Origin of the sequence: Paenibacillus gyeongsangnamensis, from assembly GCF_027533625.1 — a bacterium.
Taxonomy (GTDB): Bacteria; Bacillota; Bacilli; order Paenibacillales; family NBRC-103111; genus Paenibacillus_G; species Paenibacillus_G gyeongsangnamensis.
Genome location: NZ_JAQAGZ010000021.1, coordinates 1 through 57,671, shown reverse-complemented (window position 1 = coordinate 57,671; position 57,671 = coordinate 1). Strand labels below are relative to the sequence as shown.

50 protein-coding genes and 3 pseudogenes (1 of these 53 running past the window's edge) are annotated in these 57,671 nt (G+C 45.7%); 42 read left to right on the top strand and 11 right to left on the bottom strand.

What is annotated here, in order from left to right; genetic code table 11:
- The 18 genes and pseudogenes from O9H85_RS27425 to O9H85_RS27340 form a co-directional block, all read left to right on the top strand.
- On the top strand, window positions 1–578 hold the end of the coding sequence (locus O9H85_RS27425; RefSeq protein ID WP_269884599.1) for an MFS transporter. 646 nt of this gene lie to the left of the window's left edge; only the last 578 of its 1,224 coding nucleotides appear in the window; its start codon lies off the left edge, out of view; it ends in the stop codon at window positions 576–578.
- Window positions 565–1,731 (top strand): iron-containing alcohol dehydrogenase, encoded by a 1,167-nt coding sequence (locus tag O9H85_RS27420; protein WP_269884598.1) that lies wholly within the window; start codon window positions 565–567, stop codon window positions 1,729–1,731. The genes O9H85_RS27425 and O9H85_RS27420 overlap by 14 nt, the downstream gene beginning before the upstream one ends.
- Window positions 1,732–1,886: 155 nt before the next feature.
- Window positions 1,887–2,840 (top strand): aldo/keto reductase, encoded by a 954-nt coding sequence (locus O9H85_RS27415; RefSeq protein ID WP_269884597.1) that lies wholly within the window; start codon window positions 1,887–1,889, stop codon window positions 2,838–2,840.
- A 203-nt stretch (window positions 2,841–3,043) separates the two neighbouring features.
- Window positions 3,044–3,907: an aldo/keto reductase gene (locus tag O9H85_RS27410; protein WP_269884596.1), complete on the top strand. Its 864-nt coding sequence runs from the start codon at window positions 3,044–3,046 to the stop codon at window positions 3,905–3,907.
- 50 nt (window positions 3,908–3,957) lie between these two features.
- Complete coding sequence (locus O9H85_RS27405) at window positions 3,958–4,755, top strand: aldo/keto reductase (RefSeq protein ID WP_269884595.1); 798 nt, start codon at window positions 3,958–3,960, stop codon at window positions 4,753–4,755.
- A gap of 54 nt (window positions 4,756–4,809) precedes the next feature.
- Window positions 4,810–5,475, top strand: a complete 666-nt coding sequence (locus O9H85_RS27400; protein WP_269884594.1) for a cyclase family protein — start codon at window positions 4,810–4,812, stop codon at window positions 5,473–5,475.
- Between the two features lie 25 nt (window positions 5,476–5,500).
- Window positions 5,501–6,385 carry an SMP-30/gluconolactonase/LRE family protein gene (locus O9H85_RS27395; RefSeq protein WP_269884593.1) on the top strand — a complete coding sequence of 295 codons (885 nt, stop codon included), beginning with the start codon at window positions 5,501–5,503 and terminating at the stop codon, window positions 6,383–6,385.
- Window positions 6,386–6,475: 90 nt separating this feature from the next.
- Window positions 6,476–6,619, top strand: a pseudogene (locus tag O9H85_RS27390) (IS6 family transposase); the annotation flags it as partial.
- 315 nt (window positions 6,620–6,934) lie between these two features.
- The gene (locus tag O9H85_RS27385) at window positions 6,935–8,290 is read left to right on the top strand and encodes an ABC transporter substrate-binding protein (RefSeq protein ID WP_269884592.1); all 1,356 of its coding nucleotides are present in this window, start codon (window positions 6,935–6,937) and stop codon (window positions 8,288–8,290) included.
- A 63-nt stretch (window positions 8,291–8,353) separates the two neighbouring features.
- Window positions 8,354–9,223, top strand: a complete 870-nt coding sequence (locus O9H85_RS27380; RefSeq protein WP_269884591.1) for a carbohydrate ABC transporter permease — start codon at window positions 8,354–8,356, stop codon at window positions 9,221–9,223.
- Window positions 9,223–10,065 carry a carbohydrate ABC transporter permease gene (locus O9H85_RS27375; RefSeq protein ID WP_269884590.1) on the top strand — a complete coding sequence of 281 codons (843 nt, stop codon included), beginning with the start codon at window positions 9,223–9,225 and terminating at the stop codon, window positions 10,063–10,065. The genes O9H85_RS27380 and O9H85_RS27375 overlap by 1 nt, the downstream gene beginning before the upstream one ends.
- Before the next feature lie 53 nt (window positions 10,066–10,118).
- On the top strand, window positions 10,119–11,300 hold the full coding sequence (locus O9H85_RS27370; RefSeq protein WP_269884589.1) for an ROK family transcriptional regulator: 1,182 nt from the start codon (window positions 10,119–10,121) through the stop codon (window positions 11,298–11,300).
- A complete protein-coding gene (locus O9H85_RS27365; protein ID WP_269884588.1) occupies window positions 11,297–12,277 on the top strand; it encodes a Gfo/Idh/MocA family protein in 981 nt (326 codons plus the stop codon). Before O9H85_RS27370 ends, O9H85_RS27365 begins: the two co-directional genes overlap by 4 nt.
- Before the next feature lie 41 nt (window positions 12,278–12,318).
- A complete protein-coding gene (locus tag O9H85_RS27360; RefSeq protein ID WP_269884587.1) occupies window positions 12,319–13,308 on the top strand; it encodes a Gfo/Idh/MocA family protein in 990 nt (329 codons plus the stop codon).
- A gap of 43 nt (window positions 13,309–13,351) precedes the next feature.
- Window positions 13,352–13,933 carry a YdcF family protein gene (locus tag O9H85_RS27355; RefSeq protein WP_269884586.1) on the top strand — a complete coding sequence of 194 codons (582 nt, stop codon included), beginning with the start codon at window positions 13,352–13,354 and terminating at the stop codon, window positions 13,931–13,933.
- Between the two features lie 166 nt (window positions 13,934–14,099).
- Window positions 14,100–14,423 (top strand): NIPSNAP family protein, encoded by a 324-nt coding sequence (locus tag O9H85_RS27350; protein ID WP_269884585.1) that lies wholly within the window; start codon window positions 14,100–14,102, stop codon window positions 14,421–14,423.
- Window positions 14,424–14,678: 255 nt separating this feature from the next.
- Window positions 14,679–15,632 (top strand): D-2-hydroxyacid dehydrogenase, encoded by a 954-nt coding sequence (locus O9H85_RS27345; protein WP_269884584.1) that lies wholly within the window; start codon window positions 14,679–14,681, stop codon window positions 15,630–15,632.
- A 50-nt stretch (window positions 15,633–15,682) separates the two neighbouring features.
- Window positions 15,683–16,153 (top strand): heme-degrading domain-containing protein, encoded by a 471-nt coding sequence (locus tag O9H85_RS27340; RefSeq protein WP_269884583.1) that lies wholly within the window; start codon window positions 15,683–15,685, stop codon window positions 16,151–16,153.
- Window positions 16,154–16,304: 151 nt separating this feature from the next.
- Here the strand turns inward: O9H85_RS27340 and O9H85_RS27335 are convergent, their stop codons facing one another.
- Both O9H85_RS27335 and O9H85_RS27330 read right to left on the bottom strand, forming a co-directional pair.
- Window positions 16,305–16,442, bottom strand: coding sequence for a hypothetical protein (locus tag O9H85_RS27335; RefSeq protein ID WP_269884582.1), 138 nt, complete (start codon window positions 16,440–16,442; stop codon window positions 16,305–16,307).
- 169 nt (window positions 16,443–16,611) lie between these two features.
- Complete coding sequence (locus O9H85_RS27330) at window positions 16,612–18,084, bottom strand: arylsulfatase (protein WP_269884581.1); 1,473 nt, start codon at window positions 18,082–18,084, stop codon at window positions 16,612–16,614.
- 659 nt (window positions 18,085–18,743) lie between these two features.
- On the opposite strand from O9H85_RS27330, the gene O9H85_RS27325 reads away from it, so the two are divergent.
- The 24 genes from O9H85_RS27325 to O9H85_RS27210 all read left to right on the top strand — a co-directional run bounded on the left by O9H85_RS27325 (window position 18,744) and on the right by O9H85_RS27210 (window position 45,913).
- Window positions 18,744–20,078: an ABC transporter substrate-binding protein gene (locus O9H85_RS27325; protein WP_269884580.1), complete on the top strand. Its 1,335-nt coding sequence runs from the start codon at window positions 18,744–18,746 to the stop codon at window positions 20,076–20,078.
- 76 nt (window positions 20,079–20,154) lie between these two features.
- The gene (locus O9H85_RS27320) at window positions 20,155–21,048 is read left to right on the top strand and encodes a carbohydrate ABC transporter permease (protein WP_269884579.1); all 894 of its coding nucleotides are present in this window, start codon (window positions 20,155–20,157) and stop codon (window positions 21,046–21,048) included.
- A 12-nt stretch (window positions 21,049–21,060) separates the two neighbouring features.
- A complete protein-coding gene (locus tag O9H85_RS27315) occupies window positions 21,061–21,924 on the top strand; it encodes a carbohydrate ABC transporter permease (RefSeq protein WP_269884578.1) in 864 nt (287 codons plus the stop codon).
- 37 nt (window positions 21,925–21,961) lie between these two features.
- Complete coding sequence (locus O9H85_RS27310) at window positions 21,962–22,981, top strand: C45 family autoproteolytic acyltransferase/hydolase (protein WP_269884577.1); 1,020 nt, start codon at window positions 21,962–21,964, stop codon at window positions 22,979–22,981.
- Window positions 22,982–22,992: 11 nt separating this feature from the next.
- Window positions 22,993–23,751: an amidohydrolase family protein gene (locus O9H85_RS27305; RefSeq protein WP_269884576.1), complete on the top strand. Its 759-nt coding sequence runs from the start codon at window positions 22,993–22,995 to the stop codon at window positions 23,749–23,751.
- The gene (locus tag O9H85_RS27300; protein WP_269884575.1) at window positions 23,748–24,494 is read left to right on the top strand and encodes an amidohydrolase family protein; all 747 of its coding nucleotides are present in this window, start codon (window positions 23,748–23,750) and stop codon (window positions 24,492–24,494) included. The genes O9H85_RS27305 and O9H85_RS27300 overlap by 4 nt, the downstream gene beginning before the upstream one ends.
- A gap of 46 nt (window positions 24,495–24,540) precedes the next feature.
- The gene (locus O9H85_RS27295) at window positions 24,541–25,254 is read left to right on the top strand and encodes a glucosamine-6-phosphate deaminase (RefSeq protein WP_269884574.1); all 714 of its coding nucleotides are present in this window, start codon (window positions 24,541–24,543) and stop codon (window positions 25,252–25,254) included.
- A gap of 13 nt (window positions 25,255–25,267) precedes the next feature.
- The gene (locus O9H85_RS27290) at window positions 25,268–26,407 is read left to right on the top strand and encodes an NHL repeat-containing protein (protein WP_269884573.1); all 1,140 of its coding nucleotides are present in this window, start codon (window positions 25,268–25,270) and stop codon (window positions 26,405–26,407) included.
- Between the two features lie 53 nt (window positions 26,408–26,460).
- Window positions 26,461–27,927 (top strand): serine hydrolase domain-containing protein, encoded by a 1,467-nt coding sequence (locus O9H85_RS27285; RefSeq protein WP_269884572.1) that lies wholly within the window; start codon window positions 26,461–26,463, stop codon window positions 27,925–27,927.
- A 340-nt stretch (window positions 27,928–28,267) separates the two neighbouring features.
- A complete protein-coding gene (locus O9H85_RS27280; RefSeq protein WP_269884571.1) occupies window positions 28,268–29,638 on the top strand; it encodes a four-carbon acid sugar kinase family protein in 1,371 nt (456 codons plus the stop codon).
- A 30-nt stretch (window positions 29,639–29,668) separates the two neighbouring features.
- The gene (locus O9H85_RS27275; RefSeq protein ID WP_269884570.1) at window positions 29,669–30,316 is read left to right on the top strand and encodes a GntR family transcriptional regulator; all 648 of its coding nucleotides are present in this window, start codon (window positions 29,669–29,671) and stop codon (window positions 30,314–30,316) included.
- Between the two features lie 35 nt (window positions 30,317–30,351).
- On the top strand, window positions 30,352–31,017 hold the full coding sequence (locus O9H85_RS27270; protein WP_269884569.1) for a class II aldolase/adducin family protein: 666 nt from the start codon (window positions 30,352–30,354) through the stop codon (window positions 31,015–31,017).
- 27 nt (window positions 31,018–31,044) lie between these two features.
- Entirely contained in the window at window positions 31,045–32,064 is a 1,020-nt protein-coding gene (locus tag O9H85_RS27265; protein ID WP_269884568.1) for a zinc-dependent alcohol dehydrogenase, read from the top strand.
- A gap of 42 nt (window positions 32,065–32,106) precedes the next feature.
- Window positions 32,107–32,829 carry a creatininase family protein gene (locus O9H85_RS27260; RefSeq protein WP_269884567.1) on the top strand — a complete coding sequence of 241 codons (723 nt, stop codon included), beginning with the start codon at window positions 32,107–32,109 and terminating at the stop codon, window positions 32,827–32,829.
- A gap of 376 nt (window positions 32,830–33,205) precedes the next feature.
- Window positions 33,206–34,630 (top strand): sensor histidine kinase, encoded by a 1,425-nt coding sequence (locus tag O9H85_RS27255; protein ID WP_269884684.1) that lies wholly within the window; start codon window positions 33,206–33,208, stop codon window positions 34,628–34,630.
- The gene (locus tag O9H85_RS27250) at window positions 34,620–35,357 is read left to right on the top strand and encodes a response regulator (RefSeq protein WP_269884566.1); all 738 of its coding nucleotides are present in this window, start codon (window positions 34,620–34,622) and stop codon (window positions 35,355–35,357) included. The genes O9H85_RS27255 and O9H85_RS27250 overlap by 11 nt, the downstream gene beginning before the upstream one ends.
- A 101-nt stretch (window positions 35,358–35,458) precedes the next feature.
- Window positions 35,459–36,799: an ABC transporter substrate-binding protein gene (locus tag O9H85_RS27245; RefSeq protein ID WP_269884565.1), complete on the top strand. Its 1,341-nt coding sequence runs from the start codon at window positions 35,459–35,461 to the stop codon at window positions 36,797–36,799.
- A 125-nt stretch (window positions 36,800–36,924) separates the two neighbouring features.
- The gene (locus O9H85_RS27240; RefSeq protein WP_269884564.1) at window positions 36,925–37,803 is read left to right on the top strand and encodes a carbohydrate ABC transporter permease; all 879 of its coding nucleotides are present in this window, start codon (window positions 36,925–36,927) and stop codon (window positions 37,801–37,803) included.
- Window positions 37,804–37,815: 12 nt separating this feature from the next.
- Window positions 37,816–38,655 carry a carbohydrate ABC transporter permease gene (locus tag O9H85_RS27235; protein ID WP_269884563.1) on the top strand — a complete coding sequence of 280 codons (840 nt, stop codon included), beginning with the start codon at window positions 37,816–37,818 and terminating at the stop codon, window positions 38,653–38,655.
- Between the two features lie 56 nt (window positions 38,656–38,711).
- Window positions 38,712–39,782, top strand: coding sequence for a Gfo/Idh/MocA family protein (locus O9H85_RS27230; protein ID WP_269884562.1), 1,071 nt, complete (start codon window positions 38,712–38,714; stop codon window positions 39,780–39,782).
- Between the two features lie 79 nt (window positions 39,783–39,861).
- Window positions 39,862–41,868: a beta-galactosidase gene (locus tag O9H85_RS27225; protein ID WP_269884561.1), complete on the top strand. Its 2,007-nt coding sequence runs from the start codon at window positions 39,862–39,864 to the stop codon at window positions 41,866–41,868.
- 56 nt (window positions 41,869–41,924) lie between these two features.
- Window positions 41,925–43,889, top strand: a complete 1,965-nt coding sequence (locus O9H85_RS27220) for a beta-galactosidase (RefSeq protein WP_269884560.1) — start codon at window positions 41,925–41,927, stop codon at window positions 43,887–43,889.
- Between the two features lie 141 nt (window positions 43,890–44,030).
- A complete protein-coding gene (locus O9H85_RS27215) occupies window positions 44,031–45,032 on the top strand; it encodes a zinc-dependent alcohol dehydrogenase (protein ID WP_269884559.1) in 1,002 nt (333 codons plus the stop codon).
- A 38-nt stretch (window positions 45,033–45,070) separates the two neighbouring features.
- Window positions 45,071–45,913, top strand: a complete 843-nt coding sequence (locus tag O9H85_RS27210) for a sugar phosphate isomerase/epimerase family protein (protein WP_269884558.1) — start codon at window positions 45,071–45,073, stop codon at window positions 45,911–45,913.
- A gap of 1,960 nt (window positions 45,914–47,873) precedes the next feature.
- Here the strand turns inward: O9H85_RS27210 and O9H85_RS27205 are convergent.
- The 9 genes and pseudogenes from O9H85_RS27205 to O9H85_RS27165 all read right to left on the bottom strand — a co-directional run.
- Complete coding sequence (locus O9H85_RS27205; RefSeq protein ID WP_269884557.1) at window positions 47,874–48,203, bottom strand: NUDIX hydrolase; 330 nt, start codon at window positions 48,201–48,203, stop codon at window positions 47,874–47,876.
- A 293-nt stretch (window positions 48,204–48,496) separates the two neighbouring features.
- Window positions 48,497–50,294: pseudogene (gene ltrA / locus O9H85_RS27200) on the bottom strand (group II intron reverse transcriptase/maturase).
- A gap of 711 nt (window positions 50,295–51,005) precedes the next feature.
- On the bottom strand, window positions 51,006–51,698 hold the full coding sequence (locus O9H85_RS27195) for a hypothetical protein (protein ID WP_269884556.1): 693 nt from the start codon (window positions 51,696–51,698) through the stop codon (window positions 51,006–51,008).
- 138 nt (window positions 51,699–51,836) lie between these two features.
- Entirely contained in the window at window positions 51,837–52,448 is a 612-nt protein-coding gene (locus O9H85_RS27190) for a recombinase family protein (RefSeq protein ID WP_269884555.1), read from the bottom strand.
- A 775-nt stretch (window positions 52,449–53,223) separates the two neighbouring features.
- Window positions 53,224–53,595, bottom strand: coding sequence for a hypothetical protein (locus O9H85_RS27185; protein WP_269884554.1), 372 nt, complete (start codon window positions 53,593–53,595; stop codon window positions 53,224–53,226).
- A gap of 665 nt (window positions 53,596–54,260) precedes the next feature.
- Window positions 54,261–54,527, bottom strand: a complete 267-nt coding sequence (locus tag O9H85_RS27180; RefSeq protein WP_269884553.1) for a response regulator transcription factor — start codon at window positions 54,525–54,527, stop codon at window positions 54,261–54,263.
- A 15-nt stretch (window positions 54,528–54,542) separates the two neighbouring features.
- Entirely contained in the window at window positions 54,543–54,866 is a 324-nt protein-coding gene (locus O9H85_RS27175) for a LytR/AlgR family response regulator transcription factor (RefSeq protein ID WP_269884552.1), read from the bottom strand.
- Between the two features lie 108 nt (window positions 54,867–54,974).
- The gene (locus O9H85_RS27170) at window positions 54,975–57,524 is read right to left on the bottom strand and encodes an S-layer homology domain-containing protein (RefSeq protein WP_269884551.1); all 2,550 of its coding nucleotides are present in this window, start codon (window positions 57,522–57,524) and stop codon (window positions 54,975–54,977) included.
- Window positions 57,461–57,671: pseudogene (locus tag O9H85_RS27165) on the bottom strand (IS4 family transposase); the annotation flags it as partial. The pseudogene O9H85_RS27165 and the gene O9H85_RS27170, both read right to left, overlap by 64 nt.

The window sequence follows — 57,671 nt, the reverse complement described above, 5'->3', positions numbered from 1 at the left end:
TGGTTGCACTGCTGATGCTCTCTTGTGCCGATGCCATTCGAGGATTATATTTGCAGCTTGTCGTATTAAAGCTGTTCGGTAAGCCGGAGATTATGTCCTACATATGGAGCGCACAGGCGGTATTCGAGCTGGTTTTCATGACGCTGGGCGGATATTGGGCGGCACGGTACGGTAGTAAGAAGATTATTTTTGTTGGCAGTTGTTTCGCGCTCGCCACTTATTTGACATATACGAGCAGTTCCTCGCTTCCTGTCTTCTTTGCCGTACAGCCGTTATATTCGTTCTTTGTTTCGATTCTGTACGGAGTTGCCATGGGATATGTGCAGCGGATGTTCTTAAGCCGAACAGGCTTTGGGGCAAGCTTATACGTGTTCATATCGCAGACGGCTTCTTTAATCGGATATTTCTTACCTCTGTTCATTCAGGGGATAACGCCGAACATATTCTTCATACCCAGCACTCTTGTAGCGCTATCATTACTTATAATCGGAATGGTGTTGTACCGGGAGAGAGGATCGAATATGAGGAGTTCGATGATACAATCAGTAGATAGGGGAAACCAAGATGCGAAGTTATAGTTACTTCTGTAATACGAGAATCGAGATGGGCATGGGAAAATCCGGACAACTGCCAGAACTGTTGAAATCCTTACACATCGGTTCATCCATTCTGCTAGTCAGTGATCCAGGCGTCGTGAAGGCAGGATTAGCAACACCGATTCAAACTGCGTTGGAGACGTCAGGTTACCGGGTTGTTCTGTTTGATTCACTCTCGCAAAATCCAAGGGATACCGAGTGTATTGCCGGGGCCAAGCTTTTTACTGAGCAGGGCATGGATGCTGTGGTTGCCGTTGGCGGCGGAAGCGCGATGGATGTGGGGAAAGCGATCGCACTGCTTGGTCCTAATGGAGGTGCGCCGATTGATTATTGTGAAGGAAGAAGGGCATACACCAACATCTCCCCCATTATTTGTATTCCGACCACGGCAGGAACCGGATCAGAAGTGACGCGTTCCGCAGTTATTACAGAATCTTTCACTCATCGGAAACTCACGCTTAAGCATGCCTCTTTACGGCCGTTGCTTGCTCTTCTTGATCCGAAATTGACGTTCACAGTGCCGAAGTCCGTTACAGCGGCAACAGGTGTTGATGCATTGGTTCATGCGATTGAAGGCTATACGTGCAAAGTCACCAATCCAATCTCGCAAGCGCTTGGTGCAAGGGCAATACAGTCGATTGTTTCTGCTTTGCCGACCGCATTTAGGGATCCGGAACATGAACAGGCTCGTTATAACATGATGGAAGGCAGTCTGTTGGCGGGATTGTGTTTTGGCTCAAGCGATGTTGCGGCTGTCCATTGCTTAGCTGAGGCGCTTGGCGGGCTGTACGATACACCTCATGGGGTTGCGAATGCGGTATTTTTGCCCTATGTGTTGCGATTTAACACGCAAGAAGAGAAGGCGATCCATGCCGCTCTGGCGCGAATAATGAATTTTGCTACAGAGTCGGATAAAGATGAGATTGCGATTGATAATATGATCGCCGGAATTCGGGAGTTTACGACAAAGCTCGAAATTCCGAAGCTGAAAGACCTGCCAGGAGTACGGATAGAGGATTTTCCTCGAATCGTCGAGTTAGCTGTCCAAAACAATTCAACGCCCAGCAATATCCGTTCGATTGGCGCTAAGGATTACCTGCATATTCTTCAACAGACCTACGATGATGTTCTTTAGCAGAGCGGCGGCTTGAACCGAGTCATTATGATCCTCGGAAGCGATAAACAGTTGCTGAGTGTTTCATTGAGCAATCTCTTGATTATGATTCGACTGCTTCAATAATATTTCCATGCTATAATAGTTGTAAAATTAAAGTACTGGAGGGATTTGGCATGCGATATCGGAATTTGGGGACAAGCGGATTGGAAGTTTCGGCGCTAGGTTTGGGTACGAATGCATTCGGTGGACGCGCAGACAAAAATACATCGATTCGAGTACTGCATCACGCTGTTGACAATGGAATCACGTTCATTGATACCGCCAATATTTATACAGGCACGAAGTCGGAAGAGATAATCGGAGAAGCGTTTGAAGGACGGCGTCATGAGGTGCTCCTTGCGACAAAAGTAGGCATAAAGCTAGGAGAAGGTCCGAACACCAGAGGTTCCTCACGTCAGCATATTCTAAAGGAACTCGAAGGGAGTTTGCGTCGGTTACGAACGGATTACATAGACCTGTATCAGATCCATGTTTTTGATCCGAAGACTTCGCTTGACGAGACTCTCCGTGCTTTGGATGATCTAGTGACATCCGGAAAAGTGAGATACGTGGGGGCCTCGAATTATGCAGCGTGGCAGATGATGAAATCCCTGGCCATTAGCCAAAGTCAACATCTGATCAAGTATGTTTCGGTTCAACCCGGCTATTCACTGGCTGATCGTGGTGTGGAAAGGGAACTGATTCCATTCTGTGTAGATCAGGGGATCGGAATCATTCCTTATTTTCCTCTGGCAGGAGGAATTCTTACAGGCAAATATTCGGGAGGTTCTATACCAAGCGGATCGCAGTTGGACAAGAACCCAAACTTTGCGCAACGTGTGAGCTCCGCCCGAGTGGAGTTGGGTGAACAGGTGGCAAAAATTGCTGCGGAGATCGGTACATCTGCTACGGCCCTCTCGCTGGCTTGGTTGATGCACCAACCTGCGGTAAGCACCGTCATCGCCGGAGCGACCCGTGAATCGCAAATCGATGAGAATCTGAAGGCGGTTAACCTCGATCTTACCGAGGACGTTCTGAAATTGCTCGATGAAGTAAGTAAAGACTTTATCTATTCACCTCCGTTTTGAAGCACATTGAATTGCGCGTGAAAAAGTGAAGATGTGAAGGTAATATGATAGAGGAAGAAGGTCACCGAGCGATCGGTGGCCTTTTTTTTGACATATTTGGGGCAATCGTTCGCCAACTGCTCTAAAAAAATGAATTCATATTAAATTTGGGGTATAATGGAAACGGAGAACTGCTTGATCGAATTATGAAGGAGGCGACCATTTTGGAAAAACGAAAATTTGGCCGAACAGGACAGGAGTTCCCTATTCTCAGCTTTGGCGCACAGCGTATCGTTGATGATCATAACTGCACGGAAGAGGAAGCCATTCAAATTGTAAATCGGGCGATTGATGAAGGTATCACTTATTTCGATACTGCCCCGATTTATTCTAATGGTCAATCTGAGGAACGGTTAGGTAAAGCCTTCGGAGACCGCAGATCAAAGGTCTGGGTCGTGACCAAAACCATCGACAGAACAAGAGACGGTTCATGGCGTTCACTGGAAGCTAGTTTAAAGCGATTGCAAACCGATCATGTAGAAGAGTGGCGCCTTCATGATGTAAGAACGATGGAGCAGCTCGATTTATGTTTTGCCAAGAACGGAGCGCTGCGGGCACTCATTGAGGCCAAAGAGCAGGGAATAATCAAGCATATAAGTCTGAGCGGCCATACAAATCCTAATGTTCAGCTTGAAGCGATTGACCGGTTCCCTTTTGACAGCGCCTTAGTCGCCTTATCTGCTGCCGATCATTTTATATACAGCTTTGCTCATGAATTTTTACCAAAGGCCAACGAAAAGGGACTGGCCATCATTGGAATGAAAGTCATTGGGTTGGGGAGATTGGCGCAGTGGTATGAAAAGGCTCTAAGATATACATGGTCGTTGCCTATTTCCACAGCTATTATTGGGATGGAATCGATGGAGCAGTTGGAGAATAACTTAAGGGTTGCGAAAAGTTTTAAGCCCATGACCGACCTTGAGAAGCTGGAGTTTTTTAAAGAGATTATACATATGGCCAATCCGGATGTTCTTCGGTGGAAGGCTAAGGATTGGAGCAACAAGGAAGAGTGGGCTGAAAGGCTTTAGACACATCGGAAGGCTGTTGTCATCTTCGAAAGGAATGGAGGGATTATTGCATGCGTCAACAATCAAAGCTTGGTTTGGGAGGGCACACTTTTATCGAGCAGTTGGGAAATGACCCGGAAGCTTCGTTTGAGGAACAATGCGCCATCGTTTCCGCCTGCTTGGATCAAGGGATTCGGCTCATCGATACGACCTATTATCAAGAGCGGGTGGCTTTGGGCAAGGTGTTAACAGAACTTCAGCGACGTGAAGAGGTTCAAATCATGGCCTGGAATTTCTTCAAGCAGCCCGGCAAAGAAAATGATTTGGTGAAGCCCACCCCTTATGAACCCCATCATATTGACATAATGTTAGAAGAATTACGGACAGACTATATCGATATTTTGGTTATTCATGCCCAAGACGATACCGAAAAGCAGCGGCGGGAGCTGGAGCTCGCCAAACAGTGGATCGCAGAAGGCAAGGTAAACAAAGCGGCGATCGGCATGCTGAAATTGGAACACCTGCAGCAGCTGCCGGATAACCATCCGGTTTCCTATGTGCTGGCGCCATATAATGCGTTTAATCAGGGCGCACTGGAAACATTCCGAAAGGCAAAGGAAATGGGGCTGGAGGTGGTGGCATTGTCTCCTTTTATCCGCGGTTGGAAGCTGGACGAAATCGGGGAGGATAAGGCAAAGGCTGCCGAAATTTTGCTAAGATGGGTTACGGGCCATGAGCTTGTTGACTTTGTAATCGTTTCCATGCGCAAAAGCGATTGGGTGAAGGCGAACGTTGAAGCAGTGCAATCCGGCCCGCTCGATCAGGAAGAAGAGCAGAAACTGAACAGCTGGATCGAACGCTTGGCCTAAAGCGTTGAACCAAGGCCTGAAGTTCATACAATGAAAACGAAATGAGGTAGAACCGTGCCGTCTATTCGGAAAATCATCGATTTGTCCCAACCCGTTTATCATAATTGTCCGGGGTGGCCGACTTACGAAATGGTCGATGTGCGTTATGAGGCGATTTATCCGAATGACGGATATACCGCGGAACGGATTCAGATGAATGTGCATACGGCTACCCACCTGGATGCGCCCTTTCATTTCTATCCGGAGGGGAAGACGATCGAACAAATCCCGATTGACCGGTTTCAAGGTGAGGCGGTACCCGTCGATTTATTCGGGATCGCAGCCGACACTCCGATAGGCGTGGAACATCTGGAGCCTTATAAAGACATCGTGCGCCCAGGAGATATTGTCCTCCTTTGTACCGGATGGGGGAAAAAACGGGGGTATACGAAGGAGTATTATCACCAGTGGCCCTACTTGTCCGGTGAAGGGGCTGAGTGGCTTGTAGACCATAAAGTCAAAGGCGTCGGGCTCGACGGATTAAGCATCGGCGGATGGGGTATGGAAAAAGCGGTGCCTCCGCATGAAATTTTGCTGTCAAATGAAATTTGGCCTTTAGAGGAATTGTATTTGACGGAAGAGCTGCTTACGGAAGAAAGATGGTTTTTGTGCGCGTTTCCGTTAAAATTAAAAGGTTTTGGTGGAGCGCCGGTCAGAGCGGTGGCGATGGTCTTCGATTAACCAAGCAAAATATCAGGAGGTACTGATGGATATTTTAACATTTTCCGACGAAATTCATATGGTTATTCCGGAAGGCGCCGTTCTGGAGCGGCTCGAAACCGATTTCCGGTTCGTTGAAGGTCCGGTTTGGGATAGCGTACAGCAATGTCTTTATTTTAGCGATATCCCGGCGAGTACGATATATCGGTGGACGCCAACGGAAGGGTATTCCGTTTACCGGACCCCCAGTGATCATTCGAATGGACTCACCCTCGACGGGCAAAGGCGTCTCTTGGCGTGTCATCATGGAAGCCGAAAAGTAACCAGAACGGAAGCCGACGGGACCATTACCGATGTGGCGACGCATTACCAAGGTAAACGATTAAACAGCCCGAACGATATTGTCGTCAAGTCGGACGGTTCCATTTACTTTACGGATCCGCCTTATGGCCTGAAAGGGCACATCGAGGGAAAGGAGCTGCCGTTTCAAGGCGTCTACCGGTACGATCCGGCAACGGAGGAACTGCGGCTGCTGGTCGACGATTTCGATAAACCGAACGGGCTCGCTTTTTCTCCGGATGAACAAACGCTTTACGTCGATGACTCCGGGCGGGATCACGTTAGGGCGTTCGACGTCACTTCAACGGGAAGCCTGATCAACGGTCGTGTCTTCACGAAACTGGATCCTACTATAGGCAATGGAGTAGCGGACGGCATGAAGGTGGATCGTGAAGGCCGCGTATACGTTACGGGGCGAGGCGGAATATGGATCGTATCTCCGTCGGGAGAGAAGCTTGGCGTCATCCGAATGCCTGAAGTCACCGCCAATTTGGCGTGGGGAGGGGATGGCCGGGATCTGTATATCACCGCCTCCACTTCATTTTACCGGATCCGGCTGAACGTGCAGGGGATTCCTCCAGTCCGCGGCTGAAAAGCGGAATTCGACTCTCCTCGTATCACAACATAAAAAAGCGCTGAATGCGAGAGGTCAGCGCTTTTTTATGTTGCTGTCTCCCTGACTTTAACGGAAATGATGAAAGAACGAGGATTGAATATTGCACATACGACGATCATGCGCCCAGTTCATCAGTTTAGTCCTGAAATAGACAAGCGAATTCGACCCTATTTGAAATCGACAAATGATTCTTATCGTGTTGACGAGACTTAGATTAAAGTCAAAGGAAAATGGATACAATCCCCACGCGTAATTACGATTGATAAGAACCCGGATGAGTTCTGTTATCGGTTCAACCGCCGTGAATAATCAAATTCATTAATTCTTAACGTGCAGTTTATATCTGTTTTACGCTGCGCCTATAAAATGAGGATGCTTACTAAAATAATTTGATTATGTTTAAAAAATTAGGGAGGTCTGGGGTCGGTCGAGAAGAACTTGCGATTGGAGATACGAACTGGCGTCTCTTATTGAGAAAGATCAGGATTAGAGACTTAAAAACTAACATTAGGGAGAGAAATCGTTATGCTAAAACAGAAATCGATTACGGCTCTTGCGGCTCTGATAGGGATTACTGGTTTATTGGCCGGTTGTGGCACCAGCCAAACAAACGGAACCTCCACCGCGAATCAACCGACCGGTGTTCAAACTGCAAACAATGAGAAAGTAAAGTTGACTTATTTCAGCTGGGATCCAGCCAATGAGAAGTTGAACCGGGATCTGATCGCGCAATTCACGAAACAGAACCCGAATATTGAGATTGATATGCAAGCGTACGAACCCGCTACTTATTGGACGAAGATCAGTGCGTTGGCTGCTTCCGGAAGCACGCCCGACGTGATGGATATGAGCTCGGGTTATGTGGACGAATGGGCGGGTAAAGGATTGCTGTACGATATGCAAAAACTCGTCGACCGAGACATCAAATCAAACGATTATTACACCAGCCTATATACGGCTGTTCGTTATCCGGACAAGCAGAAGGGGGATATGTACGCGTTCCCGATCAACTATGTTACGACTGTACTGTATTACAATAAGGACCTGTTCGATAAAGCTGGAGTGTCTTACCCGACTGAAAAATGGACTTGGGACGATTTCTTGAATGCGGCGAAAAAGCTGACCGTCGATACGAATGGCGACGGCAAGCCAGATCAATGGGGCTTCTTTACTTACGGCCGCTATGCTCAAATAGAGCCCTGGATTTATCAAAACAACGGTGACATTCTGAACGCGGACAAAACAAAATTCGAGGTAAACGATAACGCCAAAGAAGCGCTACAGTTTCTAACAGATTTGACGTTGAAGTATAAAGTATCCCCGTCGCCCAAGTCGGTGGGAGATCAGAAGGGAACCATGTTCCAAACCGGCAAAGCCGCAATGTTGGTGGAAGGTTCGTTCGCAATCGACGGCTTTCGCAAAGATGTCGGCGACAAATTCAAATGGGGCATGACTACCATTCCGCACGGGCCGCATTCGACTAAAGAAGTGACCTACGGATGGCCGGATAACATGGCGATCGCCAAAAGTTCCAAAAACGTCGAAGCGGCATGGAAATTCATACAATTCATGAGCGGGCCCTCCCGTCCCGTGGAGCAATTCCCCGGCGGTAAGGTGCCGGCCTACAAACCGACCGCTATGTCGGATGCGTGGCTGGAAAAAGGCAAACTTCCTGATAACAAAGGCTTGATTCTAAAGCAAGGCGAATCGATCGGGCCGAATTCCTATACGAAATCATGGTCGGAATGGCGCGGCTACGCGGCGGCGGTCGGATCGGGCATGAACGGGGAACTCGATCAGGTATTTGATGGTGTGAAACCGTTCGACGCCGCCCTTCAAAGCATGACCAAATACGCAAACGATATTTTGAGCCGAAAATAAGCGGGATGCGGAGGGGGATCGATCATCCCCTTCCGCTTCATTAGCAAGACAAAGGAGCAGATCATGCATTTATACAAAAAATCCGCGTATCTTTTCCTGCTACCCATGCTGGTAGGGCTTTTGGTCTTCAGGCTGATCCCGATCGTGATGTCATTTCTGGCCAGTTTTACCGATTGGAACGTTTATTCGCCGCCGAAATGGATCGGACTCGATAACTACAAGCAAATACTGGCATCAGCGGAATTCTGGGAGATCATGAAACGTACTGCACAATTCGCTGTAATCTTTACTGCCGGAGTTTGCGTGATCGGATTGTTTTTCGCTGTCTTATTGAACGAAAAGATGAGGGGCATCCGGTTTTTCCGGGCCGTCTTTTTTTTGCCTGTTATCACCTCGGTAGCCGCCGTTGGATTGATCTGGAACTGGATGCTTAGCCCGCAAGGCGGGCTGCTGAACGCACTCCTGAAGCTGCTGGAACCATCCGTTGACAGCATTTCCTGGCTGGGAGATAAAAATTATGCATTATACTCGCTTGCGTTTGTTTACGTATGGAAATCGGTTGGCTATCAGACGATCATTTTTATAGCAGGCTTGCAAGCCATTCCGCACGAATTGCGCGAAGCCGCAAAAATGGACGGCGCGGGTCCGGTCTTGTCATTCTTCCGGGTAACGCTCCCGCTGCTTACCCCAACGTTATTTTTCGTCCTTGTCATTACCGTCGTAGAGTCGTTGAACACCTTCGGCATCACGTACACGTTGACAGAAGGCGGCCCTTATAATTCTTCGACTACGCTGTCCTATTATATTTTTCAAAACGCATTTGTCCATTATAGGATGGGATATGCTTCAGGATTGTCGTATGTGCTCTTCCTGATAACAGTGCTATTGACAGGACTGAATTTCTGGCTGAAGCGGAAATGGGTGAATTATTGATGAGTCTGCGAAAAGGCCTCAAGCCGCTCTTCATCTACTTGTTTTTGACCATATACGGTATAACCACGATTTTCCCGTTCCTTTGGATGGTTATCACCACGTTTAAGTCCAAAGGAGCCGTTTTCGAATTCCCGCCGCAGCTAGTTCCCGACCTTATGTTCAAGCCGGGCATGTGGGACAACTACGCCAAAGTTCTGTTCGAGCACCATTTCATGTTATATTTATGGAATAGTACGTTCATCTCCTTGACAGCTTCGTTCGGTCAATTGTTGACCTGCTCCTTGGCCGGATTTGCTTTCGCGCGTATGCAGTTCGCCGGAAAACATATAATCTTCTCGATTTTGATCGGAACAATGATGATCCCGGGAGAAGTGACGATCATTCCTGAATTTTTGATGTTCTCCAAGCTCGGATGGCTCAATACGTTTGCTCCTCTCATCATTCCATCGCTGCTTGTAGGAACGTTCGGGACGTTTTTGCTGAAGGAGTTTTATTCGACCGTGCCCGCGGGCTTGGAAGAAGCAGCTATTATTGACGGGTGCTCCTCTTTTCGGGTATACAGAGACATTTTTTTGCCATTATCGGGTCCGCCGCTCGCGACGTTATTTGTCATCGCTTTTATGAACAACTGGAATGATCTCCTCCGTCCCGTTCTGTACACGCATTCCCCCGCTCTTCGTACGGTATCGCAAGGATTGATGGAATTCCATTCGGTTTATTCCACAGACTGGACGTTATTGATGACTGCATCGGTCATTGCCTTGCTGCCGATAATCGTCGTATACGTGTTCAACCAGCGATATATTTTGGACGGGATGATCAGTTCGGGGATGAAGGGTTGACCAACGTTACCAGTAACGGGGAAAGTCGGCTCTTTATTAGGAGGTTTGCATGCATGTACAAATTGTCCAGTCCGAAATTGATGAAAAATATAAACGAACAACGGGTATTAAATCTCATCTTCCATGAGGAGCCAATTTACCGGGTGGAGATAGCCGAGAAAACCGGATTGACGCAGCAGACGATTACGAATATCGTATCCCGTTTGCTGAAGGATCAAATCGTGCTCGAAGGTAACCCTGCAGCTTCGACCGGCGGGAGAAAGCCGATCCCGCTCAGAATTAACCGATCAGGGATGTACGCGGTAGGAGTGGAACTAACCGTAAAACGAATTCGCGTAGTTTGCGTCGATTTCAACCAGGAATTGGTTAGGCAATATGAACAGGACATCGAATTTTACACCGACGGGAATCACACCTTGCAAGTTTTGGTCGAGGGCATTGAAGAGCTGCTGAACGATCCCTTATTGCGAAGCAGGACCAAAGGAATCGGGATTAGCGTGCCAGGTTTGATCGATTCTTCGAAAGGACTCGTTCACTCGGCGCCGGGACTGCATTGGAATCAGTTAAAGCTTGCAGACGCGTTGGAGGAGCGGTTCGGCTTGCCGGCAGCGATTGAGAATGACGTCAACGTAATCGCGGAATACGAGAATGCGTACGGACTGCTGGCTGCTTCCGAGAACAACATTACAATTTACTTCGACTATGGAATCGGAGGCGCTATCGTTGTCCGCAAAGAAATTAGTACCGGATCTCACCGAGTCGCCGGAGAATTCGGTCATACGAAAGCGTTTTTTGGAGATAAAGCGGTACGCTGCCATTGTGGCGGCATGGGATGTCTCACTACAAAGGCATCCATCGGCGGGATGGAGAAAACGCTCGGCATCCCGTTAGTCGAAATCGAGCGGCTTTTAAGAGACGGAGATGCGGCTATCGTTTCTTATTTAAATGAAATGGCCGAAACGATCGGAGGCGGTTTGGCCAACATCGTCACTTTTTTTAATCCCGATCATTTGCTTTTGACAGGAAAGCTCATGCAGACGTTAGGCTTTTATATGGTTCCGCTTATCGAGCAAGAGTTAAGGCGAGTCGTACCGAAATTTTGCGAGGGAGTCCAGATCGTTAGTATTATGCATGCGCCCGACCGTGCGAAAAGTGCTGCAAGTTTGGCTATCAATCATATGTTTCAGACAGTAGAACGCCGACATTTGATTTTTCCGGAGGTAAGGAATAGATGAAAGTTGCAGTCATTGGTTGCGGAAAAATGGGAGTAACTTATATACAAGCGTTGAGTCGGATGCCGGGGGTGGAATTGGCGGCCATTAGTGACCTCCGCCTAGAACATGCGGAACGAATTGCCGAGGAATACGGAATATCGGCTTATTCATCGGTAGACGACTTGCTGGCGGATAAGAATATCCAAGTGGTATGCGTAACCGTACCGAGTCATTTGCATAAAGAACTTGTGGTGAAGGCGGCGAAAGCAGGTAAGCATATCGTATGTGAAAAACCGCTGGCGTTATCGCCGAAAGATGCGGAAGAAATGATCCTGAGCTGCAACGAAAACGGCGTACAACTGTATGTCGCGCATGTCGTCCGGTTTTTTCCGGCCTACGCCGACATAAAACGTAAAATTTCCGAGGGAGTCATTGGAGATGTCGGTATCGCCCACGCGAAGCGGATGGCAGGCAATCCGGGAGTGGGAAGGGAATGGTTCTTGGACCCCCGGCTGAGTGGCGGGGTTATTATGGATGTCATCATTCACGACATCGATTTCATGCGGTGGACGCTTGGAGAGATCAGCAGCGTTTATGCGTTGAATCATCGGACGGAGTCGTTGGACTATGCTTCTGTGACGCTCCGTTTTCGAAGCGGCGCCATCGCGAACCTGGAAGGGTGCCTCGGGTCACCGGACACGTTTACTTCCGAAGTCGAGCTATTCGGGAAAAAGGGCGCTATCCGGCATAGCAACCGGGACGGAATCACCTTGAGAGCCGTTCTAAGGGAAGGTCCGCACGGATCACCCGTGGTCAATGAACAGAGTCCCATTGTCCATTCCAACTACTGGACTGAGCTCAACCATTTTCTGGAATGCATTCGTACGGGGAATGATCCAGTTGTAAGTGCTTATGACGGTTTAAAAGCGGTCGAAATCGCCGCCGCTGCCATCGAATCGATTCGTACGGGGCAGCCTGTGAGCTTATCTGAATCTTAACCTTAATAAATATTCAGCGTTTTGATCTGGGAGGAACAACTATGCGTAAACTGAAAGTTGGAATGATCAGCTTCGCCCATGGTCATGCCAACAAATTTTTGCAATGCTTGTCACGGATAGAAGAAGTCGAAATCGTCGGAATTGCGGATCAAGATTGGTCCCGCGTGGAATCGCCGGTTAACGACTATCGGCTGCGGTATTATTCCGACTACCGTGAATTGCTGGCCTCCGATGCGGATGCCGTTGTCATTTGTTCCGAAAATACGCGCCATGCGCAAATGACCATAGATTCGGCGAGAGCCGGCAAGCATATTTTATGCAATAAGCCATTAGGAACGACTCGGGAAGATATGGAGTCGATGATCGGCGCTTGCCGGGATAACGGAGTACAATTGATGACCGCTTTCCCTTGCAGGTACCTTCCCGCTGTCGCGAAGGCGAAAGCGGCGCTAGAACGTGGAGAGCTCGGAGAAATTGCAATAATTAAAGGTAGCAACAAAGGGACGGCGCCCAGGTCATGGTATACGGATAGGTCGTTGTCCGGCGGCGGGGCTTTCATGGATCATATCGTTCATGTGATGGATTTGATCTTGTGGTTTACGGGCTGGCGTGCCGAAGAGGTGTATGCGGAGGCTGGTACGTTGTTCCATGACATCGAGGTGGAAGATGCGGGAATCGTTCACGTTAAATTCGATAACGGTGCATTTGCCGTCATCGATCCCAGCTGGTCCCGCCCGAAGTCGTACCCGGCCTCAAGCGATTTGAAGCTGAATCTGATCGGTTCCAAAGGGATGATGTCGCTTGATGCATTCGCCCAAACCAATGAGCTGTACAGCGATGACCTCACCAAAGCCCAATGGAATTATTGGGGTGATGATATGTACGTTTACATGATCGAAGGATTCGTTCACGCTTTACTGGAAGGAAAGCAGGTACCCATTACCGGGGAGGACGGTATGCATTCCACTATGGTGGCGTTGGCGGCCAGTGAATCGGCCCGTCTCGGCCAACCTGTGAAGGTCTTAGCATGATGTGCGTGAAGGGCTAATTTTTTTAACACTAGGTGAATGTTCAATGTTAATGCTGCTGCTATACATGATTGTAAGCTTGATTATCGTCCTGCTTCTGTTTTTCGTATGGCTCCATACAGCCCCTATTCAAAAAAAAGGAACAGATGCCTTAATCATTTTGGGTTTTCAGTGTGACGGCGATAATATACATCCATTACTTCAGGAACGATTAACAACGGCGATTGATCTTTTAAGCTCAGTTGACTACAAAAAGGTCATTTTGACCGGAGGCGCAGTAAAGTCTACCCAATCTGAGGCTGTAATTATGCGTGATTACTTGATACGACACGCCGTCAATGAGGAGCGAATCGTTCTTGAACAGAATGCTCTTGATACCATTCAAAACATTAGCAATTGCCAAACCATAATGAAGCAATTCAATTTGAAAACCTGTACGGTGATTTCCAACTCGTTTCATATCAGGCGAGTCCAATATATTGCTGATTTTCTGGGCTTATCATCTTGTTATTATGCTAATCGGAGCATTCGGGCTTTATTTGGGCAATGTTATCGTACACTTCATGAGCTGAAAACTTTTTATATAACCTATAAGCTTTTAAAGAAAATGTCTTTACCTGGAGGTTGAATAATCGTGATGCTGTGCGGCGGGACTATGCCCTCACATACAGCACTTAACTTCAAGTAACTTAGTGTAAATTTATTCACTCCTTCTCATGTCAGACATGACCATTTATAATTTAAGTGGAGTTGATTGGAATTGAAAAACTTCGATGATGGGACGTGAATGATGCATGATTTACGAATTGAGAATTTATACGATTCTTCCAGGAAGAATAGATGCGATTCGAAAGCGCTTTTCCGATCATACGCTTGGTATTTTCGCCAGACTTGGCATGCAGGTCTGTGATTTCTGGGAGGATTTGGAGGAACATCCTAAGCTGTATTACACGATGAATTACGAAAGCATGGAAGAGCGGACAAGACAGTGGGAAGCTTTTTCGCAAGACGAGGAATGGAACGAAGTGAAACAAAAATCCGAGCTGGATGGAAAAATTGTCGAACGCGTCGAACAGATTTTTATGAAAAAAGCGGATTATTTTAAAAGTCCGACTTGAAGTTGGCAATGCTATGCAAGCTTACGTATGGTTAAGGTATAGAACATGTAAAGCTTGGAAAATCCGGTCTGAAGGTAAGCGGATAGGGGGACGTCTTGATGACTCCACCTGTCCTTTTCTTATCATGTGCACTGCTTCGATTCCTCTTATGGTGTCAGTCAAAACCAATTGCAATTATGAGGGTGACCTGTACGCTGGTTTATTATGTCTTGCTTAGGCCTAAGAGGCTAGATAATGAAAGTGAGGAGGGCAATAGTGCCTAAGATCGTATATCTTCGTCCGATGTCTCCGAAGCAACTCGAACGGATTTCCACGGTCATTCCAGCCGGGTGGGAAATGATTCATGGCGAAAAAGAGCAATGGTCCGTCCATTTGGAAGATGCCGAGATTCTGGTTGGATGGAACGAAACGGCTGCCGAGCAATGTTTGCATCCGAACACAAAATTAAAATGGGTGCAAAATTGGGGGGCGGGAGTGGACCAAATGCCGCTTGCTAAAATGGCAGCACTTAGGATCATTTTGACAAATGCCAGTGGAGTGCATGCTTTTCCGATTTCCGAAACGATCTTGGCGATGATGCTAGCCTTTTCAAGAAAGCTTCACCTTTCGATCCGCCATCAGGTCCAAAGTATATGGAAATCGACGGGCGAGCTGCATGAAATACACGGCCAGACGATGGGCGTAATCGGAGTCGGGGCGATCGGTGAGGAAACAGCCAGGCTAGGCAAGGCTTTCGGCATGGAGGTGCTCGGGGTGAGAAGATCCGGAGAGCCATCGCCCTATGTGGACAGAATGTTCGATCATTCCGGACTCGATGAGGTGCTGCGTCTAAGCGATTTCGTGATTGCTACGCTTCCTTTGACTCCGGAGACGCGTCATTTATTTGGAAGAAGAGAATTTGCCCTTATGAAGCCGTCGGCACATTTTATCAATATTGGAAGGGGCGGAACGGCGAATACGGAGGCTTTGCTTGAAGCGCTGCGCGAGGGCCAAATCTCCGGTGCGGGGTTGGATGTATTCGAGCAAGAACCTTTGCCTGAGACGAGTCCGTTGTGGCAGCTCGACAATGTCATCATCACCCCGCATAATTCAGGCTCGACCGTTTATTATGATGACAGAGCGATGGAGATTTTCCTGACAAACTTGAAGGCATATCTTCATAACGGTCGACCGTCCTGCAATCTGGTGGATTTTGAAAAGCATTATTAAACAGACCCTTCAACACCGTCACTAATTTACTGGAAAAGGAAGTGTTCCCTTTGGAACAATACAACGCTTTATTACAGACATTGTTACAGGAAGAAGCTGACCTCCGTTTTTCCGTTTTCACGAATGAAACAGCCTACAAGGTTGGGAGCAGAATTATAGAAAAAGCGATCCGAGAGCATAAATCAATCGTTGTCGACATTCGAAGAAACGGCGAGTTGTTATTTTACAGCAGAATGGACGGCAGATCTTCTCATAACGATGAATGGGTGTCATGGAAAAATAACGTCGTCCATCACTTCGGCCATAGTTCCTACTATATGCACGTATTTCTGAATTCGACAGGTTCAACGGTAGAAGACTCCGGCCTCGACCCGAATGATTACAAGGCTGAAGGCGGCGCCTTTCCGTTACATTTGGAAAATGAAGGTATTGTAGGAACCATCACGGTATCGGGACTGCCTGGTGAGGAAGATCATAACATGGTTGCTTCCGTGTTAAAGGAAATACTCTTGAGGAACTAATGGGGATTTAAATTGGTGGGGGCTTTTGCACTTGCGTTGCTTTTATCAGCACTGAGCAATAAGAATTAATTTGGGGAAAAGTTGTGTAAATTGGTGTTAATATTCCGTCAAAAAGTTAACAGTTATCCCTCTGGGTACATGTAATCCAATTTTAGTATTGATTTTTATAGGAGTCTCGGGATTCGCTTGCCGTAAGCGAAACAAGCAGCCATTCGTCGATAATGAGCAGGCTGACCTTCTTGTACAAGGCGATCACTTTCTTGTACGTGCTTTCCCCAGGCACGGTCAAAGGTTGAATTCATCCGCCCATAACCATCTTGAACGACCAGTTCCCGCCGGGTACTGGTCGTTCACTTAAGTATCTAATTTCAGATGTTCATTTGTCGAATCATTGTTTATCGATTTTTAAGATAGATTTGTTAATATGGAAGAGATTTTTGTACCAGAGCCGGATTTTATCATTTTTTAAATTCTCTCTCCCACGCATCCAGTCTTTCCTTGTATTTTGGTGAAGTCAGGTAAGGCTTGCCGGATTGATTAACCAATTGGTCACCGTCTGTTAAGCCGGCGTTGCGGGGCGATAGTTCCGCTACCAAACGGGCTCTCCATTTTTGAAGTTCGTGCGAATATTCTTTTTTTTTCGCCAAATTTATAGTCTCATCTCTACCTTCGGTTAGATCAAATAATTGCTCTATTCCTACTCGTGGTAACCAAATATATTTCATTCTCCCATCCGTCAAGTATTGCATTTCTTGTTCCTCCGAATAGCAGGTGCAATGTTCGCCGTGAATATAACTCCGCTCGGTCTGTTCTCCCCGTATTAATCCGAGCATACTTATTCCGTCTACAGTTTCGGGGATTTCTGTTCCCGTGGCTTCCAATATGGTTGGCATAATATCTTGCAGCAGAACAGGAGCATCAATTCTTTTGTACGACGGTTTTCCTAATGACTCGGGCAATCGCACAATCATCGGAATGTGGGCGGAACCTTCATAAGCGTACGTTTTCCTCCACAAGTTATGATCCCCTAACATGTCGCCATGATCGGATGTGAAAATAATTAAAGTATTTTCCAACTGTTGGATTTTTTGCAGATATAACAGAAGTCTACCGATCTGGTGATCTATATGATGAATGGAACCGTAATACCCGGCTCTTGCGCGTCGAATTTCTCCTTTGCTTCTTACTCCTCTCCAAGCATCCGGTTTGGCGGCATCTTCTTCGACATCGTGGATGCTTGCCCAATCGCCAACATAGGGTTCAGGTACTTGTTTTTTCTGATATAAATCAAAATAATAGGGTAATGCATCGTAAGGGGAATGAGGCCGGGCAAACGATGTCATTAGAAAGAATGGTTTGCTTGGATCGCGTCTTTTCAAAGCTTCAATGGATTGATTTACGGTCCAATTGGTCGGATGTAAAAATTCAGGCGCATGGTATGGGCGTGCCATCCAGGAGTTCCAATCGATTCCGTGATCGACGATGTCAAAATCACCTGTTTTATTTCGATTGAACCACTGCCTGTAATCTGATATAAATCCAGGCGATTCCTCTCTTCCCGATTCATCGAGAAAAGTACTATGAAAACCGTTTAATAGTCGCTGAGGATGGAAATGCATCTTCCCGACTCCCTGAGTATGATAAGCGGCTTTGCTTAATTCACCAGGCAATGTATGTTGAAAGCCTCCGCCCATGGGACCTTGCCCATTGCCCATGCCGAGAATTCCCGTGTTCCACGGATGCATACCGGTCATGATCGAAGCTCTCGCAGGCACACAAGAAGGGCAAGAGGAATAAGCGTTCTCGAACACAACTCCTTCAGAAGCAAGCCAATCCAGATTTGCAGTCTCGATTACGGAATTGCCGTAACATCCAAGGCTGTCCCAACGTTGTTGATCGGTCATAATAAATAAAACATTCGGTTTACTCATGTATTAACACCTCAAATGATTGGTTTTTCATCCCGTAATGGCAATTCCCTCTATAAAATAACGCTGATCTCCTCCTTTCAAAAAGGATATAGTCTGTCACCATCATATTACATCGAATCATAAAATCTGAATAGTTTTTCGTGAAAATATAAAGGATTGAAGAGAAATCAAATTATGTTATAATGAGAAGAAGAAAGCGTTTTCCTAAGCGGCGTAGCCACGCTTTCTACTCGGGCAGACTTTCCTGGCATTCGGCAGAAAAAAGGCGTTAGCATTTTCAACTCTGGAAGGATGATGGGCATTTACACTATTTCATTTCGAAAAGATATCGATTTCTATAATTTGGATATAAAATTGTGGGTTAAAAATTACCTTATTTTCTCGAGTTCAATAACATGTTATATAACATAACATATAGTCGGTGAATAATTAATAAACTCATTGACATTCATTGTTTTAGTCATTAATATGTTATATAAGCTATCATAAATTTTGAAAGATAAATATTTAAAGGGGTGATATTAAAAAATACATGAGAAGTATTATTTCATCATAAGAACTCGTGGTTTCAATTTTTTTTACTAAAAAAAGAAATCGATTACTGTAATCTGGAATCAAACGAACCGTCTTGAAAAAATTCACAAAAAAGAGGGAAAAAGATGGCTAAAAAATGGAAGATGATGTTGGCGTTTGTATTGGTCATTTCCTTGCTTTCTGCTTGCTCCAGCCCGTCGGGCACATCAACAAACTCGACTAGCGCACCGTCCGGTTCTGGAACTGCAAGCAATCAAAACGTAACGATCGATTATTGGTCGGAATTCAGTCAAGGTGAGCCGCTGCAAATTTGGCTAGCCGATGCATTTAAACAATTTGAAACCGAAACGGGCATCAAAGTGAAGCCGACTTGGGCAGGCCGAGATGTTATCACTACATTGCGCAGTAAATTAATGTCAGGCCAAGTTCCCGATATCGTCGAACAGTCGAACTCGGAGCTGACGGCGGGCCTGGTCGATAATGGCCTTGCTGCCCCGTTGGATAGTTATTTGGCGACAAAAGCGTATAATTCCAGTCAAAACTGGATTGACACGTTCACACCCAACGTTCTAAACCAGATGAAATATAAAGACAACAAAATTTACGTGCTGCCGCGGGACACGTATACTTCGGGATTTTTCTACAGCGCATCTTTATTTAAGAAACTGGGCCTTCAGCCTCCGCAAACCTGGGATCAATTCTTGCAAGTATGCGAAGCTTTGAAGAAACAGGGAATCGCCCCGTTGGCTGCAGACGGGAACATTCAATTTTATAACTTCTGGTATTTCGCTTGGCTTGCAACGCGCGAGGTTGGACCGGACAAACTCTATGCTGCAGCTGCCGACAAAACGGGCGAGTCGTGGCGAGATCCGGGATTCCTTGAAGCTGCCAAGAAATTGCGTTACCTGATCGATCATCAATATCTTGCCCAAGGCTATGAGGGCTCCGCGTACCCAGCCGGCCAAGTGAACTGGATCAACGGCAAGGCGGGGATGATTCTTAACGGCGCTTGGCTGCCTTCCGAAATGGCGAAGCAAATTCCGGATGGCTTCGATATGCAGATGTTCAAGTTCCCTGACCTTGGCCAGTATGACGGGAAAGTAGCGGAAGTATGGACTAACGGTTGGGTTGTTATGAAGGATTCCAAGAATAAAGACGCAGCCGCTCAGCTTCTGAAGTTCTTGACGGCCAAGGCTCAAATGGACAAGCTTGTGCAATTGGGCACCCCAGTGTCGACGAAAGAATCGCCAATGCCGACCGGATTAAGTGCCCAGGCCGATATTTTCAATAATGCTTCGAAGGTTGTTCCGAAATGGGGCGGCTTAGAGAAGGACTTCGCCGAGTTGGATAAGAGGGTACTATGGGCGGTTGACGATCAATTGTTCTTCGGGAAAATTACGCCTGAGCAATTCATTGACCAAATGGTGAAACAGCAAAAGGCTTACTACGCCAGCAAATAACATCGAATGTAATCATTAAAACTGATAATATCCCGATCTGAGCATACAGATCGGGATATTAGAGGGGGGGAAGTCATTGAGGCGTTTCGGTAGATCCAAAATCATTATCCCTTTTTTGGCGCCGGCATTAATCATCTATGGCCTGTTTTTTCTGTATCCCACGGTTCAAGCCCTCTGGGTAAGCTTTAACGAGTGGTCGGGTTTTGTTCCGCAGATGCAATATGTAGGCTTAAAAAACTTCAAAGAATTGTTTCAAGACGGCATGTTTCTAGCTTCACTCAAGAATACCTTAACAATCGCTTTTGTCGGTGGTTTTTTTGTTATCGGATTGGCGCTGCTGTTTTCGGGAATGTTGAACAGGCCCAATTTCAAAGGCAAGAAGCTGGTGCGCTCCATCATCTTTTACCCGAATGTGGTGCCGGCCGTCGGCTTAGGCGTACTTTGGGTATTCATGTACAATGACACGTTCGGCCTGATCAACGGAATTTTAAAGCTGTTCGGGCTCAATTCCTGGACGCATGCATGGCTGAATACCACTTGGGCTTTTCCATCCGTACTGGCGGCGATGGTTTGGACTTATGTAGGGTTTTATCTAGTCATTCTGCTGGCCGGCATCGGTAAAATTCCGGAGACGCTGTTTGAAGCGGCCAGAGTGGAAGGCGCGGGGCATTGGAGAATATTTTTTACAATTACCATTCCGTTGATCATGGATTCCATCATCGTAGTGACCGTCCTTTGGTTTATCAATGCAATCAAAGCATTCGATTTGATCTATGCGATGACGGAAGGCGGGCCTTCAGGGGCGACGCAGACGGTGAGCATTTATTTATACGATATCGCCTTCGGCAAGCGAGTAGCGATCTTCAGAATGGGTTACGGAACTTCGATGGCCGTCGTATTGCTCGTCTTGGTCATTCTCGGAACCTCGCTTATCCGGCTTGCTTCGCGACGTGAAAAAATCGAATTTTGAGGAGGGGATCGCGTGGCAGGGACGAATTCCGCTAGTAAACGTAAGATCGTAAGCCAGCTTGCCGAATTACCGTATTACGTGTTATTGGGCGGTTGGGCGATTTTCACGATTTTTACCTTCATCTGGATCATGTATACTTCGTTTAAAACGAACAAAGAACTGTTTTCCAATGTTTGGAGCTTGCCTTCCGTTCTGCAATGGCAAAACTATGTGACCGCTTGGGTCTCCGCGAAGATGGGCACTTATTTCATGAACAGCGTCTGGGTAGTGGGAGGATCGATCGTCCTTACGATTGCTATCGCTGCGCCTGCCGCCTACGTACTAGCCAGATATAAATTTTTTGGCAATTCGGGGATTATGTCCTTGTTTCTGGCAGGCTTGGGAGTGCCGGTTCAACTGCTGCTCGTTCCGCTGTTCACGCTGCTGAACAAAATCCATTTAACCAATTCGCTGACCGGATTAATTTTAGTATATACTGCCGTTTCTTTGCCATTCACCATATTTTTGCTGTTGGGCTTTTTTAAAACGCTGCCTTCCGAATTGGAAGAATCGGCGGCCATTGACGGAGCTTCGGAAGTTACAACGTATTATAAGATCATGTTTCCTCTGGCGCTTCCAGGTGTCGTAACGGCGGCCATCTTGAACTTCATCGTCATTTGGAGCGAATATTTGCTCGCGTTGGTATTAATCAACGACGAGAACAAACGCACGTTGTCGCTTGGCGTTTACAATTTGAAAAATACGATGACTTACACCTCCGACTGGGTTGGTATGTTTGCGGGAGTCGTTATTTTATTGCTTCCTTCGATGATTATCTTTGCGGTGTTGTCGGAGAAAATCGCTTCCGGAATGACCGTTGGTGCGACAAAAGGATAAGTTGTCGGAGGATTAACCAAATCGGGAGGCAGACGAAATGCTTCACATTTCTTTGTTCGGTACACCAAAGGAGCGCGGCAGAGCGCAAGGAGAAACTTTCCGTCCGCAGATTCATGAGCTCTTGGAGCTGTCGAAGTCGATGTTCTTATCAAGCATAAAGCTCGATGATGTGAGCAAGCTGCTAACGCAGATGTTCGAATATACGAATCAATATGAGCCGGACTTGATTGCAGAAATGGAAGGCATTAGCGAAGCGGCGGCGGTTGATCTACAGGATATATTTTTGCTGCATGCGGCTTCGGCAGTGTCTTCGCTAGGCCCGAATTGCACCAATATCGTGATCAATCACAAGACGGATGGGCCGCTGCTGGGAAAAACAAGCGATATCGGCGACGACTATAAATATTACATGCTGCAGCAAACGACCACGCACGACGGTCAGCGGTTTATCGCGATCGGTTGGGTCGGAACGGTATGGATCGAAGTCGGAATGAATCATCACGGTTTTGCCATCGGACAATCGTCGGCCCCGATCGCACCGAATCAGGACGGCTCAGGCTTGCCGACCTTAATCTGTCCGAGACCGGCGTTAACCCGCTGCAAGAGCGTCCCGGAGGCGATCCAATATTTCCAAACCCGCAAAATGGCCGGCAAAGGGCTGAATATGATGCTTCTCGATCAGGACGGCAATAGCGCTGTCGTGGAGAAATCAGGTTCGTACCAGAAGGTTCGTTCTGCGGACAATTCGGTTCTATTCTGCACGAATCATTTTATTTCGGAAGAAATGAAAGATTTTCGGTCATTAAATATTAACGGCATCCAGGAAAACTCGCACGCCAGATTTGCATATTTAAGCAGGACGCTTTCCAGCAATCCGGAGCAATTTGGCAAGCCAATGCTTCAGGAAGTGCTCAAAAGCCATGAAGCGCCTATCTGCCAGCACGCCGATTCGAACTTAAGCACCCATTACGCTTATATTTTAGCTCCGCGCCAGCTGGAGTTCATGATTACCGACGGCCATCCTTGCGAGAATGAGTTTCAGACATATCGAGTATAAGGAAGATGAACATGAGCAAATTTATAGACGTTCATTGTACGGTAGGAGAAGGGCAGGATGTTCCTTTTTCCGTTGAGGAGCTGCTTGAAGTTATGGATCAATATGGCATCGAGAAAGCCGTATTGTCGCCTTCACATCAACAGATGGCAGTTGACAATGAAATTGGAAACAATAACATCCTTACCTACAAGAAGCAATATCCCGATCGTTTGTTAGGCTATGCCACCGTGAATCCATGGTATGGACGCAAGGCTGAGCTCGAGCTGGAGAGAGCGCTTGACGCAGGATTGTCGGGGGTTAAATTCCACCCGGCGCTGCAAGGATTTTTTGCTTTTGATAGCGGCAAGATGGATCCGCTGATGAAGATAGCGGAAAAGCATCAAGTGCCGGTTTATTTTCATACGGGCACTCCGGTATTTGCGCTGCCGCTGCAGGTGGCGGAGCTGGCCATGAACTATCCAAGCATCCCCATCATTCTCGGCCGTATGGGAAATACGGATTTTTGGATCGATACGCCAAGAGCCTTTGCAATGGCAAACAATATCTATGTAGATACTCCGTATACGATGCCCAACAATATTTCAAAATTAGCCGACATCGATATCAACCGGATTTTATTTAGTGCGGATTTGCCCTATTCCCATGCCGAGATTGAGATGCAAAAAATTGTTGACATCGGACTGGATGCCAGCGGGCTTGCCAAAATCAGCAGGGATAATTTCTATCGGATATTTGGCAATAAGCCTCTGAACGGAGGTGTTTCCGGATGATCATCGATTTTCATACGCATCTGCTGGGAGGCAATGCATTCAACCTCGGCCTGAAGAAAGGCCATGAAGCGATTCAGGTTATGGATCGGTATGCGGTGGATAAAGCCGTCATCTTTACAGTCGACGGGTTTTGGGGAGATTACATCGATGACAACACGTATATGTATACGCAATCTCAGGCTTATCCGGACCGATTGTTTCCATTTGCCACGATAAATCCCCGCGACGGTAAACGGGGGCTGCTTGAGCTCAAGCGATGTTTGCCAGACTTGCAGATGCGGGGAATCAAATTTCATCCGTGGCTTCAAGGATTCTCGCCGCTTGAATCCTTCATGGACGATATTGCGAAAGTCGCCATCGAATATGACGTGCCTATATTATTCCACGATGGTACGCCGCCGTATACAAGCCCGTTGCAAATTGCGCTTCTCGCCGCAAAGTTTCCCGAATTGAAAGTGGTGTTGGGGCATGCCGGCTTGATGGACTTATGGCCTGAGGCGATTGTCGCCGCAAATCGCCATCCGAATGTTTATTTGAACTTCAGCGGCGGCACCCCATATAAAATTTATGAAAAAATTATCGGCATGACGGATATTGACAAAATTGTTTTCGGCTCCGATGTATTCGGCGACGATTATGTGCTTCCTTACCAGCTTGGGAAAATCGGGAAGCTCGCGATCGATGATGAGTCAAAGAGAAAAATACTAGGCGAAAATGCGATGCGGCTGCTTAAGCTGAACTAATACATTAAAAATGACTACAATGGAGGGAAATGATGGAACTGAAGTGATGGTTGATCCTAGAGAGCTTGGCAAAGAGGCTGCGCGCATAGCGACGCAATCGATCCGTGACGCAATCGAGCGGCAAGGAACGGCTCGAATCGTCTTGTCCACCGGCGCATCGCAATTCGAGACGATTGAAGAGTTGATCGCTTCCGATATCGATTGGACCAAGGTGGAAATGTTCCATTTGGACGAATATGTCGGCTTGTCTGAGCAGCACCCGGCAAGCTTTCGGAAATATTTGAAGGAACGCTTTACGAGCAAGGTTTCATTAAAAAGCGTCCATTTTGTTGACGGAGAAGTCGATTATTTGGCGAAAATGGCCGCATTGTCAGAAGAGCTGCGGAAAGCGCCCATCGACCTGGCCTTGATTGGAATCGGAGAAAATGCCCATATCGCATTTAACGACCCGCCAGCCGATTTTTCCACGAAAGAACCTTTTATCGTTGTTAACTTGGACGATGCGTGCAAATCTCAGCAGGTGCGGGAAGGATGGTTCCCGACCCTTGACGATGTGCCGAAACAGGCGATTTCCATGTCGGTGCATCAAATCATGCAGTGCAAACACATTATTTCCTCCGTCCCTCACAAAGTCAAAGCGGAGGCGATCAAAAAAACGTTGGAGAGTGACATTACTCCGGAGATTCCCGCAACGATCTTAAAAAGCCATTCTCAATGGTCGCTCGTGTTGGAAACCGAATCGGCTGCTTACATCAAATAGAGGTGATTTGAACTTGTTGAAGTCCAGGGCTTACAAAATTACCGATCAAAGGTTCGATAATTGGGAAGAAGATGTCGAGGGCAAGTGGATTTATGACGATTTTATCCAACATAACGATTATAAGCACGGATGGATCTCTCTAACCAGTTTGCTGAACGATGAACAACATAAATCCATCTACGTCGGTATCGGAGCATTCGATACAAATTTGCTGTATACCTTCGATCGGGAAACGAAAACGTTCACCGATTTGCAATACAAGGCGGTTGCAGATCCGTACGACGCCAAGTTCCATTGCTCGCTGGAAATGGATACGAACGGGGACGTATACGGAGCGTTGGCCCAGTTTCACGACGTTGACAAGCAGTTTATCGCTAAGGGCGGGCGTATCGTAAAATATAGCCCCTCTACCCGGACCTATGAGTTTTTGGGGATTCCGGTGGAGGGGGCCTACATCCAGTCCATAGCCTTAGACCGGAAACGTCGAATGATTTATGGATTTACGCTGTCGCCGGAATATTTGTTCCAACACAATTTGGCAACCGGAAAATCGGAAATCGTAATGAATATCGGCAACAGCTTTGAGCTTTGCCAGAGCCACAACCCGGTCATCGATGACGAAGGGAACGTCTGGGGCACATACGGCATCACCAGGGCATTCCTATACGATATGGGGATCGACTCGATTCGCTTGTTCAAATACAATCCGGACGATGGTCAGGTTCAATTTTTCAAGCACGGGCTCCCCAGACTCGGCGGGAAGGATAAGGGAAAGGTCGATCGCGCCATCAACATCGGCGACAGCTATTTGTATTTCGGCGGGGTTTCCGGCTCTTTCTCCCGCTTGAATCCGGCCAATGGCGAGGTGAAAAGTTACGGTAAGCCTTGCCCGAACATGCGGCTTGCCGGCCTTTGTTACGGAAAAGACGGATATATTTACGGTGCCGGCGGCGATCATTACTACGTGACCGTATTTCGCTTCGATCCAGTATCGGAGCGTATCGAAACGCTCGGCAGAATATTCGACGAGACGATTGGGGAAGCCCCCGTACGTATTCATACGATGACGATAACGGACGATGGTGTCTTATATTGCGGGGAAAACGATAACAACTATCGCTCGAGCTACTTGTGGGAAGTACAAATCGTATAATGGTTTATATATTAAAAATGCATTCTAAAAATTTAAAGGAGAGTGATTAACTTATGAAAAGTGAATTGTTTTTACCGGCATCTTCGCCTGAAAGTGTAGGGATTCCTTCTTCGGCAGTTCTCAATTTTATTGAGAGAATAGATAGAGATCAAATATGTATGCATGGGTTCTTATTGTTACGAAAAGGTCAAATAGCCGCTGAAGGCTACTGGTCACCCTATTCCGAGAACAGTATGCATCGTATGTATTCAGTGAGCAAGAGCTTCGTAGCTTTAGCAATAGGATTGATGGTTGATGAAGGAAAGATCAATCTGGATGACCAAGTTGTTAAATTTTTTAAGGATAAAACCCCTCAGGACATACATCCCTATTTGGCCCAAGCAACCATTAGAGATCTTTTAATGATGGCGACTCCTCATACCACAACATCTTATACACGTCATGATAGTGACTGGGCTGCCACATTTTTTAATAAAAAGCCTTCACACCCCCCCGGAACAATCTTTTCTTATGACACTTCAGCTACGGTTATTCTGGGCACTATTGTGGAACGGAAAAGCGGAGTTCCTTTTCTGGAGTATATGCGTGAGCGCTTGCTTGATCCTATCGGATTTTCTAGGGATGCCTGGTGTATCGAAACACCGGAAGGTACATCATGGGGGGGATCAGGAGTTATATGTACCTTGAGGGATATGGCTAAATTGGCTTATGTATGCATGAATAAAGGCCGTTGGAACGATCTGCAGTTAATATCAGAACAATATATAAATGCAGCTACATCGAAGCAAATTGACAACTCTTTTTCAGACAATCACGGATATGGGTATCAAATATGGATGGAGAAAGATAACGGCTTTGCGTTCAGAGGGATGGGGTCCCAGCTTGCACTTTGTTTCCCTGGTAAAGACCTATTATTTGCTTGCATAGCTGATACACAAGGCGCAGGTACAGGAACAGGCATTGATCATGCTTTTCGTGAAGAAATATTCAGCAAAATAGAAGATTCCCCCTTGCCCTATGATGCTGAAACGAATTCCAACCTGAATAATAAAATCGAAAATCTTAAGATCATACCCCAACAAGGAAAACCGACATCTTCATTAGGACAGAAAATAAATGGTAAATGGTATCATTTAAATGAAAATCCGATGGGAATATCAAAAATGCGTTTCATTATTAATGGAGACGAAGGTAGATGGGAATATGAAAATGCCTCAGGTGAACACCAGCTTACATTTGGCATAGGAAAGATACTGCACGGAGTGTTTCCTCAAAAAAACTATTTTGGCGAAAGAATTGGAACAATACCGGGCAGATGCTATGATTGCCTTTCCTCTGCAGCATGGGTGGAAGAACATAAACTGAATATGCTTGTATATATAACCGATATTTATCTTGGTACACTAAAATTATCTTTTTCGTTTAAAGAAAATGAGATATCTATTTATATGACTAAAGCAGCCGAATGGTTTTTAGATGAGTATACGGGATTTGCGGGCGGTTTTTTGGCAAATGACTAGAGCGGAATGCGCGGAAAAGAGATTACCGATTGCCACATGGTCTATCGATCCCTTGTTTCTTTTCTAAAGTAAAATGGGCAGTTTAGTCGGTGGTATTTTTGCTCATTTGAGTGAGAGATTAATATTGTTAGGGACGGATTGGGGACGCGAGTTATTGTGTCCCTTCTTTAAGCTTCTCCACCCTTCGAACCTCCGAATATTCGACAATAAAGCGAATTATTCGTTGACCATTGTGCGTTCTCTATGTACAATAGATACCAAATAGATTTATCATAAATCTATGTTCCGAATTGAGGCCGATACAGCTGCATGAAAAAAGAAAAAAAGAAGGAGGTAAGGAATGCAAAATAATTCATTGTTATTAGCGTTTTACGGAGATGATTTCACGGGATCTACTGACGCGATGGAAGCGTTATCGATTAACGGGTTTCGAACCGTGCTATTTTTGGATGTGCCTACGCCCGAAATGCTGCAGCAATTTGAAGGTATTTGCTGTTTCGGGGTAGCCGGCACAAGTCGGGCGAAGGGAATAACGGACATGGAGTTGGAACTTCGTCCTGTCTTTGAACGCCTCTCTAAAGTTGCTGTTCCTGTGATTCATTATAAAACGTGCTCTACTTTCGACTCTTCACCTGAAATCGGTAACATCGGGAAGGCGATTGAACTGGCCATGGATTATTACTCCAACCAAAAGATAGTTCCTCTGTTGGTGGGAGCGCCTCCATTGGGACGTTTCACATTATTTGGACAGCACTTTGCAAGAATGCATGACACGGTTTATCGTTTAGATCGTCATCCGACCATGTCGAAACATCCGATAACGCCTATGAATGAGGCGGACTTGAGACTGCATTTAACCAAACAAATGTCCGTCCCCAAAAGCATAGGGCTGATGAATATTTTAGAATTGGAGGGTGGGGTTGATGAGGTAAAGGAACGCTATGATCAAAAAGCGAAAATGGGATTCGATATATTGCTTTTTGATGTATTGGATGATGCACGCATGCTCACGAGCGGTCGCCTTATTTGGGAGAGCTCTCAGGAATCCCCACAATTTGTAGTCGGTTCTTCCGGCATCGAGTATGCTCTTACGTCATACTGGAAATCGATCGGGTTGCAGCCTCCCGCCGGTGGATTGTTAACAGAACATATCCAGTCCTCCGATCAGATGCTTGTGGTTTCGGGAAGTTGCTCGCCTGTCACTAAGCAGCAAATTGAAATCGCCATACAAGCAGGTTTTCAAGGGATCAAGATTCCGGTAGAACAAATCATGAATACCGATGAACTTCCGCAAAATCTTTTAAATGAAGCGATCGGATACTTAAAAGAAGGCAGAAGTGTGATTCTTTATACCGCTTCCGGACCGGATGACGGAGCGATCATCGCTACTCGGGAGCATTTTAATAGGATGGGCTTAGATGAATCCCAATCAGGTGAATTTATTGGCAGACAATTGGGCAAGTGGACGCTAAAGATTGTGAATGAATCAGGTGTTCGGCGTATTGTTGTGGCCGGCGGAGATACATCGGGTTTTGTAACAAGTGAAATGAATATTTTTGGATTGGAAGTGCTTCTTCCCGTTTCTCCAGGCGCACCTCTGTGCAAAGCTTACTCAATGGAAGAATCGATGAACGGGATTGAATTGGCATTAAAAGGGGGACAGCTTGGCAGCCCGGATTATTTTCTCAAAATAAAGTACGCATCGTCGTAATAAATAAACCGTCGGGGAGTAGAATCGAAATTGAAGAAAATAACGGGAATTCGTTCGCCGCTTTTAAAAGATATCGCCTATGACAAAATAAAAGAACGGATATTGGATGAGTATTTCCAACCGGGACGGTTTCTATCCGAACGGGAATTGATTGAATTTCTTGAAATGAGCAAAACTCCGATAAAATCAGCATTGGTACGCCTTGAAGCGGAAGGCTTTGTGACTGTTGCATCGAAGCAGGGCATTATTATTAATGACTTATCTATCGATAAAATAAAGGATATTTACAACCTCCGAATCGCTCTGGAAGCATATAACTGTGAGCAGCTTATCGGTACTATAACGGAGGAACAGCTTGGCTTGCTTGAGCAAAATTTAAAAGAAACTGAAGTATATGTTGAGCGCCTGGATGTAAAAGCATTCGCCAAGTTGGATCACGCTTTTCATCTCCTCATTTGCGAGTTCACCGAAAATCAAGAAATATATCGCGTTCTCTTAAATTATCAGGATCAATTATTACGAATTACTCTGCGTCATTTGAAGAAAGACCCCTATCGAATGCATCGGTTTTTGAAAGAACATGTGGCTATCTTCGAACATTTGAAAGCAGGAAGCTCTCAAGCCGTCCTTCTAATGAAAGAGCATTTGCAAGAAGCGAAAAGAACGTTGTTTATTTAATATCTTTGCAATAAATTGTAGAAAAGGTGATGGTAATGGAGCGAATAGAACCGTTTCAATCAGAGATTGTGCAAAAATTAAGCGAGACCGGTAAATACCTGCTAAGAAATCAGTTAGCTTGGGGTACATCTGGGAATATGAGTGCTCGTTTGGATGAAAATACGATGCTCGTTACCGCTTCGGGCACCGAAATGGGCAATCTAGCTCCCGACGATTTCACTGTATGCGATGTTCAAACGGGGAAATGGGAAGGTGAGCGGAAGCCTTCCAAAGAAGTACCCATGCACATCGGTATTTATCAACAACGTCCGGACGCTAAGGTAGTGCTACACTCATCCCCGTTTTACACGACACTCATAGCATGTAGCAATGAGCGAATCGACTCATCGTTGTTTATTGAGTCGATGTATTATCTCGAAGATGTCGCTTATGTCGACTACTATCATCCCGGAACCAAGGAACTCGGGGCTGCGGTCAAGGAAAAATCATCCGAGGCCAACGTAATTATTATGAAAAATCACGGAGTCATTTTATTCGATGAATCATTTGCAGATGCGGTCATGCGACTGGAAACATTGGAAATGGCAGCTCGTATGATCATAACGGCAAAATCATCAGGGATTCCTTTAAACAAACTGCCGGACGGTACGATCAGTGATTTTCTTGAAAACTCATTATATAAACCGCGCAAGAAAAAATAAAAATCGGATACCGAAAGGGAGATTGCTATGAAAGCTGTTTATGTTGACAGTCCGTACCAAATTGCTGTTAAAGAGGTTGAAACCGCTCCATTAGGAGAAGGCGATGTGCGAATTCAGGTAAAGGCTGCTGGAATTTGCGGGTCTGATATTCATGCTTATAAAGGACTTCACCCTTTCCGCAAGCCGCCAGTCATTATCGGTCACGAGGTCGCTGGAGAAGTTATTGAAGTAGGAAGCAAAGTTACCAGATTAAAAGTAGGCGATAAAGTAACCGTCGAACCGCAAGCCGGATGCGGGAAATGTGAGCCATGCCTTACAGGACATACGAACTATTGCAATACCAGGAAAGCTCCGGGGATTGGAAGTTGGTACGGAACGATGGCCGAAAATTTTGTTGCTCCTGAAGAATGTGTTTTTGTATTACCTAATGATATGGATTTCAAGACAGGGGTCTTAGCTGAACCGCTTGCTGTCGGGGTGCATGCGATTCGAAAGGGCGACATTAAAGTGGGGGACAAGGTAGCTATTTTAGGTACAGGGCCGATCGGACTATTGGCCTTAGCGGTAGCCAAAGAAGCCGGCGCCACCACGATCCTTGCCACCGATGTATTCGATTACTGCTTGGAAAGCGCTCTACAGCTTGGCGCTACCCATACAATCAATATTAAAGGGAAAGAGAATTGGGTAGAAGAAGCTAAACGGCAGATCGGCGAATTCGACAAAGTGTTAGTTGCAGTTGGTGTACCTCGTATTATAAATCAAGCCGTATCCCTCTTGCGAAAAGGCGGGAGAGTAGTAACCATCGCCATGTTTCATGAAGAACAATCTTTGGATATCATGCAGCTGCAGGGGCAAGAGAAAGAAATTGTGGGCTGTTTCTGTTATACGAGGGAAGATACGGCTACAGCTCTCGATCTTCTGGCTTCCGGTCGCGTTAAATATGATTCGATCGTGACTCACATTCTGCCTTACGATAAAGCGGACGAAGGATTCCGGATCGTTGATAAAAAACTGGACAACTCCTTAAAGGTATTAATCACCTTTTAAACGGAATTACCACTAAATTACTTAATGGGAGATGAGTTCTTTATGGAAAATAAATATAGATATGAAGAAATGATGCCTGCCGAATTCCTTGAAGCCATCGAAAGGATGCCTGTCGTTATCGTGCCGACAGGCTTGCTGGAATGGCACGGAGATCACTTGCCGCTTGGATTGGATGCGCTAAAAGCGCATGCCGTTTGCTTAAAGATCGCTGAGAAATTAGGGGGCGGCATTGTTTTGCCCCCCAATTATTATGGCCGGCCGGGCTATTCCAGATACGCCGGTACATTAACCTTCTCTGAGCCTTTAATGCAGCTTCTTTTCACCGAACTGTGCGATCAGTTGCGTAAAGTAGGAGCTCAAGTTATTGCGTTGATTACCGGTCATTATGGGCCGTGTCAGGTTAATTTTTTGAAAAACTTTGCCCAAAACTACATGGCCGAACATTCGGGAGTTACCCTTATAGCCAAGCCTGAATACGAAGGAGTAACCATAAACGGCGAAGTACCGGCAGACCATGCGGGCAAGTGGGAAACATCGATGTTTATGTATCTTTATCCGGAACTCACCCATATGGAAAATTATCAATTGGATACGCCGATTCGAAAAATATACGATAATCCGCCACACGATTGGTATAAAGAAAAACCGACATGGACTTGGAAAGAAGATCTGTCGAAATCCGCATCCAAAGAACTTGGCAAACAGTGCGTGGATACTATTACCGATGTGATCAGCACGGAAATCCTCGCCGCTTTGAACGCATAAATATAAGGGGATTACGGCATATTATGAAAGGAAGATAAGCTCAATCATGTTGAAAAAAATAATCAAATTCTTTAGTGGTTCTCTTAGAACGAAACTTCTGGTGATTTTGATTATTTTTAATGTAAGCATACTCATCTTATTAAGTTCAACACTCTACTGGCGTTCTTCTACGATACTGATTGATAAAGAAAAAGAAAAAAACAAGTTGGAGCTTCATCAATTAATTAGAAATATAGATAAACTTACCAGCGATTTAGATATTTCAACGAAAGAATTAATATATTCGCAAACCGTACAGGATGCGCTGAAAGAAGTCAATTTAAAGCATGACCTCGATTTAGACAGAAAGCGGATACTCGATAGCGCGTTGTCCAAAATGATCATCAATCATTCCGATATTGTTTATTCCATCAACTTGTATACGAATACCGGCATGTTTTTCTATGAAGGGCCTTCCCTTATTTGGTTAAAAAGCAGCGACTTTTCAGAGCTTGTCCAGTCCTCATTCTACAAAGAGATTATGGCGGGTGACGGCAAAATGGTGGTCGGTCCATACGATCCGGCCACCGGAACGTATGTGATCGGCCGAACGGTCAAGCTAATGGACGATTTATCGAGATTCGGAATACTGATTATGCACGTTAGATTTTCAGCGGTGCAGGCCTACTACAAAGAAATCGATACGACTATGAATTCCAAAATTTTGCTGTTCGATCAAACACAAACCATGATGGGATCGAACTCTGGATTGCCGGTTACATTTTCCGATTTCGATCAAAAGCGCGAGCTCTCTATTAATAATGCCAAATATTTGATCTCTTCGGAGACGGTTCCTTCGACCAATTGGAAGCTCATTAAACTTACGTCGTTCCAATCGATATTGGAGAGTACGCAGGTAATGAAGCAAGCCACTTTTCTAATAATCGCCGTCTATTTCACCTTTTTTATCCTGCTGTCCATATTCATTTCCAAATGGTTGTCCAGGCCGCTCAACTTGCTCACCAAATTGATGAAAAAGTCGCTGGAAGAAAGGTTTCTGATTAAATTTCCATTTGACGGAACCGATGAAATCGGACAATTAAGCCGCAGTTACAATCAGATGATGGACGAGATCAACGAGCTTATCAATAAGGAGTACAGGCTTAATCTTTTGAACAAAGAGATGGAGCTCAGCGCCTTGCAGGCGCAGATTAATCCGCATTTTATTTACAATACGTTGGATACGATCAATTGGGCCTCGAGAGTGAACGGAATGGTTGAAGTAGCGCAGCTTTCCGAGTCGCTCGGGAGATTGCTTCGAGTTTCCTTTCGGAATGAAGACAAAAATTATTGCATTAAGGATGAAATGGAATATGTATCCAGCTACTTGGCCATTCAGAAATACCGATTTGAGGAGCGTATTCAGATCACTCTCGAAGTAGATCCATCCGTTTTGGACATTCCCATTCCGAAGTTGGTCGTTCAACCTTTACTTGAAAACGCAATTGTCCACAATGTAGATCAATCCGACTTTCCCATAAGTATCTCCATGTATATTCATGCTGATGATGATCGTACTCACGTAGTTGTAAACGTACGGGATAACGGTGGCGGTATACCGGACGAGTACATGGATTTATTGCATAGGGCGGGTTCCGATCCACATCAACATTATCCGCACGGTATGCTCAATGTTCACCGCAGGCTGATGTTGAACTACGGAGCGAATTACGGTCTTCAAGTCACCACTTCGCCCGATGGGACAGCCATTTCCTTCAGGGTTCCGATCGACAATACAGGAGGGACGCAGTATGGAATTTAAATTGCTGATCTGCGATGACGAAAGAATGATTCGAGAAGGAATTCGCAAAGCGGTGCGCTGGGATCAATTGAATTTTACCGAAGTGGGGGTTGCATCCGATGGAGAGGAGGGCTGGAGCTGGATTTGCCGCTACCAGCCCGAAATTGTGATCACCGATATTAGGATGCCGAAGATGGACGGGCTACAGCTGCTTTCCCGGACGATAAGCGCGTTTCCGGACACGAAAGTGATTCTTCTGTCCGGATACAGTGATTTCGTTTATGCCCAGCATGCTATACGTTATCGAGCTTACGATTACATCTTGAAGCCGACAAACCCGGAAACGCTGGAAGAGGTATGCAGGTCGGCCCAAGCAGAATGGCAGAAAAGAGGGCAGGATCCGGCCCTGATTGAAAATGAAGGCAGTGGTAACGATTTGTTCACCCAGATTATAAAATACATTCAGAACAACTTTAGTCAAAGCATCGATCTAGAAAAGGCGGCAAGAGACATTCATATCAGCAGCGTTCATCTCAATCGGATTATGAAAAAAGAATTAAACACGACATTCTTGGACTATTTAACCAACGTGCGCATGAAGGAAGCAAAGAGACTGCTCCACCAAACCAAACAAACGGTGAGCGAGGTTTGTTATCGTGTAGGGTACCAAGACCCGAAATACTTCAGCCAACTGTTTCGCAAAATCGTGGGAACCAAACCGTCGGAATACAGTCAGAGTACCAAGTAGTTGATGTTGTTTTTTTCAACCTATATGTTCGGGTTCACCCATTTTGTGAAAGCACTTTTTGTTCTAGAATAAAGACATCAAAAGAAGAAGGGGATGTTCAAATGAAGCTTTCGAAAAAAGCAATAATCGTCGTTTCTTCATTACTTTGTGTTACTTCTTTGACTGCTTGTGGCAGCGGTTCCAACGGCAGCTCGGATCAGAAAGCCGGACAGACAACCGGCAAGGCTCCGGTCAAATTAAGTATGTGGGGTTGGATTAACGATACTTACCCTGCAAAGACCAAAGTTTTGGATGAAGCGATTAAAGAATTTAACGCACACAACGACTATAACGCGACCATTGAATACCAGTCCTTCACCACGAACGATTACAACACGAAAATTACGACAGAGGTAGCCGCAAATAATGCGCCCGATATTTTCTTCGTTCGTGAAGCCGGTTTCATGGCGCCATTCGTCAAGTCCGGAGCATTGGAGCCTATGGATACCTTGCTGGGCTCCGAATACAATAAGTTCGTTCCGGGTATTTTGGATCCGGTTACATTTGACGGGAAAAAATATGCAATACCCTCTGCACAAACTGCACAGCTGATCTATTACAATAAGGAAATCTTCGACCAGAATGGATTGACTGTGCCGAAGACGATGGATGATTTGCTCAATGTAGTGAAAACGCTTAAAGCCAAAGGAATTACCCCTTTTGCGCTCGGCAATAAAGATATTTGGACTGGCGGATTATACTTGAATATGCTCTCATACCGTTATGGAGGAAAGCAAGCATTCACCGATGTACAATCCGGCAAAATTCCTTTTACCAACGATGTCTTTATGAAAGCGGCTACCGACTTCTCGAAGATGGTTAGCGCAGGTGCGTTCAATCAAGATGCAAACAGCGCCAGCTTGGACGATTCGAGACAAATGTTCATTCAGGGCAAAACTGCCATGTGGGTGAACGGCACTTGGGAATTACCGACCCTTGGAGCCAAAACCGACGCTGCGAGCGGTGTGGCAAATCCCATATACGGTAAAGTAGGATTCTTCAACTGGCCAGAGGTTTCTGGCGGAAAATCCGGTCTGAACGATTGGATTCTGGCTCCCGACTGGAATATTGCGATCTCAAAAAATGCGAAGAACAAGGAAGCGGCCGCTGCGTTTATCAAGCTGATCACCTCGGATAAATACCAAAATATTATGGTTAACATTGCCCAGCTTCCGTCAACGAACATCAAATATGATAAAACGGCAGTCGCTCCGTTGCTTTCCAATTTCTTGGATCAGATTAGCCACGCCACCGATACGACAACGTTCCCGGATCGTATTCTCGGACAACAAACGCTTGGCGGAGAAATGAATAAATCGGTTCAAGAGCTTCTGATCGGTGAAGATCCGGCAAAGGTAATGCAAAGACTGGAAGATCGCGTTAAAAATATGCGAACGAAATAATCGACATTTCAAGTAACAGGCTATTCGGAGAGCCGTTGCATCCTTCAACTGTATTCAACTTGGGAAATGCAGCGGCTTTTCATTTCAAGCTTTTTGACTCAGCAATTATGGATTGAGGTGGTTTCATGCAAAAAATTTATAAGGACTACCGTGCGATTATCGTTTTGCTGGCCCCCGCCTTGTTTTTTTACCTGGTGTTTTGTTTGCTTCCTATTTTCGAATCGTTCTTTATAAGCTTATTCCGTTGGAATATCATGAACGAGAAAACATGGGTAGGATTGCAAAACTACATCGACATGCTGTCTGATGACGTATTGATACGCTCGGTTAAAAATCTTTTTATTCTGCTCATCGTCGATATCGTATTCAGCATCCCCATCGCATTTATGCTGGCCTGGCTGCTGACTTTGGGGCTAACCGGCACAAAAGCAGTCAGGTCGTTGATGTACATTCCCAACCTGTTATCAACTGTTGCTGTAGGTACACTCTGGGTATATATGTACCACCAACAATACGGGATCGTTAATCGGATCCTGGCCTTGTTCCATATCGAGATGAAAACGTCTCTGCTTGCGAACGCTTTTACGGTATTGCCGGCGATCGGCTTCGTTATGGCGTGGCAGCACATCGGTTTTTATATTTTACTCTATATGGTTGGTATACAAAACATTCCTTCGGATGTCAGCGACAGTGCCAGAATCGATGGTGTGAGCCAATGGCAAAAAATTCGATACATTACTCTGCCTATGATGAGGCCTGTCATAAGTGTTTCTCTTATTTTGTTAGCCACAGGCGCTTTCAAGTCTTTCGATTATGTGTTTGTCCTTACCAAAGGCGGTCCTAATCGTGCCAGCGAAGTTCTGTCTTCGTACATGTACGATGTCGGCTTTCTGCAAATGAATTTGGGTTACGCGGCAGCGATGGGATTCCTGTTGTTCATCATGTGCTTCTTGGTGATTAAATTGATTTCTCTGTTCGAACCCAAAGAAGAAATCCAATATTAGGGGGTGATTGAATTGACAAGAATCCGGGAAGTATCGGTCCCCGCCCGAACACTTCAGCATGTGCTCGTTTATCTATTTCTGATTTTCAGTTTATTTCCGGTAGCGTGGCTTTTGTTAAGCGCTCTAAAAACGAACCAGGAATTCCTGAACAGTCCTTGGAGCTTTCCGATCAAGCCCCAATGGATGAACTTCACGAACGCCTGGATGGTTGGAGGAGTACAAAAATACTTTTTCAACAGTGTAATTGTTGTCGCCAGTTCTGTCATTCTGTCTATAATGGTCACGGTTCCGGCCGGATTTGTGCTGCTTCGAATGAAGTTCCCGTTTCGTAATACGCTGCTTGCTCTTGTATTGATCGGTGTCATGGTGCCTGGACACGCAGTAGCCGTCCCGCTCTTTCAAATCCTAAATTGGCTGCATATTCGCAATAGTTATTTGTCCATGATTTTGCCTTATGTCGGATTTGCCGTTTCCTTTTCTCTATTGATCTTATCGGCTCGCCTCAAGACAATTTCCAGAGAATTGGAGGAAGCGGCGGTTATGGACGGTTGTGGCGCGTTCGGAATTTTTTTCAAAATTATCGCGCCGCTTTTGTCTGCGGAAATCGTAACGGTCAGCATCGTGAATTTCATTTGGATGTGGAATGAGCTTTTCTTTGCGATGATATTTACGTCATCTGAAAAAATTAGGACACTGCCGTTTGGACTTATGTCTTTCGTTGGAGAATACGGGACGAATTGGACACCGATGTTTGCGGCATTAGTCATTTCTTTCGTGCCTTTGTTTGTGATGTATCTCATTTTGCAGAACAAGATTGTCGGAGGCATGACAGCCGGCTCCATCAAAGGATAATATCTTGAGCATAAGATGGGGTTTGCAAATGAGCACCTTAATTCGGAGGTTATGTTATGAGTCTCATTAAATTCGCGATCATTGGCGGAGGATGGCGAGCCGAATTTTTTTTGAAAATTGCACAGCAGCTCCCTGAGCGATTTCAGGTTACGGGAATGGTCGTACGCAACGAGGAGAAAGGTCGAGAGATCGAGCAAAAATGGGGAGTAAAAACGTATCGGACGCTAAATGAATTGATGGAAAAATCGGACTTTTCCTTTGTAATCGTTAGCGTTCCGAGAGATGTGGCCCCTTCCTACATGATTCAGCTTGCCGGCGAAGGGGTGCCGGTGCTTTGTGAAACACCGCCGGCGATTAATTTGGAAGAGCTCCTGTCATTGCATCGTTCTATCGATCAACGGGCGAAAATTCAGGTTGCAGAACAATACGCATTTCAACCGTATCATGCAGCCCGTCTGCAAATCGCCAAATCCGGAAAGCTGGGCGATATAAGCCAGGCACAAATTTCCGTATCCCACGACTACCACGGGATTAGTCTAATCCGTCATTTCTTAGGGGTAACGTTCGAGGACGCCACGATTCAGGCATTTTCTTTTGAATCAACGATAGCTGAAAGCCCGGACAGGTATGGACAGCTGCAACCTCATAAAATCGTTCCATCCAAACAAACGATTGCATATATCCGATTTGGTGACAAACTGGGTGTTTATGATTTTACTTATGATCAATATTTTTCGTGGATTCGTTCCTCTCGTGTTTTGGTACGCGGGGTAAACGGGGAGGTCAATAATTTCCGGGTGAAATATTTAAAAGATTACAAAGACCCGGTTGATTTGGAGCTGACCCGAGTCAGCGCAGGAATCGACGGAAATTTAGAGGGACATTACTTAAAGGGAATTTATTTGGGTGAAGAAAGCGTCTATAAGAACCCATTTATTCCGGGTAGATTGACAGACGATGAAATTGCGATTGCGACCACACTCTCTAAAATGGATGACTACGCAAAAGGCGGTCCCAGTTTTTACTCTTTGGCGGAAGCCTCACAAGATCATTACTTGTCACTCATGATTCAGAAGGCCGTGTTATCCAAAGAAACGATTACAACAACGAAACAACCATGGATATAACAGTCTCCTGTGAAACTTGCAAAAAAATCTTGGATGGCATGACGATTGGAATCTTTCAAGATGAACGGGAGGAATGACCATGAAATTTGGCGTGGATTATTATCCGGAGCATTGCTCCAAAGAGCATTGGGAATGGGATGCAGATAAGATGCAGGAAGCAGGCATTGACGTTGTTCGCATGGCGGAATTTTCCTGGATTAAGATGGAGCCTTCCGAGGGCCAATATGATTTCGCATGGCTTGACGAAGCGATTGAAGTGCTCAGCCGAAGAGGAATTAAAACGGTTTTGGGTACTCCTTCGCCCGCACCTCCGATCTGGATTATCGAACAAAATCCGGAGATCCTGCCGGTTAATATGCAAGGTCAACGTTTAGGCTTTGGAGGCCGTCACCACAACTGTCAGTCCAATGAAACGTACCGAAATCATATTCGCCGATTCGTTCGGGTGATGGCCCGCCATTACCAAAATAATCCTCATGTGATCGGTTGGCAGACCGATAACGAACTCGGAAACAGCCACCAGCAGCTGTGCACTTGCGATTCCTGCCGCGTGCGGTTCCATCAATGGCTTGAAAAGAAATACGGCACCATCGAAGCTTTGAACGAAGCATGGGGTACGGTATTCTGGAGTCAGACCTACTCCAGGTTTGATCAAATTCCCGCGCCGCTGCCGACACCGAACTCGCATAATCCATCTTTTCTGCTCGATTGGAAACGTTTTTGTTCCGATTTAATTGTAGATTTCCAGAAGCTCCAAATCGACATTTTGCGAGAGGAATGCCCTAATCATTTCATCACTCATAATTTTATGGGATTTTTTGATAAAACCGATTATTTCAAGTTGGCGAAGGATCTTGATTTCATTTCGCATGATCAATATCCGATGCCTTTCTGGGAGGCCAGGCTTTCGAAGACGTCCCCGCCTCATCTGGCTATGGCTCTCGATCTGATGAGGGGGACCAAGCAGCAAACCTTTTGGATCATGGAACAATTGGCCGGACCGACCGGCTGGGAAGTAATCAGCTCCACTCCGCGCCCAGGCCAAATACGCCTGTGGACCTATCAATCGATTGCCCACGGAGCGGACACGATTGTTTATTTCCGCTGGGACACCTGTTTGGTTGGAACGGAACAGTACTGGCATGGTATCCTGCCTCACAGCCGCATCCCTGGCCGGCGGTATGCTGAAATTAAACAAACGATTCAAGAGCTTGCTCCACATATGGACAAGTTTCGTAATTGCCTACCGCAAGCCGAAGTCGGCATTTTATTTAGCTATGATCAGGAATGGGCGCTGCAAATACAACCTCATCATCCGCAATTAAATTACGTTGAGCATCTACGCTCTTATTATAAGGGTTTCTTCGATGCCAACGTGCCGGTAGACATCGTTTCGGACGAGGAGGAGTACTCCCGTTACAAAGTCCTTGTCGCTCCGTTGTTATTCTTGACGCATCCTGAATTGCGCCGGAAGTTATATGGCTATGTCGCATCTGGAGGACACTTGGTGCTCAGTATGCGCACGGGGGTAAAAGATTGGAATAATGCCGTGATTCCCAAGACGCTTCCCGGTGAATTCAGCGAACTGCTCGGTATTTTAATCGAGGACTACGACTGCTTGCGCCAATTTGATCAAGGCTTGCGTTGGACAGCAGGAACGGAAGCGGCAGAGGAAGACGCCAACCTATGGTGCGATATTATCACCTTGAACGGGGCGGAGATGCTTGCGGAGTACAGCCGTGAATTTTATGCCGGCACTCCCGCGATAACCCGCAATGCCTATGAACAGGGTCAAGCTTATTATGTGGGTACGGAATTAAGACCGGACATAATGCGCCTCTTTATCGAAGAAGTTCTGGATAAAGCGGGAGTCGGCCGTATCACACGTTCACCCGAAGGTGTTGAGGTGACCCGGCGCCGCGGGCAGGATGCAGAATATTTATTTGTAATCAACCACAATAACGCGGAAGCGGATGTTGCCGTTTCTGAGAAATGGCAAGCACTCGTTGGCGGGGAAGTCTTGCAGAACAGCACATTAAGATTGGCTCCGTTTGGTGTTGCACTGTTTCACTGTCCGTTAGGATAAGGGGTCCCTTGCAAATAAGGCATTTCTAATTTAACTCCTTGAGGGAGGCCGTGAATATGTATTTTGGCGTGGATTATTATCCGGAACATTGGGATGAATCGATGTGGGAGCCGGATTTGCGTTTGATGAAGGAAGCAGGCTTCAACATGATTCGCATCATGGAGTTTGCCTGGAGCAGACTCGAGCCTCGGGAAGGCGAATACGACTTTGTCTGGCTGGATCGGTTTCTGAAGCTCTGCGAACAGTATAACATGCTTGTTATGATGGGAATTCCGGCGCGTAACGTACCGGCCTGGTTAATCAAGAAATTTCCAGATCTCGCAGTGAAAACGAAAGAGGGCGTACGCGAATCGTTCGGATCTCGTTATACCATTTGTTTAAATCATCCGTATTGGGCTGAATATGCGATCCGTTTGGCTGAAGAAATGGCGACGCGTTACGGCAAACACCCGCTTGTACATTCTTGGCACCTGGATAATGAGTATGGAGACGGTAACGTTTGTTATTGTGATCATTGTCGCATCCGGTTTATCGATTGGCTTAAGAATAAGTACGGATCTATTCAAGAGTTGAATGCGGCGTGGGGACTTGTGTTCTGGAGCTTGGAGATTTCCGACTGGGACGAGATATGGGTACCTGCCCTAACTAATCGTTTTATGCATAACCCGGGCTTGCTGCAGGATTACCAAAGATTTTTTTCTTGGACTACGGTGCAGTTCGTGAAGCGGCAGGCGGAAGTATTCCGGAAGCTGGCTCCCGATCAACCGATTACGACCAACTTGCAAAGCATGACAAGGTATCATACGGATTATTATCAACTAGCGGAGGTTCTGGATGTAGTATCGATAAATTATTATCCGCCATTGTCTTATAATTCCGCGGATCTTGATTTAATGAGAAGCTTAAAAAACCAAAACTTCTGGGTGGTCGAGCAGAAGAGCGGGCCTCCAGGATTCGCCCATAACGGGTATTTAACCCCTCATCCTGGGGAAACTCGGATGTACACGTACCAGTCGATCGGTCATGGAGCGGATGCTGTCTTATATTTCCGCTGGCGTCCCAGTAATTTCGGACAAGAGCAGTTCCATAAAGGAATTTTGGATTACGACAGCAAAGCCAACCGCATTTTTAGGGAAATTAGCCAAGTAGGGACTGAACTCGAGAAATTGGCTCCCATCGTGAAAGGCACGACTTGCCAGGCGGAAGTCGCGATTATGTTCTCTTATGATGCACGCTGGGCGCTGGAGCACTATTATCCTCATCCCGACATTCAATATAGAGATCACCTCTTAAAATATTATTTTGCTCTACAGCGACAGCACGTGATGACGGACTTGGTTCATCCGGGTTCGGAGTTGAACAAATATAAGGTTGTATTTGTTCCGTTAATGTATCTTATGGACCAAGAGATCGCCGACAATTTGGCACGTTATGTGGAACAAGGCGGAACCGTGGTTTACACGTTCAGATCTGGAGCTAAGGATGAAAATAACAATGTGGTCCGATCTACTTTGCGCCCTGTAATCCAAAGAATGTTAGGGATCGTAATCGAAGAAGCTTTCGCTCTTGCGCCAGAGGCGGTTAATACGATTTTGACGGCGGACGGGGAAACCTACGTTTCATCCCGATGGGTAGATTTGCTGCAAATCGAGAATGCTGAAGTGATCGCCCGTTATGATAGCGAGTGGTATAAAGGATATCCGGCCGTTACGTTAAATCACTATGGTCAAGGAAAGGCGTATTACATCGGTACGTTTACGGAAGATCGATTTATTGAGTCGATCGTTTCCAGAGCGCTTTCCGATGCAGGCGTTCAACCTATTTTGAACGCTCCCGAGCAAGTGGAAGTTACCGTACGAACGGATGGCCATAAATCGGTTTATTTTATTATGAATCGCGCTTCTGAACCTGCGGGATTTGATCTGTCCGAGAGTTATCAGGATATTTTTGATGGAAAAGAGGTTCAGGGACGATTGGAAATTGAACCGTTTGGCGTGAGAATTTTGCTAAAAACAGAGTAATGCTTACGAAGTATTCCCCATTGCAAAGAATGTGCCCATTCCAACACCGATGGTCAGTCATTCGGCGATGGGGAGTCTTTGTTTGGAGGCAAGACTGTTCGTTGTCGTTGTTTGTTTATCAAAAAAGAAGGTTGGTGTCCCATGAGAGCGTTGGTTTTGACGGGATATAAACAGTTTGAAATTCAACAACTGGATATCCCGGAAATCGCAGAACATGAAGTCTTGCTCCGCGTGAAGTATGCAGGTATCTGTGGAAGTGATTTGGGCGCTTATTCTAGAGAAAGCGGACGTTACCCGCGTATACAGGGGCATGAATTCGCCGGAGTTATTGAAAAGGTTGGAGGAGCTGTCACGAACTTACGGGCTGGCGATACCGTCGCGGTGAATCCGCTGGTAGCTTGTGACGAATGCATTCAATGCAAGACGGGAAATCCGCAGCGCTGCACGCAGCGCAAGGTTATTGGCGGCGATTATCAGGGTGCTTTTGCAGACTTTATTAGCGTTCCTGCATCCGCCTGTCACCGTGTATCGGATGCATTGGTAGGAGTATTGGCGGAACCGTTGGCATGCGGAGTTCGAGCGGCTGGATTGGCCAAAATTGATATTGGCGACACTGTTGTCATATTTGGCGCCGGGATTATCGGTCTGTTTTGCCTAAAGGCAGCCCAATTGATGGGGGCGACGAAAACAATATTGGTTGATACGAATGAAACTCGTTTGGTAACTGCCAAGACGTGGGGAGCAACACACTCCTACGTATCCAGAGGCGGGGACGTGGTTCGGGATATACAGCAATTGGCCGGTGAACCGATTCAAGTCGTTTTGGATGCAGTTGGGGCGGGGGTGACTCGCCAACATGCGATTGAATTAGTCGAGTACGGCGGAAGAATCGTTTGGATCGGCCGACACCAGGATGAATTTACGATTGCGGGTGATATGGTGTTAAGAAAGGAAATTCAGATTACCGGCACATTCTGTTATTCGCCTAAAGATTTCGATAAAGCGCTCACGATATTGGAACAAAAAATTATCGTACCCGAGGAGAAATGGTTAAGCATTCGCCCGCTGGAAGAAGGGAAGGCTTGTTTTGAAGAGCAAATATCGGGCCTGGCCCAATATCCTAAAATAGTCTATCAAATATGATGGATCAGGACTTATCCTAAGAAGGGAACTGATGATATATGAGGTTGGGTGCGCATCTCTTTGCCGAAACCCAAGATCCGGTAGAGCTTGCCAAAATTCATCGCAGCATGGGGTACCGCGCGGCTTTTTGCCCTAACTATTTGAACATCGGGGATCATGATAGGATTCGTGCGTTCAGGAAAGCGTTCGCGGAAGAAGAAGTCGTATTTGCGGAAGTAGGGGCATGGAGTAATCCGCTTGATCCCAGACACGATGTTGCCGATAAGAGCATCGGCTATATTATGGAAAAGCTTGCTCTTGCAGATGAGCTTGGAGCGCTGTGTTGTGTCAATATTATTGGAAGTTACGAAACGGAGTTTTGGTATGCACCCCATGAGAAGAATTTCTCGGAAGAAGCATTTGAGGCTTCAGTAGCTATTGTACGGAAAATTGTCGATACGGTTAAGCCGAAGCATACTAAGTATACCCTGGAAATGATGCCATATACTTTCTTGGACAATGCCGAGAACTATTTAAAATTTATCAAGGCTGTGGACAGAAGGGAGGTTGCAGTTCATCTTGATCCGGTCAATTTGATTAATAGCCCGCGCACCTACTTTAATCATGCCAAAATTATAGAGGAAAGCTTTAAACTTCTTGGTCCCTATATCGTTTCCTGCCATGCAAAGGATATAAAAATCAGGCCTGATTTGCCTAACACACATCTTGATGAAGTAAGACCCGGACTAGGGATTTTTGATTATCGCCTGTTTTTGAAATATGCAGCTTCTCTGCCTAAAGATGTACCTATTATGCTGGAGCACTTGCCCAATCAAGAAGAGTATTCGCACGCTGCAGATCATATCTTCAAAATCGCAAAGGAATTGAATTTATTTATATAAAAATTTTAAATATCACGGCCATCTAACTTTACACCGTTCAGTTGCGTCTTGCCGATGCGATTTACGGTATCTTTGCTTTTCTGGGGATGTATTCCTAGCCCGTCAAGAATTGCTATCTTGATCAATTTAAATGATCGTAAAGCGGAGACTTTTCCGTTACCCTGCCATGAGTCTGACCTTGAAAAGGCATTCCGAAATAGTAGGGACAGGTACATTATTGCAGCATGGATTAATAAAAATCGTGAAAAAATAGATGATATTATCTATGGAATGATTAGAAGAGTGTTCCTTACCTCGATACAATACTCGCGTAATAACCTTGTAGGCGACCTGAAATCTCAGGAACATAGATAACTATTTATCTAAGCGATCCTAGTTCTCAACGACAAAAACACAGTAAAATCAAGGCTCAAGCCGAATATAAAAGCCTATATCAATCTCGTGTTTTGACTCGCATACGGTACATGTGAAAGCCGTAACAGTGCTTGTGCGAAATGATGTAAATAATGATTAAACCTTTGATATAACAAATAAATTCCTGCCAAAATCGGAATAAACTCCTGCCATCCCCATCGAAAGCCGGATCCATACCGTTGACCTAGCATCCCAACGTAGCTCCAATCTTTACCTCAATCCGAGCGTTACTCAGGCAGATCCTCCTGATTTCGCTCGGATTTTTTATTCAGCAACGAACCATCATACGATCCGCCGCGGCACCCAAAAGCCTTGATATTCCTATGTTTTTCTCAGGCTTATTCCCATCTAAACGTTCCTCCCAATCGATCCCCAATCGATCCCCAATCATTTACTCAATCGATTTCCCCAATAGTTTTTCTCAATCGGTTGCCCTGGTTCTCTCTATCTTTTCCCCAATCCCATACCCTATCTCTAGCAAAACATTAGCAGGGGTTTATTAATTTTGAACATAGTTAGGAAGAAAAACGAGAAAAGCTAATTTTCTCGTTTTTCTTTAAAGTTGATAGGGAGAGGGGGATACTACGAATGTAATTAATTGTCTTTGAGATCTAAGATTACTAAAAAGGAAAGTCTACCGTTGGTATATACAACTAAATTAGTTTGCCAATGTCCCACAAAGTTCGCCGATGAGCAAAATAAGTTTACCGCTGAGCCGACCTAATTCAGGCATTAGCCCTGATATTCGCTCGGCTTTATTCTTTTACCGATCCATTGCCTTGAATATTTCGGCGGTAAAGAGCCATTGGGTTAATTTGTGAGAGCCACCATGTTAATAAAATAGAGCCATGGTGTTAATGTTCAGAGCCAATTGGGGACTAACGGATACGATTGTGAAAAGATTATGACTGGAGCAGGCGACGCGGTGACCTGCTCCAAACCGTTGAAGTGACGGGCAGGATAGCGCAGCATTGTATTAACGCACATAAGCTACAAAATGGATCACTTTCTGTGATTCATCGCAGTCAATTCATTTGACAAATCAATCTCATAAGGCTTATCCAGAGGCTGTCCTCCAAGAATCTTTAATCACTATGAACAATCGGCCGCCCGAACATTGAACAAAATATTGAATGATAACGGCCGTCTCGCCTGTGCTCAGTTTGACGTTAACTCCGACGGGAGGCTATGGATTTCTGAAATACTTTGATTATCTCGGGTTCAAAATGCCTGTCTGATCTGGTAAAAATAATCTCAATGGCTTCATGCGGAAGCATAGCTCCGTGATAGGCCCTGTTGGAAGTGAGGGCGTCAAATCGGCGATGCCGATGGTGTTGGGTCTCAAACCCGTCGACAAACCCATCATACCGAGGCGCTCCCTTTTTTACAAAGCCCGTTTCTTAGGACTAACAGGAATGTTTACTTCTATAACTCAATTATTCCGTAAACCAACCAGATAAGAGTCCTGCTCTTTTTATAACTGCAATGCGTTCTTCACGCCCTTCAATTTTTTGAATCATTTCTATTGCAGTTTCAAAATTAGTAATTACGTACCCCGTTTTTTCAAATCCTTTTGGCATTCAACAAAGCTTTTTACCTTAGTTAAGAAATAAATCCTACACGAATCAAATTCTTTCCAGTACCAGCAAGCAAATGGAATTCTCTCATCCTGTAAAACTATTCCCGCCTCTTCCATAACCTCTCGGTTCAATCCATCATGTAGTGATTCGTCTTTATTCAGTCTTCCTCCAATAGTCGTTAGTACTTTTTCGTCTTTATCCCAAGTTAAGATTAAATTACCGTCATCTAGAATAGGTATACAATGCACTCCACTAATATTTTTATCGGTTGGTATTTCTGAAATAAACGTTAACATTTAATCCTCACTTTATGGGATTATGTTCCATTAGTAGGGATATATTCTACCTTGAATGTAGAAATTCCTTTTTGTGTATACTGCCCGTTACTTCAATGATCTGGAGCAGGTCGCCGCTGCTTCTTGCTCAAGTTGTAATGATTTCACTATCGGTTGCAATAGGTAAGCGTTTGAAGTGATCTCCAGCTTTTCCCCTGCTCCACACGGAGCGTGCCAGTTTCCCAGCACTCCGCGTTCCCTCTAACTGAATGTACTAGATCATAAGTTCCTCGTTACTCATAGATTTGGGTGAGTTAGATTGGTTCAAGTCCGTATCTTTCACGGTACTGGTTGACTTTGATTTTCATCAAATCCGTTATACCAAGTCTATGCAAGAGTAAGTCAATTGTCTCTTTTTGTGTTTGATGAATAAGCTGTTGTACTTCTTTGTGGAGAATGCGTAAGTTACTGAACTTGTCGCTTCCTCCAAGATGCAACGGGGTAAAGTGGTGACAATGAACATCGGTGGCGAATAGGTACATGCCTGTAATTTCGCACTTTCCCAATTTCATACTGTAACGACTCAACCGATTATCCATATATTCAACACTTTGGTTCGGGATGTTGGAGTTCATCAAGTGATATATTTCTTGACGTAGATCCGGTCGAAGCTTTTTATATATCTGTTCTCTTCCTGACGTTGTGAAGAGCGAGAGGCTTCGGCTGAAGCCCATGCTGTTCTTTGTTTTCACATTAGCCAGAGGGAATAAATATATATCTGCTATTCGGAACGTTCTGTAACCCATGCTGTAAAATTTGCTGTATGTTGGCGGAGGGTTAGCAGGATGTTCATATTTCCCGACCTGTTTAAGACGATTGTACATGAAGGCTCGCAGATCGTAGGCAAGACGTGAGAACGCCACACTAACATGTGTTGCTCGATTGAAGTAGTTATGAATCCCCAAAACAAAACTGTTGAAGAGAGTTGCATTTAGAGCAGTTGGTGAGGCCTTTATTTTTTGAATGCGTTTTTTGGCTTCAGTCTTGATTTTCTGCTTCTTATTTGCTTTAATGCTTGTGTGGGCTACTCGCTTCTTTCCCTTTTTATTCGCGCGGATCGTGAACCCAAGGAATTCCGATTCTCGTTTTCGCAGATTGATGATTTGCGATTTTTCCGGTGAAACGTCCAGTTTGAGACGGTTTTTTAGATACGAAACAACAGCGTGATACCACTTCTGGGCTGACTTCCAATCTCGACAAATGATCTTGAAGTCATCTGCGTAACGCACCAGATATCCCTCTTTGAGGTTGGTATGGATTTTGGCGTATCTTTGGCTACCTCTTGTCTTATGCGGTTCCCTTTTCAAAGGGAATGACTCCCATTGACCGGCTACCCAGTGATCCAAGTCGTTCAGGACCACATTTGAGAGCAAGGTCGACAACAGACCCCCTTGAGGTACGCCTTTTGCCGGTATTCCTTCTCCATCGATTTCAGCTTTTAGCATTTTCGAGATACACGCCAAAACCTGTCTGTCCTGTATCCCCTATATTCCATAGTTGTTTCATGAGCAACGTGTGGTTGACATTGTCGAAAAATCCTTGGATGTCGATGTCGACTACAAAATGCATGGCTGCTTGATTGATAAGGAATTGAACCCTTGCCATGGCATGGTGCGCGGACCGGAGCGGTCTGAAACCGTAGCTATGGTTGTAGAATTGGGCTTCTGCTATGGGTTCGAGGACTTGCTTAAAGCATTGCTGAATGAGGCGATCGAGGATACAAGGAATGCCGAGCGGTCTCCATTTGCCGTTGTCTTTCTCTATGAGCTTCCGTCTAACTTTCTTGGGGCGATAGTTTCTCAGTTGGGTTTGGATTTCTTCTACTAGTTCATTCTCGGCTTGGTTTTCTATGTCCTTGATGGTTCTTCCATCGGTTCCTGGCGTCTTTGACCCTTTATTGGATTTCATGGTTCGATATGCCAACAAGATATTTTCTCGAGAAGCGATCATCTCGTATAGCTTCGAGAAGGATTCTTTTCTTGTGGCTCTTTCGTATAAATCCGTAAAGGATTCCGTCATGCCGTAATACTCCCAATTTCGTAAGGCTTGCACTGTGGCATCCCTCCCGTCGAAGGCGATGTTCCCACGTTCCTACCAGACCGGTGCAATTCACGCTTGGAAAATGATCGTTCTCTTCAGTTAGACTTGGGGCTGTTCCTCCACGCCCATTACAGGCGATTCCTCAGTCGTGCCCCTACCCTCACAAGGATAAATCCATTTCGGCCTGCGCCTTATTGTAAACGTTTCGGGTAACAGCCCTTGTTGCAACGTCCCTTGCTTTCCAAGTCCCTTACAACCTAGCTATCTATTCTGGACTTAGGTGCTTCCTCTAGGCCTGTGAACTGGATGCCGCCATTGTTCGGCATAGCGTATTTCATAGGAAAAATTTTTACTTTACGCCGCTCACCCCATCGTTTGATGGTACATAGGTTTCCATATGCTCTAACTTTAGACCTGTACATTCGGAAGTTCGTCAGTTCTTTCTAGTAGAACATTCTCACCATATCCAGTTTTTCAGCCGCGCGGCATATCCATTGGCATACCTTGATTGGCTCTAGCCTCTGTTCTGCCGAATCTACCTGACTTCGTACCTCATGACCTGTTAGTCATGACTCACGCAGGAGTATTGGCGGAATGGTTTCCGGATACATGGTTCCGTCATTCCCATCCTCGGTTGTAAAGTTAAGATTACTTGATTGTAATCTTCTGCCTTTCACGATGTTTAGTCGCTTATGGCAGAACTTGTCGTACTTATCCGTTAGTTTAATGACTTACAGGAACTTCAACTATCCATCTTTGTGTATCATTTTTATTGATTAGAGCTACCTCCCTAGCATTTTGCCAAGTCAGTTTGCCAAGGTGTTCAGCAAAGTCCCACTCATTAGGTACTTCTCTAATAATTTTCTTGCGATTGACTTCCACTCCATAACTGTTCTTAATAATAATCCAAATGCTAAATTCATCAATTTCATGAGTGCAGAATACTTCTGCGGAATATTTTCTATCAGGGCTTTTCTTCGGCTTTTTCCAAGTCCACTGATTAATATAGCCTTTGGATATTACATTCTGATATGCATGTTCAAAGGGGGCTTTATCCCACTTTTTTTCTTCGACCACTCTGTCTATACCTTGTTTTAATACACTTAGAATTATTTTTTTCTTTTCTAAATTTTCTAAGCTAAAGTATCTGTTAATATCAAGCGGAATACAGATATGGCAAACACCCCCGTAACATCTAACACGATAGTCAGTGACGGTTTCTACACATTCTACAAGTACTTTCCAGCATTCGTCAGTCCGAATCTTTTCGAAATTTTGCTCGTATAACGAGCATATACAACGAACTTCATTACTAAACTTTAGACGTTTGTCTTTCCAGTTCATTTCATAATCATCTCGACTACCTTGATTGCTTTTGTAAGGTATATCCAGATCGAATTCTTTAAGAGTTGGCAATAAAACACCTCTTCACCATAAGCAGTTATTGTATTTTCGTCATCATTGACTCGATTTCCTTTTTTTGCAAACACTCGATTACACTATCCTCCCGTTCAATCATCATGCCTTTAAAAATCCTTAACTGCCGCTGTTATCTTATATGCCCATTTGCAACTCATACTCTTTTACTCTCCGGTAAAAAGTATTTGGTTTCATCCCCACTTTTTGCATTGCCGATACAGCTGTAATGTTTCCAGCTTTCCATTCTCTATAACTCACTTTAAACTCTTCAGTAATTTTTACTTTTGGCCTTCCAAAGTTTACACCTTTGGCCAGAGCTATCTCGATCCCCTCTGCTTGTCGTTGCTTATTCTTTTTTCTTTCCTGCTCAGCAACATAGGAAAGCATACTTAGGAATTGATCCTCTAGCAACTTTCCTATATCCCCCATCGTTTTGAATTTCCGACTATCAAACAATACCTCATTTTCAAGAACAACAATGTCAGCGTTGATTATTCGGGTAATTTCCTTCCATTCACGAATAATGCCTTCATAATCACGACCGAGCCGATCAAGAGCATCCAAATAAAGCTCGTCTCCCTCACGCAGCATTTGTTTCATCACCTGATACTTAGGCCGATCAAAATCCTTGCCGCTCTGTTTGTCAACAAAAACGTACCGATCCTCAATCCCAAGCTCATACATCTTCTTTAATTGTCGATCTGTATTTTGATCTTTAGCTGAAACACGTACGTATCCGAATTTCATAAGAAAAATTCTCCTTAAATGAAAGACTATATGTCAATAAGTATATATTTCGCGTGAAATATTTCAATAACAATTTTACTATATATTGAAATATGGTTTTTTGATGAACTCATAATATTTCAAAAAGTATACAATCTGAAATACTCTTAGCAGCACTAGAGTCTCAGCCAAAGAAAAAAAGACAGCGGCAGTTTAAAACATGAAAATCATGTTTAGACTCGCGCTGCCGTTTATTGATCAGGATTGTACTCCTGGATCTATGGCGATACGCTAACATTTATTTCGTCCAAATTTTCCATCGGATTTGCGTTGGCTTTTGTTCTTCATGTTGGATGCATTGGTTAACTATTTCAAGGAGTTTATCCATTTGTCCAATCAAATTATCATTTTTTACCACCCACCACTATCATATTTATTAATGTAACACGCGATTTTCAAACTGAACACTCTTAATCAATAGGTTATAAAAGTAAGCGTCAAATAGCCCCCACCTTGGAATTAAGATGGGGGCTATTTGACGCTTACTCATCAGCTGCCAGATTTGACGGGCCCGGCCATTTTATACTTAAGGATCTTGGAGAAAACTCTCTCTTAAAAGGAGAATCATTCAGAAATGCAACACTATCTGATTGTATTGCATTTATTGTAACTGAAGATATTCCCCCTTCTCTCATTTCACTTGGCACAAGCAGTGCCACCGACTCCACATGTGACGAGTGCTGAGTGTAGCGCATTACGCTAAAAATAAAACCGCCAAAGCTAGCGGTTAGTTCCATTAACTTACATCAGCAAGTAACTCATTAAGTATTTTGGACGTGCCAGCAAAACGATAATACAATTTAACAGTTCCGTCCGCTTTAACTTCGATTTTTTCAATAAAGCGATTGATTAACTCCCGATTGATTTCCTTAAATTCCAATGCACTAGAGACTATACCCTTAATTTTGTCTAATACATTGGAGTCCACAGATGTCGAGATCGCCGCCATCAGCTTTTCTTTGTTTTGCGTCAACTTTTGAATCTCGGCATCTTGAATGGCAATGAAGTTATTATATTCTTCCTTAGAAATCTCATCTTCAAGATACCTCGAAAGGGCTTTACTCTTTAGCTTGTTAATGCCTTCGATTTTAGCTGCGCAAGACTTCAATATATCCTAATACACCCACGTTAAAAAACCCCCGAACAACGCACGCAAGCATTAAATACCAGTGCCGTGCCGGAAGCCCGCAAACGCCACGTGAGCGACGAAAGAAGCGAGAGGAAGGGAAGGGGAGACCAGTAGAAAAATAAACGCTCTACGAGCCGCCTAGCCACGTTAAATCCGATTAGCGATCAGGCCGTGAAACAAACACGTCACCAGAAGCCCAAAACCACCCCCTTAAGCGCCGAGAACAAAGGACAGGGAAAAATAACCACACCACGCCTTAAACGCCACGTAGAGCCAGCGTGAAGGCGTGAGCGAATAGACAGGACTGACAGATAAACCAAGCAATAAAACGAATAGAACTAATTAGCCAGCCGTAGAGTACCGTCTCTTCGAATAAATGGGTATTCGGATTTTGTGGTGGAAAACATCTATCAAATTTCCAGCCATCAACTTAAATCGAATGACAAAAATTGGTCTAAGCAAATTTGGTATACGAAAACCGGGTTCCCATACTTAACAAGGGAACCCGGTTTTCGTAATCGCTACAAGAGCTAAATTTGTTCAACGTGATGGGGTTCAACAACCTGATGCGGCCGCGGTAATCAACTCGGGATTCACAGAGGGGACAGACTGTTTGTTTACATGGTCGTTCAGTCGGCTATCTTTCAAACCAGTATCTTTAATTCTTCGGCACGCACCACTGCCTGCACCCGATTGTGAACCTTAAGCCGTTTGTACATTTTTTTAATGTAGTATTTTACGGTTTCATCCCCGATGCCCAGGTGACGGGCGATTTCCTTGTTCGACAGACCGACCGCAATCAACTGTAAAACCCTTATTTCCTGCTCGGTCAATCTTTCATTCCTTGCCAGCCCTTCTTCGGTCGTTACGGGACTCCGACTGTGAACCTCCATGGACGTCTCAACCGACACGCTCCGATGCCCCCTTCAGATCTTATCCAACGTTTTCGAAGTCTTGGCGGTTACCGGCTTCAGATAATCCAGCGCACTCATCTCAAAGGCTAGGATCGCATAATCGTCACTTATCGATGCATCGAGATCGTGCAACAGGCTGGATAGCTGAAACCCATTCATTTCCGGCATGAAAATATCTACAAATGCGATATGGATCGGATTCGCCTTCACAAATTCATAAGCTTCCACCGGGTTCAGAAACGCATCGCATGTTTCGATCTCGCCGCTTTCCGCCAGCATCTTCTTCAACCGCTTCAAAGATAATAGTTCGTCATCCACGATCATGGCTCGCAGCATAATTCAACCTCTAATCTGCTTGATCGGCAGCGGGAGAATCCGGGAAATCGCATTTAATAATAAGGCTGCTTTGAATTTGACTTCAAAGCAGCCCTGCTCAATTTCCCTTTACTTGTTCTTTTGCGCCTGCATCTTCAGCAACACCGTTACCGCCTCTGCTCTTGTCGTTTTATCGCCTGGAGCAAATTGGTTGGCGCCTTTGCCCTCGATAATGCCAGCCTTTTTCATGTCCGCCACTGCGCCTTTCGCCCAGTCCGGAATGTCCTTGTCATCCGTAAAGCCCGTTGCAGTAGCCGCTCCGCTAGATTGGCCTAAGGCCTTCGCGATCATCATAGCCATCTCGGGGCGGGTAATTTCGGCATCCGGACGGAAGGAGCCGTCCTCATAACCGTTAATAATTCCTGCATACACTGCCTGCGCGACCGATTTCTGCGCCCAGTCGCCGATCTTCGCCTTATCAGTGAACGTCAGCGCCGCTCCATCTCCTTGCGGTTTGAGCGCATTCATCAGCATGACCGCAACTTCCGCGCGCGTTACGGTACGTTCCGGCTTGAACGTGCCGTCCGGATAGCCGCTGACGATACCTCCGCTTACCGCTTGCTTGATAGTCGCCTCTGCCCAGTTTCCGGAGATATCACTGAAACTGAAGCTGATCGTCTGCTTCGTGTCTGTCGTAGAGTCTGCTCCTTGGCCTACGCCGAATACCGCATATTTCGTAAAGTGGTTAACCTTTACAGTGATGGTATTGCCGGTTACTTCGCCGCCGACTTCCACCCAGACCTGATTCGATTCGTCATAGTAGAATACTGAAGGCTTTTGATGGCCCTTCAAGCTGTTCGGATCGAAAGCAAAGGTCAGCGTGATGTCCTTGCTGAAGTTTTCCGAGAAGTTTTTCAGGATTTCGAATACCGGGCTGGCCAGAACGTCTTTACTCGTGATTAGCTTTTGCGTGTCTGCCACTTTGTCAATCGTTAATTTCAGGTCTTTGCCTGAAGCATCGGCAGGAATCAGGATCTTGATCGCATCGCCCAAGCTAACCTCGCCCGATTTACCGACGGAAAGCATTAGTGTACCGTCTGTCGAGGTGACTGTATTGCTTGAGGACGTTGAAGAGGAACCGCCGCCGCCACTTGATGGTGCCGGTGCACGTGTCACGGTAACCGTATAGGTCTTCGGTGTGCCGTTCTGCGCCGTCACTACGATGGTGATTAGGTTGCTTCCTACGTTCAGGTTAATAGCGCCGCTTGCCTGACCGCTTGCATCCGCTGCTCCGTTCACAGTCATCGTCGCGTTGCTATCGTAGACGCTAGCCGTTACGGTTATGCTGGATACACTATTCGCCACGCTGGAAGTATAGGCCGTCGTCCCGGACGCGAATGCAGGTGTTAGACTTCCGCTCGACAGCGTCAGTCCGCTCAAGTCCACATTGCTGCTTGGTGTCGGTGCCGGTGTCGGTGCCGATGCGCGGTTCACCGTGAGACTATACGTATTCTGAGTGTGATTCTGCGCGCTTACCACAATCTGAATCGGGTTGGACCCGACAATCAAGTTTGAAGCATTATAAGCATACACATTGCCCGTTACTGAACTGTAAGTCGCCCCCGTAACCGTGAGCGTTTGGTTTGGATCTCCTTTGGTTAAGGAAATATTGAGACTCGAAACGGTGTACGGCACGCTTACACTATAATTGATAATCGATATCTGTGTTAACGTTCCTTGATCCACGGACAAGTTGGACAACAACGCATTTGCAGATTGCCATTGAGCATACAGCGTCACATTCGTCGCGCCCATCGGGAACGATGCACCGGGGGCATAGCTCGTTCCGCTTCCGTCCGCCGCCGTGTTCCAGCCCGCAAACGCGTAACCCGTCTTGACCAGGCTACCCGTGTTGCCGTAAACGGTGGCTATTACTCCTTGCAAATAAGAGCTGCTATCGGTTGGCACGCTGCCAGATGTAGCGCCGTTGCCGTTATACGTCACTGTGTACAACGGATTCCACATCGCGTATAGCGTCACATTCGCCGCGCCTAACGTGAACGTCGCCGTGCCGTCACCGGCGTACCTTGTTCCGCTTCCGTCCGCCTTCGTATTCCAGCCTGCGAACGTGTAGCCCGTCTTCACCAAATTGCCCGTGTTGCCATATACCGTGGCCGTAACTCCTTGCATATACGAGCCGCTGTCGACCGGAACGCTTCCTCCCGTGCTTCCATTGCCGTTATAGGTCACCGTGTAGCTCGTCCACTTCGCGTACAGCGTCCCCATCGTGAACGTACTGCCGGGGGCATAATCCGTTCCCATTCCGTTCGCCTGCGTATTCCATCCTGCAAACGTATAGCCTGTCTTCGACAGAGCTCCCGTGTTGCCGATCACTGAAACAGGACTACCGAGCTTATAAATGGTTCTATTGATCGGCACGTTGCCGGAAGTAGCGCCGTTGCCGTCGTACTTTACAGTTTGTATTGAGTTGGGGCCGGAATACAAAGAAATCGATGGTAGTGACAAGTCAGCGTTGGGTTGGAGTACGAATGTGACAGACCCATTCTTATTACCCGTGAAAGAAGAGAAACCTCCAACAACAGTAGTTATTTTACTCAAACTTCGCAGCTTGAAATAGGCAGGTAAGCCTTGAGAAAGCTGGGCAAACCTGCGATCCATTGTTGGAGTTGACTTTTAATCAATTTTGAGATCTTTTTGCTTGCCTTTGTTGCTACCTCGTTGATCAATTCGATGAGTTGTTGCAAAGCTACCACCCAATCTAAGGTGCTAACCTCATCGCATAACAAATAAAACAAACCACCAAGT

Bases quoted from the DNA above. Each gene is read 5' to 3' on its own strand.
- O9H85_RS27280 (WP_269884571.1), top strand. From the start codon at position 28,268: ATGCAAAATAATTCATTGTTATTAGCGTTTTACGGAGATGATTTCACG.
- O9H85_RS27190 (WP_269884555.1), bottom strand. From the start codon at position 52,448: ATGAAATTCGGATACGTACGTGTTTCAGCTAAAGATCAAAATACAGAT.
- O9H85_RS27330 (WP_269884581.1), bottom strand. From the start codon at position 18,084: ATGAGTAAACCGAATGTTTTATTTATTATGACCGATCAACAACGTTGG.
- O9H85_RS27350 (WP_269884585.1), top strand. From the start codon at position 14,100: ATGATTTACGAATTGAGAATTTATACGATTCTTCCAGGAAGAATAGAT.
- O9H85_RS27250 (WP_269884566.1), top strand. From the start codon at position 34,620: ATGGAATTTAAATTGCTGATCTGCGATGACGAAAGAATGATTCGAGAA.
- O9H85_RS27310 (WP_269884577.1), top strand. From the start codon at position 21,962: ATGCTTCACATTTCTTTGTTCGGTACACCAAAGGAGCGCGGCAGAGCG.
- O9H85_RS27405 (WP_269884595.1), top strand. From the start codon at position 3,958: ATGCGTCAACAATCAAAGCTTGGTTTGGGAGGGCACACTTTTATCGAG.
- O9H85_RS27395 (WP_269884593.1), top strand. From the start codon at position 5,501: ATGGATATTTTAACATTTTCCGACGAAATTCATATGGTTATTCCGGAA.
- O9H85_RS27265 (WP_269884568.1), top strand. From the start codon at position 31,045: ATGAAAGCTGTTTATGTTGACAGTCCGTACCAAATTGCTGTTAAAGAG.
- O9H85_RS27415 (WP_269884597.1), top strand. From the start codon at position 1,887: ATGCGATATCGGAATTTGGGGACAAGCGGATTGGAAGTTTCGGCGCTA.
- O9H85_RS27215 (WP_269884559.1), top strand. From the start codon at position 44,031: ATGAGAGCGTTGGTTTTGACGGGATATAAACAGTTTGAAATTCAACAA.
- O9H85_RS27170 (WP_269884551.1), bottom strand. From the start codon at position 57,524: ATGGATCGCAGGTTTGCCCAGCTTTCTCAAGGCTTACCTGCCTATTTC.
- O9H85_RS27370 (WP_269884589.1), top strand. From the start codon at position 10,119: ATGTACAAATTGTCCAGTCCGAAATTGATGAAAAATATAAACGAACAA.
- O9H85_RS27365 (WP_269884588.1), top strand. From the start codon at position 11,297: ATGAAAGTTGCAGTCATTGGTTGCGGAAAAATGGGAGTAACTTATATA.
- O9H85_RS27300 (WP_269884575.1), top strand. From the start codon at position 23,748: ATGATCATCGATTTTCATACGCATCTGCTGGGAGGCAATGCATTCAAC.
- O9H85_RS27220 (WP_269884560.1), top strand. From the start codon at position 41,925: ATGTATTTTGGCGTGGATTATTATCCGGAACATTGGGATGAATCGATG.
- O9H85_RS27355 (WP_269884586.1), top strand. From the start codon at position 13,352: ATGTTAATGCTGCTGCTATACATGATTGTAAGCTTGATTATCGTCCTG.
- O9H85_RS27175 (WP_269884552.1), bottom strand. From the start codon at position 54,866: ATGCTGCGAGCCATGATCGTGGATGACGAACTATTATCTTTGAAGCGG.
- O9H85_RS27270 (WP_269884569.1), top strand. From the start codon at position 30,352: ATGGAGCGAATAGAACCGTTTCAATCAGAGATTGTGCAAAAATTAAGC.
- O9H85_RS27375 (WP_269884590.1), top strand. From the start codon at position 9,223: ATGAGTCTGCGAAAAGGCCTCAAGCCGCTCTTCATCTACTTGTTTTTG.
- O9H85_RS27205 (WP_269884557.1), bottom strand. From the start codon at position 48,203: ATGTTAACGTTTATTTCAGAAATACCAACCGATAAAAATATTAGTGGA.
- O9H85_RS27385 (WP_269884592.1), top strand. From the start codon at position 6,935: ATGCTAAAACAGAAATCGATTACGGCTCTTGCGGCTCTGATAGGGATT.
- O9H85_RS27230 (WP_269884562.1), top strand. From the start codon at position 38,712: ATGAGTCTCATTAAATTCGCGATCATTGGCGGAGGATGGCGAGCCGAA.
- O9H85_RS27260 (WP_269884567.1), top strand. From the start codon at position 32,107: ATGGAAAATAAATATAGATATGAAGAAATGATGCCTGCCGAATTCCTT.
- O9H85_RS27325 (WP_269884580.1), top strand. From the start codon at position 18,744: ATGGCTAAAAAATGGAAGATGATGTTGGCGTTTGTATTGGTCATTTCC.
- O9H85_RS27225 (WP_269884561.1), top strand. From the start codon at position 39,862: ATGAAATTTGGCGTGGATTATTATCCGGAGCATTGCTCCAAAGAGCAT.
- O9H85_RS27240 (WP_269884564.1), top strand. From the start codon at position 36,925: ATGCAAAAAATTTATAAGGACTACCGTGCGATTATCGTTTTGCTGGCC.
- O9H85_RS27245 (WP_269884565.1), top strand. From the start codon at position 35,459: ATGAAGCTTTCGAAAAAAGCAATAATCGTCGTTTCTTCATTACTTTGT.
- O9H85_RS27295 (WP_269884574.1), top strand. From the start codon at position 24,541: ATGGTTGATCCTAGAGAGCTTGGCAAAGAGGCTGCGCGCATAGCGACG.
- O9H85_RS27305 (WP_269884576.1), top strand. From the start codon at position 22,993: ATGAGCAAATTTATAGACGTTCATTGTACGGTAGGAGAAGGGCAGGAT.
- O9H85_RS27255 (WP_269884684.1), top strand. From the start codon at position 33,206: ATGATCATCAATCATTCCGATATTGTTTATTCCATCAACTTGTATACG.
- O9H85_RS27420 (WP_269884598.1), top strand. From the start codon at position 565: ATGCGAAGTTATAGTTACTTCTGTAATACGAGAATCGAGATGGGCATG.
- O9H85_RS27210 (WP_269884558.1), top strand. From the start codon at position 45,071: ATGAGGTTGGGTGCGCATCTCTTTGCCGAAACCCAAGATCCGGTAGAG.
- O9H85_RS27360 (WP_269884587.1), top strand. From the start codon at position 12,319: ATGCGTAAACTGAAAGTTGGAATGATCAGCTTCGCCCATGGTCATGCC.
- O9H85_RS27285 (WP_269884572.1), top strand. From the start codon at position 26,461: ATGAAAAGTGAATTGTTTTTACCGGCATCTTCGCCTGAAAGTGTAGGG.
- O9H85_RS27380 (WP_269884591.1), top strand. From the start codon at position 8,354: ATGCATTTATACAAAAAATCCGCGTATCTTTTCCTGCTACCCATGCTG.